The 57671-nt window shown below is 49.2% G+C and carries 55 protein-coding genes and 1 tRNA gene (1 of these 56 running past the window's edge); 32 read left to right on the plus strand and 24 right to left on the minus strand.

Annotated elements, in window-relative coordinates; genetic code table 11:
* The first annotated feature begins 370 nt into the window (after nt 1-370).
* From ABF87_RS09150 to ABF87_RS09210, 13 genes are all read left to right on the plus strand, one after another.
* The gene (locus tag ABF87_RS09150) at nt 371-1123 is read left to right on the plus strand and encodes a hypothetical protein (RefSeq protein WP_160828826.1); all 753 of its coding nucleotides are present in this window, start codon (nt 371-373) and stop codon (nt 1121-1123) included.
* Nucleotides 1124-1202: 79 nt separating this feature from the next.
* The gene (gene thrS / locus ABF87_RS09155; protein ID WP_160828827.1) at nt 1203-3110 is read left to right on the plus strand and encodes a threonine--tRNA ligase; all 1908 of its coding nucleotides are present in this window, start codon (nt 1203-1205) and stop codon (nt 3108-3110) included.
* A 26-nt stretch (nt 3111-3136) separates the two neighbouring features.
* The gene (gene infC / locus ABF87_RS09160; RefSeq protein WP_345789899.1) at nt 3137-3709 is read left to right on the plus strand and encodes a translation initiation factor IF-3; all 573 of its coding nucleotides are present in this window, start codon (nt 3137-3139) and stop codon (nt 3707-3709) included.
* 268 nt (nt 3710-3977) lie between these two features.
* A complete protein-coding gene (gene rpmI, locus ABF87_RS09165) occupies nt 3978-4175 on the plus strand; it encodes a 50S ribosomal protein L35 (RefSeq protein WP_160828828.1) in 198 nt (65 codons plus the stop codon).
* A gap of 11 nt (nt 4176-4186) precedes the next feature.
* Nucleotides 4187-4546: a 50S ribosomal protein L20 gene (gene rplT / locus ABF87_RS09170; protein WP_160828829.1), complete on the plus strand. Its 360-nt coding sequence runs from the start codon at nt 4187-4189 to the stop codon at nt 4544-4546.
* Between the two features lie 99 nt (nt 4547-4645).
* Nucleotides 4646-5665 (plus strand): phenylalanine--tRNA ligase subunit alpha, encoded by a 1020-nt coding sequence (gene pheS / locus ABF87_RS09175; RefSeq protein WP_160828830.1) that lies wholly within the window; start codon nt 4646-4648, stop codon nt 5663-5665.
* A 46-nt stretch (nt 5666-5711) separates the two neighbouring features.
* Complete coding sequence (pheT, locus tag ABF87_RS09180; protein ID WP_160828831.1) at nt 5712-8084, plus strand: phenylalanine--tRNA ligase subunit beta; 2373 nt, start codon at nt 5712-5714, stop codon at nt 8082-8084.
* 51 nt (nt 8085-8135) lie between these two features.
* On the plus strand, nt 8136-8444 hold the full coding sequence (locus ABF87_RS09185) for an integration host factor subunit alpha (RefSeq protein ID WP_160828832.1): 309 nt from the start codon (nt 8136-8138) through the stop codon (nt 8442-8444).
* Complete coding sequence (locus ABF87_RS09190) at nt 8422-8799, plus strand: MerR family transcriptional regulator (protein WP_160828833.1); 378 nt, start codon at nt 8422-8424, stop codon at nt 8797-8799. The genes ABF87_RS09185 and ABF87_RS09190 overlap by 23 nt, the downstream gene beginning before the upstream one ends.
* Before the next feature lie 177 nt (nt 8800-8976).
* Nucleotides 8977-9053: transfer RNA gene (locus ABF87_RS09195), tRNA-Pro, on the plus strand.
* A 110-nt stretch (nt 9054-9163) separates the two neighbouring features.
* Nucleotides 9164-9907 (plus strand): 5'/3'-nucleotidase SurE, encoded by a 744-nt coding sequence (gene surE, locus ABF87_RS09200; RefSeq protein ID WP_160828834.1) that lies wholly within the window; start codon nt 9164-9166, stop codon nt 9905-9907.
* Nucleotides 9908-9947: 40 nt separating this feature from the next.
* Complete coding sequence (locus tag ABF87_RS09205; protein WP_160828835.1) at nt 9948-10610, plus strand: protein-L-isoaspartate(D-aspartate) O-methyltransferase; 663 nt, start codon at nt 9948-9950, stop codon at nt 10608-10610.
* Nucleotides 10611-10628: 18 nt separating this feature from the next.
* On the plus strand, nt 10629-11708 hold the full coding sequence (locus ABF87_RS09210; protein WP_160828836.1) for a peptidoglycan DD-metalloendopeptidase family protein: 1080 nt from the start codon (nt 10629-10631) through the stop codon (nt 11706-11708).
* 84 nt (nt 11709-11792) lie between these two features.
* Here ABF87_RS09210 and smbP read toward each other — a convergent pair whose 3' ends face one another.
* From smbP to nadA, 5 genes are all read right to left on the minus strand, one after another.
* Nucleotides 11793-12128, minus strand: coding sequence for a small metal-binding protein SmbP (gene smbP / locus ABF87_RS09215; protein ID WP_160828837.1), 336 nt, complete (start codon nt 12126-12128; stop codon nt 11793-11795).
* A 116-nt stretch (nt 12129-12244) separates the two neighbouring features.
* A complete protein-coding gene (locus ABF87_RS09220) occupies nt 12245-13015 on the minus strand; it encodes an HAD family hydrolase (RefSeq protein ID WP_160828838.1) in 771 nt (256 codons plus the stop codon).
* Nucleotides 13016-13050: 35 nt separating this feature from the next.
* Nucleotides 13051-14073, minus strand: coding sequence for an L-threonylcarbamoyladenylate synthase (locus tag ABF87_RS09225; protein ID WP_160828839.1), 1023 nt, complete (start codon nt 14071-14073; stop codon nt 13051-13053).
* A gap of 42 nt (nt 14074-14115) precedes the next feature.
* The gene (clsB, locus tag ABF87_RS09230) at nt 14116-15288 is read right to left on the minus strand and encodes a cardiolipin synthase ClsB (protein WP_160828840.1); all 1173 of its coding nucleotides are present in this window, start codon (nt 15286-15288) and stop codon (nt 14116-14118) included.
* 110 nt (nt 15289-15398) lie between these two features.
* Nucleotides 15399-16496 (minus strand): quinolinate synthase NadA, encoded by a 1098-nt coding sequence (nadA, locus tag ABF87_RS09235; protein ID WP_160828841.1) that lies wholly within the window; start codon nt 16494-16496, stop codon nt 15399-15401.
* Between the two features lie 224 nt (nt 16497-16720).
* On the opposite strand from nadA, the gene lptC reads away from it, so the two are divergent.
* From lptC to ABF87_RS09275, 8 genes are all read left to right on the plus strand, one after another.
* Nucleotides 16721-17287, plus strand: a complete 567-nt coding sequence (gene lptC / locus ABF87_RS09240; RefSeq protein ID WP_160828842.1) for an LPS export ABC transporter periplasmic protein LptC — start codon at nt 16721-16723, stop codon at nt 17285-17287.
* An 8-nt stretch (nt 17288-17295) separates the two neighbouring features.
* Entirely contained in the window at nt 17296-17820 is a 525-nt protein-coding gene (gene lptA / locus ABF87_RS09245) for a lipopolysaccharide transport periplasmic protein LptA (RefSeq protein ID WP_160828843.1), read from the plus strand.
* Between the two features lie 39 nt (nt 17821-17859).
* A complete protein-coding gene (lptB, locus tag ABF87_RS09250) occupies nt 17860-18582 on the plus strand; it encodes an LPS export ABC transporter ATP-binding protein (RefSeq protein ID WP_160828844.1) in 723 nt (240 codons plus the stop codon).
* Nucleotides 18583-18623: 41 nt separating this feature from the next.
* Nucleotides 18624-20078, plus strand: a complete 1455-nt coding sequence (locus ABF87_RS09255; protein WP_160828845.1) for an RNA polymerase factor sigma-54 — start codon at nt 18624-18626, stop codon at nt 20076-20078.
* Nucleotides 20079-20096: 18 nt separating this feature from the next.
* A complete protein-coding gene (gene raiA, locus ABF87_RS09260) occupies nt 20097-20423 on the plus strand; it encodes a ribosome-associated translation inhibitor RaiA (protein ID WP_160828846.1) in 327 nt (108 codons plus the stop codon).
* Nucleotides 20424-20513: 90 nt separating this feature from the next.
* Nucleotides 20514-20981, plus strand: coding sequence for a PTS sugar transporter subunit IIA (locus ABF87_RS09265; RefSeq protein WP_160828847.1), 468 nt, complete (start codon nt 20514-20516; stop codon nt 20979-20981).
* On the plus strand, nt 20968-21921 hold the full coding sequence (gene hprK / locus ABF87_RS09270; RefSeq protein WP_160828848.1) for an HPr(Ser) kinase/phosphatase: 954 nt from the start codon (nt 20968-20970) through the stop codon (nt 21919-21921). The genes ABF87_RS09265 and hprK overlap by 14 nt, the downstream gene beginning before the upstream one ends.
* A gap of 125 nt (nt 21922-22046) precedes the next feature.
* On the plus strand, nt 22047-22661 hold the full coding sequence (locus ABF87_RS09275) for a flavin prenyltransferase UbiX (RefSeq protein WP_160828901.1): 615 nt from the start codon (nt 22047-22049) through the stop codon (nt 22659-22661).
* A 164-nt stretch (nt 22662-22825) separates the two neighbouring features.
* Here ABF87_RS09275 and ABF87_RS09280 read toward each other — a convergent pair whose 3' ends face one another.
* The 7 genes from ABF87_RS09280 to ABF87_RS09310 form a co-directional block, all read right to left on the minus strand.
* The gene (locus tag ABF87_RS09280; RefSeq protein ID WP_160828849.1) at nt 22826-23419 is read right to left on the minus strand and encodes a 5-formyltetrahydrofolate cyclo-ligase; all 594 of its coding nucleotides are present in this window, start codon (nt 23417-23419) and stop codon (nt 22826-22828) included.
* Nucleotides 23412-24476 carry an A/G-specific adenine glycosylase gene (gene mutY / locus ABF87_RS09285; protein WP_160828850.1) on the minus strand — a complete coding sequence of 355 codons (1065 nt, stop codon included), beginning with the start codon at nt 24474-24476 and terminating at the stop codon, nt 23412-23414. The genes ABF87_RS09280 and mutY overlap by 8 nt, the downstream gene beginning before the upstream one ends.
* Before the next feature lie 123 nt (nt 24477-24599).
* The gene (locus ABF87_RS09290) at nt 24600-24854 is read right to left on the minus strand and encodes a Rho-binding antiterminator (protein ID WP_160828851.1); all 255 of its coding nucleotides are present in this window, start codon (nt 24852-24854) and stop codon (nt 24600-24602) included.
* Between the two features lie 132 nt (nt 24855-24986).
* Nucleotides 24987-25820, minus strand: a complete 834-nt coding sequence (locus ABF87_RS09295) for an HDOD domain-containing protein (protein ID WP_160828852.1) — start codon at nt 25818-25820, stop codon at nt 24987-24989.
* 174 nt (nt 25821-25994) lie between these two features.
* On the minus strand, nt 25995-26843 hold the full coding sequence (gene trpC / locus ABF87_RS09300; RefSeq protein WP_160828853.1) for an indole-3-glycerol phosphate synthase TrpC: 849 nt from the start codon (nt 26841-26843) through the stop codon (nt 25995-25997).
* Nucleotides 26836-27876, minus strand: a complete 1041-nt coding sequence (gene trpD / locus ABF87_RS09305) for an anthranilate phosphoribosyltransferase (RefSeq protein ID WP_160828854.1) — start codon at nt 27874-27876, stop codon at nt 26836-26838. Before trpD ends, trpC begins: the two co-directional genes overlap by 8 nt.
* Nucleotides 27873-28466: an aminodeoxychorismate/anthranilate synthase component II gene (locus ABF87_RS09310; protein ID WP_160828855.1), complete on the minus strand. Its 594-nt coding sequence runs from the start codon at nt 28464-28466 to the stop codon at nt 27873-27875. The genes trpD and ABF87_RS09310 overlap by 4 nt, the downstream gene beginning before the upstream one ends.
* 250 nt (nt 28467-28716) lie before the next feature.
* Between ABF87_RS09310 and rpsF the strand changes: the two genes are divergently transcribed.
* The 5 genes from rpsF to dnaB all read left to right on the plus strand — a co-directional run bounded on the left by rpsF (nt 28717) and on the right by dnaB (nt 31722).
* Entirely contained in the window at nt 28717-29130 is a 414-nt protein-coding gene (gene rpsF / locus ABF87_RS09315; RefSeq protein WP_160828856.1) for a 30S ribosomal protein S6, read from the plus strand.
* An 11-nt stretch (nt 29131-29141) separates the two neighbouring features.
* Nucleotides 29142-29438 carry a primosomal replication protein N gene (priB, locus tag ABF87_RS09320; RefSeq protein ID WP_160828857.1) on the plus strand — a complete coding sequence of 99 codons (297 nt, stop codon included), beginning with the start codon at nt 29142-29144 and terminating at the stop codon, nt 29436-29438.
* 20 nt (nt 29439-29458) lie between these two features.
* Entirely contained in the window at nt 29459-29740 is a 282-nt protein-coding gene (rpsR, locus tag ABF87_RS09325; RefSeq protein ID WP_160828858.1) for a 30S ribosomal protein S18, read from the plus strand.
* 11 nt (nt 29741-29751) lie between these two features.
* Entirely contained in the window at nt 29752-30207 is a 456-nt protein-coding gene (rplI, locus tag ABF87_RS09330) for a 50S ribosomal protein L9 (RefSeq protein ID WP_160828859.1), read from the plus strand.
* 126 nt (nt 30208-30333) lie between these two features.
* Nucleotides 30334-31722 (plus strand): replicative DNA helicase, encoded by a 1389-nt coding sequence (gene dnaB, locus ABF87_RS09335; protein WP_160828860.1) that lies wholly within the window; start codon nt 30334-30336, stop codon nt 31720-31722.
* Between the two features lie 12 nt (nt 31723-31734).
* Here dnaB and ABF87_RS09340 read toward each other — a convergent pair whose 3' ends face one another.
* The 6 genes from ABF87_RS09340 to ABF87_RS09365 form a co-directional block, all read right to left on the minus strand.
* Entirely contained in the window at nt 31735-33534 is a 1800-nt protein-coding gene (locus ABF87_RS09340) for an MFS transporter (protein ID WP_240143615.1), read from the minus strand.
* Nucleotides 33440-35419, minus strand: a complete 1980-nt coding sequence (locus ABF87_RS09345; RefSeq protein ID WP_160828861.1) for an amidohydrolase — start codon at nt 35417-35419, stop codon at nt 33440-33442. The genes ABF87_RS09340 and ABF87_RS09345 overlap by 95 nt, the downstream gene beginning before the upstream one ends.
* Nucleotides 35420-35446: 27 nt before the next feature.
* Nucleotides 35447-36076 (minus strand): isochorismate family cysteine hydrolase YcaC, encoded by a 630-nt coding sequence (gene ycaC, locus ABF87_RS09350; RefSeq protein ID WP_160828862.1) that lies wholly within the window; start codon nt 36074-36076, stop codon nt 35447-35449.
* Nucleotides 36077-36113: 37 nt separating this feature from the next.
* On the minus strand, nt 36114-36464 hold the full coding sequence (locus ABF87_RS09355) for a SnoaL-like domain-containing protein (protein WP_160828863.1): 351 nt from the start codon (nt 36462-36464) through the stop codon (nt 36114-36116).
* Between the two features lie 8 nt (nt 36465-36472).
* Nucleotides 36473-37105, minus strand: a complete 633-nt coding sequence (locus ABF87_RS09360) for an isochorismatase family protein (protein WP_160828864.1) — start codon at nt 37103-37105, stop codon at nt 36473-36475.
* 72 nt (nt 37106-37177) lie between these two features.
* The gene (locus tag ABF87_RS09365; protein WP_160828865.1) at nt 37178-38083 is read right to left on the minus strand and encodes a pirin family protein; all 906 of its coding nucleotides are present in this window, start codon (nt 38081-38083) and stop codon (nt 37178-37180) included.
* A gap of 106 nt (nt 38084-38189) precedes the next feature.
* On the opposite strand from ABF87_RS09365, the gene ABF87_RS09370 reads away from it, so the two are divergent.
* From ABF87_RS09370 to wrbA, 6 genes are all read left to right on the plus strand, one after another.
* Nucleotides 38190-38510 carry a helix-turn-helix domain-containing protein gene (locus tag ABF87_RS09370; RefSeq protein WP_160828866.1) on the plus strand — a complete coding sequence of 107 codons (321 nt, stop codon included), beginning with the start codon at nt 38190-38192 and terminating at the stop codon, nt 38508-38510.
* A gap of 162 nt (nt 38511-38672) precedes the next feature.
* Nucleotides 38673-39242 carry an NADPH-dependent FMN reductase gene (locus tag ABF87_RS09375; protein WP_160828867.1) on the plus strand — a complete coding sequence of 190 codons (570 nt, stop codon included), beginning with the start codon at nt 38673-38675 and terminating at the stop codon, nt 39240-39242.
* A 214-nt stretch (nt 39243-39456) separates the two neighbouring features.
* Nucleotides 39457-40182, plus strand: coding sequence for a carbonic anhydrase (locus tag ABF87_RS09380; protein WP_160828868.1), 726 nt, complete (start codon nt 39457-39459; stop codon nt 40180-40182).
* A gap of 430 nt (nt 40183-40612) precedes the next feature.
* A complete protein-coding gene (locus ABF87_RS09385; RefSeq protein WP_160828869.1) occupies nt 40613-44323 on the plus strand; it encodes a hypothetical protein in 3711 nt (1236 codons plus the stop codon).
* Between the two features lie 337 nt (nt 44324-44660).
* Complete coding sequence (locus tag ABF87_RS09390) at nt 44661-47012, plus strand: heavy metal translocating P-type ATPase (RefSeq protein WP_160828870.1); 2352 nt, start codon at nt 44661-44663, stop codon at nt 47010-47012.
* A gap of 114 nt (nt 47013-47126) precedes the next feature.
* A complete protein-coding gene (gene wrbA / locus ABF87_RS09395) occupies nt 47127-47729 on the plus strand; it encodes an NAD(P)H:quinone oxidoreductase (protein WP_160828871.1) in 603 nt (200 codons plus the stop codon).
* A gap of 14 nt (nt 47730-47743) precedes the next feature.
* Here the strand turns inward: wrbA and ABF87_RS09400 are convergent, their stop codons facing one another.
* The 6 genes from ABF87_RS09400 to ABF87_RS09425 form a co-directional block, all read right to left on the minus strand.
* Nucleotides 47744-49318, minus strand: a complete 1575-nt coding sequence (locus ABF87_RS09400) for an alginate export family protein (RefSeq protein WP_205012680.1) — start codon at nt 49316-49318, stop codon at nt 47744-47746.
* Between the two features lie 327 nt (nt 49319-49645).
* Nucleotides 49646-51463 (minus strand): allophanate hydrolase, encoded by a 1818-nt coding sequence (gene atzF / locus ABF87_RS09405; protein ID WP_160828872.1) that lies wholly within the window; start codon nt 51461-51463, stop codon nt 49646-49648.
* Nucleotides 51463-55092, minus strand: a complete 3630-nt coding sequence (gene uca / locus ABF87_RS09410) for an urea carboxylase (RefSeq protein ID WP_160828904.1) — start codon at nt 55090-55092, stop codon at nt 51463-51465. The genes atzF and uca overlap by 1 nt, the downstream gene beginning before the upstream one ends.
* A 205-nt stretch (nt 55093-55297) precedes the next feature.
* Complete coding sequence (locus tag ABF87_RS09415; RefSeq protein ID WP_160828873.1) at nt 55298-55966, minus strand: urea amidolyase associated protein UAAP2; 669 nt, start codon at nt 55964-55966, stop codon at nt 55298-55300.
* Nucleotides 55963-56688 (minus strand): urea amidolyase associated protein UAAP1, encoded by a 726-nt coding sequence (locus ABF87_RS09420; RefSeq protein ID WP_160828874.1) that lies wholly within the window; start codon nt 56686-56688, stop codon nt 55963-55965. The genes ABF87_RS09415 and ABF87_RS09420 overlap by 4 nt, the downstream gene beginning before the upstream one ends.
* 13 nt (nt 56689-56701) lie before the next feature.
* A protein-coding gene (locus ABF87_RS09425; RefSeq protein ID WP_160828875.1) for an APC family permease crosses the window boundary here: on the minus strand, nt 56702-57671 show its 3' portion. 476 nt of this gene lie beyond the right edge of the window; 970 of the gene's 1446 nt are visible here — the last part of the coding sequence; its start codon lies off the right edge, out of view; the stop codon is at nt 56702-56704.

The raw sequence follows: 57671 nt of genomic DNA on the forward strand, positions 1-57671 counted from the left end.
GGATGAGGACAGTGGTGGCGGGGAAGAGGAAGAAGATGAAGAAGATGACGAAGAAGGTGGGGAGAGCGAGTCTGCTGCAGCCTCCGCCGAGCCTCAGAGTGATGAAGACGGCGATGAGGATGAGGATGAAGAGTGATTGTCACAGCCTTGTTGGAAAAGCGAAAGCAAATTAGGTAAGTATAAATACTAAACAGACCGCCCATGAGTGAAATATAAGTAATTATCGCTCATGGGTCGATGCGTAAAAACAATGTGTGAAGGTTTGCTCTGTTTTTATTAAATTGAAAAATAAGTAGTGGATTTAATTTAGAGAAAATAGGTTGATAACCCGCTGATGGCGGGTTTTTTATTATCGTAGAGTATCCATAGTATGTTTGATCATTTTCCAAAGCCTGATAGAACGTATCCGCATAATAATCGAGATTATTTCATTGCCGGTTTTACTTTTTTTTGCGTTGGGGTAAGTCTGGTCATTGATGGGAGCACAAGCATACAGATTCAGAATTTATTAGGGGTCATCGCCTGGACGTTTCTAATCGGTTTATTGGTGGGAGAGAACAGAGAAGTAAGAATGCAAGTCGTTATTGCAGTAGCGTTTGCTACTGCTGGGGAGCATTTTGCATCCATTTATATGGAAGGATATACCTATCGATTTGGCAATGTGCCATTATATGTGCCTCCTGGGCATGGAATGGTATATTTGACCGCAGTTGCGCTTTCACGCTCCAGGTTTTTTTTGATGAATGCAAAAAAACTGGCTCTTTTTGTCATAGCGATTGGAGGTATATGGTCTTTATGGGGTATTAGCGGTATACCTGAGCAAGGCGATCAAGTCGGAGCGTTTTTATTTTGTATTTTTGTGATCTGTATTTTTAAGGGAAGATCACCTCTGGTTTATCTGGGAGCCTTTTTCATCTGTACATGGTTAGAGATTGTTGGTACAGCCGCTGGAACATGGAAGTGGGCAGCTATTGAACCAGTTTTTGACTGGACTCAAGGAAATCCGCCCAGTGGCGTAGCTGCGTGGTATTGCTTGGTTGATGCGGTAGCGATTGGTTTTGCACCAATATTTCTAAATGGTTTGCAAAAAATGAATAACTGGTATAAAACAATCGTCCATTGATGAGAATTCGTTTGCAGATCAGGCGAGCATCAGTAAGAGATCGTAATCAATAATTAAATCGTGATATGAAAGGGATATTGTGACTGTTGTCCGTTTGCCAGATGGTTCTGAGCGTTTTTTTGATCATGCCGTCAAAGTTTTCGATGTTGCTACAGCTATCGGACCTGGTTTGGCTCGTGCAGCTGTTGCAGGAAAAATAAATGGGAAGCTGGTTGATTTAGATAGTCAAATTGACCGTGATTGCGAGCTTGCCATTATTACTGAAAAGGATGTCGAAGGAGTGGAAATCATTCGGCATTCCTGTGCGCATTTATTGGCACATGCAGTGAAGGAATTGTTCCCAGAGGCGCAAGTTACCATTGGGCCGGTGATTGAAGACGGGTTTTACTACGATTTTTCTTATAAGCGGCCCTTCACTCCCGATGATTTGGCGGCAATTGAAAAGCGCATGCATGAAATCAGCAAACGCGATCTAAAAATAGAACGGAAAATCTGGGATCGTGATGAAGCGATTAATTTCTTCAAACAGCAGGGTGAGCATTATAAAGCACAGATCATTGAATCCATCCCTGGCGAAGAAGATTTATCACTTTACGGGCAGGGAAATTTTACCGACTTATGCCGAGGACCTCATGTTCCGGCCACGTCGAGAATAAAAGTTTTTAAGCTGATGAAAGTGGCTGGGGCATACTGGCGAGGCGACTCCAATAATGAAATGCTGCAGCGCATTTATGGTACAGCCTGGGGGAACAAGGATGATCAGAAGAATTATTTGCATCGTCTGGAAGAAGCCGAGAAACGAGACCATCGAAAATTAGGCAAACAGCTTGATTTATTTCATGTGCAAGATGAAGCACCCGGGATGGTTTTCTGGCATCCTAACGGATGGGCGTTATGGCAGCAAATTGAGCAGTATATGCGCCAATTGTTGAACAACAATGGCTATCACGAAATTCGTACGCCTCAGATTTTGGATAAAAATTTATGGGTGCGCTCCGGGCATTGGGAGAATTTCCGCGAGAATATGTTTACCACTCATTCGGATGAGCGGGATTTCGCTATAAAACCAATGAATTGTCCTGGACATGTGCAAATTTTTAATCAAGGCTTGCGAAGCTACCGGGAGCTTCCCATACGATTGGCCGAATTTGGTTCTTGTCATCGAAATGAAGCTTCAGGAGCTTTGCATGGCATCATGCGGGTGCGAGCATTCACACAGGATGATGCACATATTTTTTGTACCGAAAACCAAATTCAGGATGAAGTTGTGAGGTTCATCGCTTTGCTGAAAGAGGTTTATGCCGATTTTGGCTTTCAAGAACTTGCCGTGAAACTTTCAACGAGGCCGTTGAAGCGGGTGGGTTCCGAAGCGCAATGGGATAAATCCGAAGCAGCCCTGAAATCCGCTCTGGAGGAAACCAAGTTCGAGTGGGAGTTACAGCCTGGAGAAGGCGCTTTCTATGGTCCAAAAATTGAATTCTCATTGAAGGATTGTATCGGACGAGTATGGCAATGTGGAACGCTGCAGCTCGATTTTTCTATGCCTGAGCGCCTGGGAGCGGGCTATATCGCAGAAGATAATTCTCGCCAAGTACCTGTTATGTTGCATCGAGCGATTCTAGGCTCGCTGGAAAGATTCATTGGAATTTTGATAGAAAATTATGCAGGGGCATTTCCATTATGGCTATCTCCTGAGCAAGCGGTTGTAATGAATATTTCTCGTGGACAGACCGATTACGCGGCAGAAGTGGCCTCTCAATTAAGAATACACGGTATTCGAGCAGGGTTAGACTTGAGAAATGAGAAAATTAACTATAAAATCCGCGAGCATAGTCTGCAAAAGCTTCCCTATCAAATTATTGTTGGTGACGAAGAAGTACAATCCAATAAAATAGCGGTTCGCAATCGCGCAGGTGAAAATTTGGGAGTAATGACCGTGGAAGCACTGATAGCACGCCTAAAAAAGGAAATATCTTTAAAGGCATAATTTAGATTAAATTTGGAGGATTTACCATAGCTCACGAAAAAACAGCTCGCATCAATGAAGAAATTGATGTGGCAGAAGTGCGGTTGATTGGTGTAAATGGAGAGCAAGTAGGAATTGTTACACTAACAGAAGCGAATAATTTGGCTGAAGAAGCAGGGGTTGATCTCGTCGAGATTGCACCAACCGCACAGCCACCTGTTTGTCGTTTAATGGATTATGGTAAGTTTCGTTATCAGGAAAGCAAGAAAAAACATGATGCGAAGCTAAAGCAGAAGCAAGTGCAAATTAAGGAAATTAAATTCAGACCCAATACGGATGAAGGTGATTACAATATAAAATTGCGGAATCTTACAAATTTTCTCAATGAAGGCGATAAAGTCAAGGTTACTTTACGTTTCAGAGGTCGAGAAATGGCGCATCAGGAATTTGGGATGCGTCTGTTGGAACGAGTGAAGGGTGATTTGGAATCGTTTGCCATTGTGGAACAATTTCCGAAAATGGAAGGCAGGCAAATGGTCATGGTTCTGTCACCGAAAAAAAGAGATTCAAAGTCAGATAAGAACAAAGCAGTGACAGACAATTCAAGTGTCACACCATGATATTCCGGTAGTGCCCTGTTGTAACTGAGGGAAACTCTGAAAAAAGCAGTAACCGTGAGCTGACATAGCGAAATCAGAAAAGATTGCATTTTTAAACGCTAAATGAACAATCTAATTCTGATTCCAGTAGAATCCAGCCGAGTTCGGGCACAGCAGTTTCTCAGAGCGAATTTAGATGTGTTGTTGAAACAATAAGTGATCGCTGGGTTTGTAAAGATTTTCATTGTCAATGAAAACACCTAGCTTCATATATAGATGAGGAGGATGTATGCCAAAAATCAAAACTAAAAGTGGCGCTGCAAAGCGTTTTAAATTCAGGGCGAATGGCAGTATCAAGCGCTCTCAAGCTTTCAAGCGACATATCCTGACCAAAAAAACGACAAAAAACAAACGTCAATTACGGGGTATTGCAAATGTTCATTCCACTAACGTTGCCGCCGTGCGCGTTATGATGCCTTACGCGTAAAGGGGGGAATTATGCCAAGAGTTAAACGTGGTGTTACTGCGCATGCGCGACATAAAAAAATACTTGATTTGGCCAAAGGTTATCGGGGACGTCGCAAGAATGTTTATCGAATAGCTAAGCAAGCGGTCATGAAGGCCGGACAATATGCCTATAGAGACCGTCGTCAACGTAAAAGACAATTCCGGGCGTTGTGGATTGCACGTATCAATGCCGCTGCTCGTGAGTGTGGTTTATCGTACAGTGTATTCATGAATGGCTTAAAGAAGGCATCCATTGATATTGATAGAAAAGTTTTGGCTGATCTGGCGGTTTTTGATAAAAGTGCTTTTGAAAAAATTGCTGACCAAGCAAAAGCCAGTCTTGCTACGTAATTATCTGTAAATAAATAACTATTTGGAGGTCGGGTAAACCCTGAACCTCCCTTTTTCTTGTGAAAGCAACGGATATCCAGCTAATTTTCCAATTTTTATATGACTGATCTAGAAGAAATTATTGATGAAGCAGTTAATTTGATGAATCGCACAGATGATCCCAATGAATTGGAGAACGTCAAAGCTCGATATATGGGCAAAAATGGCGTACTGACTGAATTACTCAAAGGACTAGGAAAATTGTCTGCTGAAGAACGTCCGGCGAGAGGAAATCAGATTAATCAAGCCAAGAATTTATTAGAAACGACGCTGAAATCTCGACGTAATGCTCTTCAAGCGAAAGAACTGGAAGCCAAATTAGCAGAGGAATATTTGGATATAACCTTACCCGGTAGAAATGGAAATGTGGGTGGTTTACATCCGGTATCACAGACGTTGGCCCGTATCGAGACATTGTTTCATTCCATCGGCTTCGAAGTGGCTTCGGGCCCGGAAATAGAAACCGATTTTTATAATTTTACTGCACTCAATATTCCGCATAATCATCCGGCGCGGGCAATGCATGATACATTCTATATCGATAATGGTAATCTGCTGCGAACCCATACTTCTCCCGTGCAGATCCATTATATGCAGGACAATGAGCCCCCGATAAAAGTGATTGCGCCTGGGCGGGTGTATCGCTGTGACTCCGATGTAACGCATACGCCAATGTTTCATCAGGTAGAGGGATTATGGATTGATGAGAATGCCAATTTTGCGGCTTTGAAAGGGGTCCTGGCGGATTTCATGGCTCACTTTTTTGAGCGCGATGATTTGCCTGTGAGATTCCGACCTTCTTTTTTTCCTTTCACAGAACCATCTGCGGAAATGGATATCGGCTGTGTCATGTGTAACGGTCAAGGTTGCCGTGTCTGCGGTCATACCGGTTGGCTGGAAGTATTGGGTTGCGGCATGGTTCACCCGAATGTTCTAAAGCATGTGGCCATTGATAGCGAACGATATATCGGTTTTGCGTTTGGTATGGGAGTGGAACGCTTGACGATGCTGAGATATGGCGTCAATGATTTGCGATTGTTTTTTGAAAATGACCTTCGTTTTCTCAAACAATTCAATTAGAGCCTTAATTCAATTAATCAATTGATGCAATATAAGAAATAGATTTATGAAATTTTCGGAAAACTGGTTGCGAACCTTTGTTAATCCACTTTATACACGTGAGCAGCTTGCGCATGCACTGACTATGGCGGGGATCGAAGTGGAGAATGTTGAATCCGTTGCTTCTGCATTTGAAAAGGTGGTCGTTGCGGAAGTTCTGTCAGTCGATAAGCACCCGTCAGCAGATCGATTAAAGGTGTGTGCCGTGAAAGTGGGCGATCATCAAGACGATGTCCTGCAAATCGTGTGTGGAGCACCCAACGTCAGCAGCGGTCAGAAAGTGCCTTGTGCATTGGTGGGAGCGACACTGCCGGGAATCACTATTAAAAAGACCCAATTGCGCGGAGTGGATTCGGCCGGGATGTTGTGCTCCGCAAAAGAACTCGGCATCAGCGACGTAGCAGATGGACTGCTTCTGTTGCCGCAGGATGCACCGGTAGGAACTGATTTTCGTCGCTATTACGAACTCGATGATAGCATCTTCACCCTCAGTTTAACGCCGAATCGTGCGGATTGCCTGGGTGTTCTGGGTGTCGCACGGGAAGTTTCGGCTATTTCCGCTACCCCTTTGCATCCGCTTCGGATAGATCCAGTGTCGCATGAAATCGATGACACGTTGGATGTGCGTATCAGAGCGATAGATGCCTGTCCGTTATATTCCGGTCGGATAATTCGCAATATTGATACCGATGTATCAACACCTTTATGGTTAACACAAAGACTCGAACGAAGCGGAATTCGATCGATTAATGCAGTAGTCGATATCACAAATTATGTGCTGTTGGAAACCGGTCAGCCTATGCATGCCTTCAATCTGGCTGCCATTACCGGCGCTATTCAGGTACGTTATGCGTCATCGCAGGAAAAACTTCTATTATTGAATGGGACGGAAATCGAGTTAACCGAAGATATGCTGGTGATTGCAGATGATTACAAGCCTCTTGCATTGGCAGGCATCATGGGAGGGTTTGAAAGCGGTGTTATACCAGGCACGACAGATATTTTCCTGGAGAGTGCCTTTTTTGAACCCGCAGTGATCAGTGGTAAATCATTTCGCCTCGGTTTTAGTTCAGACTCTGCTTATCGCTTTGAACGTGGTGTCGATTTCGAAGCAACCCGAGCTGCCTTGGAACGGGCCACTTACCTGATACAGTCAATCTGTGGCGGTAAGGTGGGTGCTGTGACAGAAATGAAGCATCAATTGCCGCTGCGTTTGCCGATCAACGTGCGGATCAGCCGAATACAACGGGTGTTGGGGGTCGATATTCCTCAGCAGCACATCGGCGATTATTTTAAGCGGCTAGGGATGGCATTTTCAGTGCAATCCGGTATTTTTGAAGTCGTACCGCCCGCTTATCGTTTTGATCTAGCGATAGAAGAAGATCTGATAGAAGAGCTGGCGCGCATCTACGGATATGATCAGATACCTGCTCATTTCCCACGCGCCGGTCTGATGATGTTGCCTGCATCTGAAAAATTGCGATCCCCGATCAATTTCAAAGAAAAACTGGTGAACCGGGATTTTCAGGAGGTGATCAATTATGCCTTTGTCAATGCTGAATGGGAGCGCGACTTGGGCAATGATGATCCGATCACGCTAAAAAATCCGATTGCAAGTCAAATGAATGTCATGCGGAGCACGCTGATTGGCGGTTTGTTGTCGAATTTGCAGTTTAATCTGAATCGTAAGCAAACTCGCGTGCGCTTATTCGAAATCGGCGGCTGTTTCGTCAAAGATAAAAAAAATGAGGCCAAGCAAATCGAGAGAATCGCAGGCATTAGTTATGGAGATGCGGTGGTCGAACAATGGGGTCTGCCTGCAAGGAATATTGATTTTTATGATATCAAGGCGGATGTTGAAGTGTTATGTGGCAGCAGCGCCATCCGTTGCGAGAGATTCTCGCATCCCGCGCTGCATCCGGGAAAATCAGCGCAGGTCTATATCGACGATAGAGCTGTGGGGTGGATAGGAGAACTGCATCCTCATCTGCAAAGTAAGTATGGCTTGCAGAAGAATGTAGTGTTATTTGAACTGAGTGTGGAGGAGTTGTTGCCTAAATCTCTGCCAGTTGCTCGGGAATTGTCGAAGTTTCCGCCAGTGCGGCGTGATATTGCAATCGTTGTGGATAACGAGGTGAGTGTTCACTCCCTCTTGACCAGTATGCATGAAGGAAGATCAGCAATTGTTACCGATATTTCTTTGTTTGATCTTTATCGCGGTAAGGGGATGGAAAATAACAAAAAAAGTCTTGCATTCCGCGTATTGTTACAAGATACTGAGAAAACATTGACCGATGAAGAAGCTGATTTTGCTGTATTAAGTTTGATAAAAATTCTAGAAGATAAATTTGGTGCAATATTGCGAAATCGATCGTCGTAATGAAACGGCGAACGTAAAAATTAAAATAATTAATATTAAATGGAGTGAAGTATGGCCTTAACAAAAGCTGAGTTAGCGGATTTACTATTTGAGCATGTGGGGTTGAATAAACGTGAAGCGAAAGATATGGTCGAGTCGTTTTATGAAGAAGTACGCAATGCTTTGCAAAATAACGAAGGTGTAAAGCTTTCAGGATTTGGCAATTTTCAGTTGCGTGAAAAACCGCAGCGTCCAGGTCGGAATCCCAAAACCGGCGAGGAAATACCGATCACGGCTCGTCGGGTTGTGACTTTTCATGCCAGTCAGAAACTGAAAACTCTGGTTGAAAAAAATTATCATGGAAAACAGAAAACCAAGTAACAACCTCCTCCCAATTCCTGCTAAACGTTATTTCACAATCGGCGAAGTTGGCACCTTGTGTGGTGTAAAGCCGCATGTGTTGCGTTACTGGGAGCAGGAATTTACTCAACTGAAACCCGTCAAGCGGCGAGGAAATCGCCGTTACTATCAGCACCAAGAAGTATTATTGATTCGACGCATTAGAGAATTATTATATGATCAGGGGTTTACGATCAGTGGTGCGAGAAATCGCCTCGATCATGGAGAAACATCACATGTTGAGTTGCTCAATGACATCGGTATGTCATCTGCACAAACTGATATGAATTACGTTCGACGGGAGATCAAGAGCGTGATGTCGCTTCTTCTTTCTTAAGAAAAATCTTATCAGCGTAAAAAATGCAGTCTATGCAATTCAAATCCCCCTTTTGGGCTTGATTTCAACATACCTGTCTTAAACGTGATCGAGCACAGTGTTTTTCATAGCTTCTTTAAAAATATTTCAGTGATAGTTTACCTAGTTAACCTGCGTAGTTTGTTATAATTCCTTGTTCGGGGCGTAGCGCAGCCTGGTAGCGTACTTGCATGGGGTGCAAGTGGTCGGAGGTTCAAATCCTCTCGCCCCGACCATCGGCGGATTTGAGGCAGTCTATGACGAGCAAGAGGGATAATACTGAGCCGATTTATACGGCAGAATTGTCTGGCTAGTCAACAACTTGAGATCTTTATAGAAAGAAGAGATGCGCATATTACTCAGTAATGATGATGGATACTTTGCACCGGGTTTAGCCCATCTTGCCGAAGCACTTTCCAAAATTGCAGAAATTATTGTCGTCGCACCTGAGAGGGATCGTAGCGGATCAAGCAATTCATTGACATTAGATCGTCCTTTGAGCTTGCATAAATCACATACTGGTTTTTATTATGTCAATGGCACGCCAACTGACTGCGTTCATTTGGCGGTTACCGGCATGCTGGATGACATGCCGGATATGATCGTATCCGGTGTCAATCATGGCGCCAACATGGGTGATGACACGATTTATTCAGGCACCGTTGCGGCTGCCACTGAAGGTTTCCTGTTGGGAATTCCGTCGCTGGCCGTTTCTTTAGTCAGCTCATCGCATGGCAATTATCGGACGGCCGCCCGTGTAGCCGCAGATATGGTGTTGCGTTGCAGGGATCATGAGGTTCAGCGACCTGTATTATTGAATATCAATGTGCCGGATGTCGAGTATGAGCAACTCGGCGGAATTGAAGTGACTCGGTTAGGTCGGCGCCATAAAGCGGAACCCGTCATCAAATCGCAGAGCCCGCGAGGTGAAAGCGTATATTGGGTGGGTGCAGCTGGAGCCGCGCAGGATGCGGGTAATGGTACGGATTTTCATGCGGTGCGGCACAACCGGGTTTCTGTGACGCCATTGCAGATCGATTTGACTCGCTATGATCAGATGGATTTGATAGCGAAATGGCTGAATAACTAGCAAATTTGAGAGGCAATTTGAATCGTAAGGGTACTCATTGGTGAGTGTTCGTCATTCTGGCATTGGCATGACCTCGCAACGCACGCGCATGCGGATGATCGAGCGTTTGCGCACCCAAGGGATTGCTGATGAAGTGGTTTTATCGGTAATGGGCGCTATTCCCCGTCATATTTTCGTTGAGGAAGCGTTGGCCAGCAGAGCGTATGAGGATGTGGCGCTACCCATCAATTACGGCCAGACCATCTCAAGCCCATGGATTGTGGCCCGTATGAGTGAATTGCTGCGGAATCAATCGGATTTGGGTAAAGTGCTCGAGATTGGCACAGGCTGTGGATATCAAACTGCGGTATTGGCAAGAATCGCTCAGAAGGTTTACTCGGTCGAACGGATCGGCCCTCTATTGACGCGCACTCGGCTTCGATTGATCGAACTACAGATTAGAAATACTCATCTGAGGCACGCCGATGGTTTGCATGGATTTATAGAAGCTGCACCATTTGATGGAATCATCATGACAGCCGTTACCACGCATGTGCCTGCTTCGTTGTTGGAACAACTGATGATGGGAGGGCGAATGGTTTTCCCAAAAGGTGCTCGAAAGCAGAATTTATGTATCATTGAGCGAACTCCACAAGGCTATACTGAAACTGTACTGGAAGAAGTCAATTTTGTACCCTTGTTGGCTGGTGTCGTAAAAAGATAACGATACAAGGAAAACATCATGATAAACAATCAATTTTTACAGATAGCGCTTGATCGTGGAGATCGAAGTATCCTAAAACGGAATAGTGCGGGATTTTCATCGTTAGGCAGTTATGCGTTGTTTGGAGCTGCGTCTCTTGTACTGATTGGATGCGCCACGCAATCACCCGTACCCGTTGTCGATCGGTCGAATAGTACGCTGGCCTCGACCATCAAGCCGGCGGAAGCGGATACCCCAACCAATCAATTTTATATCGTGCAGAGGGGCGATACACTCTACAGCATTTCACTCAATCATGGCATTGATGCTAAAAAGCTGGCTGAATGGAATAACATTGCCGACCCAAAAATGCTCAAACCAGGGCAAAGAATCAGCTTATCCGCGCCTGCAACTGCACCTGGAACTGCAACCGACTCTCAGCCGGTTTTATATGCGCTACCTCAGCGTCCCATCGAAACAACGCTAGAACCCAATGAACAACCTTTTCTGACAATTCCAAGCGAGAGTGGAAGTAAGCCCGGCGATGTCAGCAAGAATCTGAAGAACAGTCCGAAAGCCGTCAAGCTTCCGTTTTCTGAGCAGAATGTCGCGCGATTGAAGAATTCACCGGCGTCGATGGGCGAAGTGACTACTCCTCCTGCTTCTCAAGCGACCCAGATTGCAAAACAAAGCCGCATAGAAACGGCGCCGCAACCCGAATTACAGCAATCGGACAAGGCTGGTGATCGTTCAGTCGCGCAATGGATTTGGCCAACGGCGGGCACAGTGATGTCTTCTTTTTCAAAGAACTCCAAAGGCGTCAAGATTTCGGGGCAGGCTGGACAGCCGGTCGTGGCCTCTGCTGCGGGCGAAGTGGTTTACAGCGGCCATGGCTTGCGCGGTTATGGTAACCTGATCATCATCAAGCACAATAATACTTTTCTGAGCGCATACGCGCACAACAGCAAGCTTCTGGTCAAAGAAGGCGAAGCTGTGTCAAAAGGCCAGAAAATCGCAGAGATGGGCAATACCGATGCCGACACCATCCAGCTGCATTTCGAAATCCGCAAACATGGGAAGCCGGTCGATCCGATGGAGTACTTGCCCAGTCAATCCTAGTTTCCGGCAAACTCAGGCAAAACAACCGCTTAGTCTGTATAATCCGGATCGCGCCGTTTTCAGCGGTAGGCGCCAATCATGAAATCACCGGCGCATATGGCTTAACGCTTCTCTGACCTGGCCAGTTGCCACTTCGGCATGATCTTGTTTTGCCTGACTGATGGCTTCTTCGAGAAGTTTGATGGATGCCGCCAAATGCTGATTGTTCTCAGGTGAAGTTTTATAGGCCGCCTGAGCATGTGTAAGACTCTCCTGCGCATGCTCGAGCAATGCATCGGTATGACCGGCACGGCCATGAATTTCCGCATCTTCTGCATGGCTGATTGCACTGTTGAGGTGTTCCTGAGCGTCGGATGCCATTGTCAGCGAAGCAACACCGAGCAATACGCTGATAATCATTATTTTATGAGTTAACTTCATAGTGTCTCCTGGTTTTTGAACTGTTCCGAGTTTTGACAAGTTATTCAATCGATGTGACTGGTGGCGCTCGGAGAAGTTTTGGGTAAGGAATCGGTGCAGCGGTTTTTTGTGCTTTCTTAACGGTTCATCAAGGTATTGAGTATGTGGTAGTTAACCCATCCCTGAGCAGGCGCGATGCCTTTTATTTGAGTAAATGGTTGAGAGGGTTCGCCCAAGTCGGATAATACCGATACTGCGCCGTCGAAATTTTGAGCATGAGTGTAGCCGCTGACGGTGATCAACGTGGTGAGATCGGCCGCAAGCGCTGCTTTCAATCCATTTTCGGAATCCTCGATGGCGATGCATTGTTGCGGAGTCATTCCGAGTTGATCCAACACCCAGTGATAAATATCCGGGGCGGGTTTTTTCAGTGGAACGATATCACCAGCGCCGATCACATCGAACCAGCCAATCGATTCTTCACCCAATGTCGATTTTAACAGGGCAGTAACATTGTCCATGGTGGTGGTGGTTGCGATTGCAAGCTTGATGCGTTGTTGACGTAACTCATCGATCAATCGCGCAACTCCGGGGCGCAGCGGTATACTGCCGGATTCCATCAAGGCTTCAAAAAATTTGGTTTTCGTTTTATGCAAGCTGGCAATCCAGTCCGAAAGATCCGGTCTTTCGAGCGCAGCGGGTGCGTATGTTTCCATGTAATGACGAATCCGCTCTTTTCCGCCGGTGACTTCCAATAGCTGACCATATAGATCAATGTCCCAATTCCAGTCCAGATTGAATTGCTTGAAGGCGGCATTGAAAGCGAGACGATGCCCATCCTGTTCCGTGTCGGCCAGAGTGCCATCGACATCAAATAATACTGCGCGGAGTTTATTTTCTTTATTCATGATGTTTAAATGTTGATTATTGAGAGCATGCCAGATCAGTGATGACTGGCACGTTGTAATCTGTCAATGATTGCCAGCCAGTCAGGGTGATCGGGAGGTGCTTCAACCAGCAGATAATCAAAACCTGCCTGATCAAAATGGCGTAATGTAGCATAAAGTTGCCGCCCATACAGAACCGGGTCGCGCGGCATTGAATGGATCTGGATCGAAGCATGGGCGCGGAGTGCGCCGAGCTCGATTTCCGACCAGGTCATGATCAGGACGCGCAGGTTCTGAATACCCAATGCGGATACGTGTTGCCCGATCAGTTCGGTAGAATGGATACGTAACGGAGTAGCGGGGGCATAATGCGACGGCAGGGATCCCGATGTGCGTATGGCTGGATCGGCCGTGGTTGAAATGAAGGGGCTTTCCAATGCGGTTTCCAGTGCTGATAATGTGATGCCGCCAGGGCGCAGGATATGAGGCAGGCGATCATGAAAGCTGACGATCGTGCTCTCCAATCCTACTTCGCAGGCACCGCCATCGAGTATGAGATCCACAGTCGATCCCAATTCTTGCCGGACATGCTCAGCAGTGGTTGGGCTGATGCGGCCGAATCGATTAGCGGACGGCGCGGCCAGCGCTTTTTGCGGGCCCAGCGCATTCAATAGGGCCAGGGCAATCGGATGTGCGGGCATGCGTAGGCCCACGGTATGTTGTCCACCGGTGACGCAATCCGGAATCCGGCTGCTGCGCTGTAGAATGAGCGTCAATGGCCCCGGCCAGAAATGATGTGCTAATGTCCAGGCTGATTCCGGTATTTCTTCTGCCCAATACGATAACTGCGAAATATTTCCGATATGCACGATCAGTGGGTGCTCAGCAGGTCTTTGTTTTATTGAATAAATTTTCTTGATTGCGGCAGGGTTGGTGACATCTGCGCCAAGACCGTAGACGGTTTCAGTCGGGAAAGCCACTGTTCCGCCGGCACGCAAGCGGGCGGCGGCTTCCTCGATAAGCGCTTGCTGCGGCTCAGAAAATGCGGTTGAGAAATGAGCAGGTCGTGTGGATTTCATTGTTGGGAATTGTTAGTCGTTGGCTCAGGTTCAGGCATAACATCATGGCGTGCCGTCGCGCCATTCATAACCGAGCAAGCCTTGCATGATGCGAACGATGTAGAAGCTGAGCCAATTCAAGGCATAGCTACGCCAAGAATAAATATGCTTGCTTGCCGCCGTAACGACCGTCGATTCCTGTGCAATCGCTGTTTTCAAGCTGGTTCTCAGTTGAGTGGCGAATCGATGATCTTCTATGATTACATTGGCCTCGCGCGCTAGCAGCAAGCTGAAAGGATCAATGTTGGAAGAACCGATCGTAGCCCAATATTGATCAACGACGGCTACCTTGGCGTGCAGATAGCTGCGATTGTATTCGTAAATGATCACTCCCGCTTTCGACAAATTTTCATACAATGCTTGAGTAGCATGGTGCTGCAGGAAATATTCGATTCTGCCCTGCAGTAGAAGCTCGACACGAACACCACGACGTGCGGCGTCTTTGAGTGCAGTGCTGAATTTTCTGCCGGGCAGGAAATACGCATTGGCGATGATGATTTCAGATCGGGCCTGATTGATGGCATCCAAATAGGCGTGCTCAATGTCATGGCGATGACGCCAATTATCGCGTATGACCAACGCGGCTTTTTGCTGGCCCGAGGGTTGGGTGCTCGGTTTGATATCCGTGCGGTGGGTCCAGCGCTTCTTGAGATGCGCCCAGGCGACGATCAGCCATAAATGTTTCACAGCCTTATGGATCCTTGCGAGTAAAGGGCCCTGTATGGCAACGGCATAATCGAAGCGCGGCAGGAGATGTTCCGGGTTGTGCCGGTCGTCGATGATATTGATACCGCCAATGAAAGCGGTTTGAGCGTCAATTACGGTCAATTTACGATGCATTCTTCGCAAACGGTGGCGGCGCGGCATTGAAAAAATAAATTCTGGCCGAAAGATCAGCACCTTGACACCGGCATTGAGCAGATTGCGTATGATAGGCTGAGAAAGGTTTTGCGAGCCAAAACCATCCAGCAGAAGATAGACCGATACACCTCGTCCGGCGGCGCGCATGAGCGCCTCAGCAATTCTGCGTCCGACCGCATCATACTCAAAAATATACGTTTCCAGGTGTATTTCCACTTGCGCGTCATCGATTGCAGCTTCCAGGTGGGGAAAATATTCATCGCCATTGCATAGCAAATGAATTTGGTTATTTTCAACAAAATCGAGCGTTTTCATTATTTGTGTGTCGTACCCCGATCATCCCCATCGCATATCTTAATATCAGATCTTTCGTGCCAAATGCCCGCAGCAAGGATCAGTACGGCTTCGGACACTGGTGAAACCGGTTACGAGATTTTCAGCATTCTGTCGAGTGCCAGCTTCGCCAATCCGGCTTCTTCTTGAGGAACCTTGATCTGATTGACGACATTGCCATTTACCAAATTTTCGAGTGTCCAGGCCAAATGCTGCGGATCGATTCGCGCCATGGTCGAGCACATGCATACCATCGGTGACATGAATTGGACGATCTTATCCTGGGACTTGAATTCTTCGGTAATCCTGCTGACCAGATTCAATTCAGTGCCGACCAGCCAGCGAGTTCCGCTTTTTGCGGCTGCAATGGTCTTGATGATGTATTCCGTCGAGCCGACATAGTCGGATAATTTGCATACTTCAAAGCTGCATTCCGGATGCGAAATGACGATGCCATTGGGGTATTGATTGCGAAAGCGAATGATATGCTGCGGCTGAAACATTTGATGAACGGAACAATGGCCTTTCCATAACAGAATTTTCGCTTTTTTGATTTGTTCCGGCATCAACCCGCCCATCGGCTCATCGAAATTCCATACTGCCATGTCCTCGAGCGGAATGCCCAACTGATGACCGCTCCAGCGACCTAAATGCTGGTCGGGAAAGAAGAGCACCTTTTCCCGCCGTTCGAATGCCCATTGCAGGACTTTGCCGGCGTTGCTGGAGGTGCAGACGATGCCTTCATGTGTGCCGCAGAACGCCTTGAGGTCTGCGGCGGAATTGATATACGTCACTGGGGTGATAATTTCATCGGGGTCAAATATTCCGGACAGTTCCTGCCACGCGCGCTCCACTTTCGACAAGCTGGCCATGTCAGCCATCGAGCAACCTGCTGACATGTCAGGCAAAATGGCGATTTGCTCAGGACTTGACAGCATGTCCGCAACTTCGACCATGAAATGAACGCCGCAAAACACCAGATAATCTGCATCGGTCTGACCCGCCAGGAAAGACAATTTCAAAGAGTCGCCGGTCAAGTCGGCATGGCGGTATACATCGGCCCGTTGATAGTGATGGGCCAAGATAACCGCGCGCTTTCCCAACGATTGTTTGGCGGCAATGATCCGTTGCGCGCAGGCATCGTCTTGTAATTGATCATACTGTTCAAATTCTAAAGCGTTTGTTTGCATTGCTATCGTTAATCGTTAAATAATCAAATGACACACGTTACCATACTTAAATATAGATTCAAGTTGGAAATTTAAAGGCTTATCAAAAAATAGCGACCGGATCTATTCGACAAATGCAGATTGGAGTTCTGGTATAATTCTGTCGATCCAAAGTTTGGTCAATAAGATCAGCCTGATATTCGCATCAAGCGGCCTGACACCATGATAAGCAGCCAGTAATTTAAATGATCAATCGCCCACATATTAGCTTTCCTTTGATTGTGCTTGTCGTACTGGCGTTATTGACCGTTTGGTTGGATCGCATCACTCATCCACCTGAACACGCTAAAGATGGCGATCTGTACCGTAATCCAGATTATATCGTCGAGGATCTATCGGGTATTCGAATGGAATATGACCAGGAAATTCATAGAAAATTTACTGCCCGCAAACTATTTCATTATCTGAGCGAGAACGTTACCCTGATGGAACAGGTGAGCTTTATCAGTACACAGCCTGATAAACCGCCGATCCATTTGCAAGCAGATCGCGCTGAAGTAAAAAATAAAGGTGAAAATATTTTTCTGAAGGAAAATGTCACAGCAATTCGAGGTACAGACCAGGAAAAAGGCAAGATCATATTGAAGACCGATTTTTTGCACCTTATTCCGCACCAGAGCCTGGTGACTACCGATCAGCCAGTGATCATTTCGCGAATGAATACCACGATTCATGGCACCGGCCTGGAGCTCAATAATGAAACCGGGATGATACAACTCCTTCAACAAGTCAAAGCAGTCAATCGCAAATGATCAGAAAAATGAAATTATTTTTTGTGATAACCGCATTATTGTTCGCTCAATCCGCATTTGCTGAAAAAGCCGATCGGAAGAAACCCGTGTATTTGGAAGCTGATCGAGCCACCGTGGAAGATGTCAATCGCAAAGAATCGAGTCGGATCAGTATTTTTACCGGGAATGTGATTCTGACTCAAGGAACGATGCGGATTCTTGCCGATAAATTGGTCATGAAGGAAGATTTGGATGGTTTTAAGCACGCGACGGCGACTGGAGACCTGGTCAGTTTTCGCCAGAAACGCGATGGCCTGGATGAATATGTCGAAGGCTGGAGTCAACGTGTTGAGTACGATAGCAAGACCGATAAGATTGAGTTATTTCGGCAGGCAAGATTGAAGCGGGGCGTTGATGAAGTGCAGGGTGATTATATTTCGTATGACATGAATACCGAATTTTTCAAAGTGATCGGAAGCAAGGAACGCGGGGTTGAGACGGGTCCCGATAAGCGAGTTCGCATCACTATTCAACCAAAAAATAAATCGGAGTGAATGCTGACGCTGAATGGACAGCAAGGCTAATTCCAGGCAATGAGCGAATTAAAGGCCAGTAATTTAAAAAAGCGCTACAAATCACGAACCGTGGTGCAGGATGTTTCCTTTTCGGTGCATAGTGGCGAAGTGGTTGGTCTGTTGGGTCCGAATGGCGCCGGAAAAACAACCTGTTTCTACATGATTGTTGGTCTGGTGCCGTTGGATGATGGCGGAATTTATCTGGATGACCAGGATCTGAGCCGGTTGCCCATTCATCAACGGGCCAAGCTTGGATTGAGCTATTTACCTCAAGAAGCATCCATTTTCAGACGTTTAACTGTCGAGGAAAATATTTTTGCAGTCCTGGAATTGCAGAAATGGGATGAGGATACAAAACAGCGGCATTTAGATGGTCTATTACATGATTTGCATATCAGTCATTTGCGTAATAATTCTGCCATCAGTTTATCGGGCGGAGAACGCCGCCGAGTCGAGATAGCCCGTGCCTTGGCTTCGCAACCGCGTTTCATTCTTCTCGATGAGCCGTTCGCAGGTGTTGATCCCATTGCGGTGGTCGACATCCAGAAAGTCATCGCTTTTCTCAAAGAACGGCAAATTGGTGTGCTGATCACCGATCATAATGTGCGCGAGACCTTGGGAATCTGTGATCGAGCTTACATTATCAGTGAAGGTCATGTTCTGGCTAATGGGAAGCCCGAGGAAATTATCGATAATGAGCAAGTGAGAGAAGTGTACTTGGGAGAGCATTTTCGATTGTAACGAAGCGGGTCACTTGGTAAAAATTATTTTTCTTCTGAATCTTGAAACAGACACTGCAATTAAAGCTATCGCAGCAATTGAAGCTGACTCCCCAATTACAGCAATCGATTCGGTTGCTGCAGTTGTCGACGCTTGAGCTGAACCAGGAAATCGAGCGGATTGTGCAGGAAAACCCCTTGCTGGAATTAGGCGAAGATTGGAACACGCCCACAGCCGACATTTCTGCATCTGACACGCTCTCTACTGATGCCTCAAACTTTGAGAATACGCCTGAAACACCCGAAACCACAGAGGAAACCGTTACCTCTGAAGAGCATACTCAGCAAGAGTTGGAATGGCCAGAAGACCATTTTAGTGCTGAAAGCGCTTCTCACGATGAGGATTATGAGGGCCCTCAGATCCCAGCCCAGCCAATTACGCTACGTGAACATTTGACCCTGCAGGTTTCTTGCCTTCATCAGGTTTCTGATCGTGAAAAAAGAATCATCGGCGTGCTGATCGATAGTCTGGATGATGATGGTTATCTGCTCCAGCCGCTGGATGAACTTCTGGAAATGCTGCCTTCCGAGCTCGGCATTAATTTAAGTGATCTGCAAAGTGCACTCAAGCATTTGCAGCGTTTGGATCCACCCGGGGTGGGCGCGCGCGATCTGCAGGAATGTCTGGTTTTGCAATTACAGATGCTACCGGAGCATGTCGATCATCGTGATCAAGCGCTCATTGTAGTACAAGAGCACTTGAAATTATTGGCGGCGCATGACTTCGCGCAAATCAAAAAGTTGCTGGGGTGCGATGATGAATGCCTGCGGACTATTCAGAAATTGATCATGCATTTGAATCCCAAGCCAGGAGCCGAATTCGATTCTCAAAGTGAACGTTACATCGTGCCGGACATTATCGTCACCAAACAGCAGGGGACATGGATGGCCAATCTTAACTTCGATGCGCTACCGAAGCTCAGCATCAATCGCCTGTATGCTAACATACTGAAACAAGCTCACGATAATTCCGCACGAAGTTTGGCTAATCAGCTTAACGAAGCGAAGTGGTTGATCAGGAACGTTCAACAACGTTCCAACACCATTTTGCGCGTGGCCAGGGCTATTATTGAGCGGCAGCAGCAATTTCTCGAGCATGGGGAAGTTGCCATGCGTCCTTTGGTGTTACGAGAAATCGCGGAAGTATTGAAGTTGCACGAATCGACTGTATCGCGCGTAACGACTCAGAAATTCATGCACACCCCACGGGGAATTTTTGAGCTTAAATATTTTTTTGGCAGTTATGTGTCTACCGATTCAGGAGGGGCTTGTTCAGCTACGGCTATACGTGCGTTGATCAGGCAATTGGTACAACAGGAAAATTCAAAAAAACCCCTGAGTGATAACAAAATTGCAACCATACTGGAACAACAAGGTATTGTTGTCGCTCGTCGGACTATTGCGAAATATCGAGAGTCGCTACAAATTCCTGCAGCAAATCTTCGCAAATCATTTTAATTAGAATAAAGGAAGAATATGAATCTCAAACTTACTGGCAATCATGTGGAAATTACCGAATCAATGCGTGAATATGTCATTTCAAAGATCAGTAAAATTACACGTCATTTTGACCATGTCATTGATGTCAGCGTTATTTTATCGGTAGAAAAACTAAAACAAAAAGCTGAAGCCAATGTTCACGTAAGGGGAAAAGATATTTTTGTCGAGACCGACAGTGAAGATATGTATGCCTCCATTGACAGCCTGGTAGACAAACTGGACCGGCAAATACTCAAGCACAAGGAAAAGAATCTTGAACGCCGTAATCACGGCGCACTCAAAGATCAGGATTTCGAGCAATAAGAAATCATACGCATACCATCGTGGCTTGGCAGCGCATCGGCGATACGCCGTAAGATTTCTTTTTAGCATTTGATTGAGTCGATCTTTTTCATGAATTTAATTTCGCAATTATTACCACCATCCAACGTCATCGTTGATCTGGATGTCGCCAGTAAGAAACGAGTGTTTGAGCAAGCCGGTTTGCTATTTGAAAATACCAATCAGATTGCTCGCAGCCAGGTATTTGATAGCTTGTTTGCCCGCGAGAAACTGGGATCTACCGGTCTGGGTCAGGGCGTGGCCATCCCTCATGGTCGAATCAAGGGTTTGCGCGAGGCGGTGGCGGCTTTGGTAACGATGAAGGAAGCCATCCCATTCGATGCGCCTGATGGCCAGCCGGTAAATATCGCGTGTATTTTGTTGGTGCCGGAGAAAGCGACCGACAAGCATCTGCAAATTTTAAGCGAACTGGCGCAGATGTTCAGTGACAAACAATTCCGCGATAACATCCTGCGCAGCAAGGATGCCACGGAAATCCACAAACTCATTGCTGATTGGGAACCGAATGTCACGAATTAGCATTGCGCAGCTATTTGAGGATAAGAAAGAAAAACTCGGTCTGAGTTGGATAGCGGGCCAAGAAGGCGGTGCCATCGAACTCAGCGATGATGAGATCGGCAAATCAGGGCAGGGGATGATTGGCCATTTGAATTTCATTCACCCGGATTGGATACAAGTGTTGAGTAGTGATGAAATTCACTATCTCAATAAACTTGAACCTGCTTCGCTTGAAAAAAAACTCAGCCAACTTACTCACAGTAATCTAGCGTGCTTGATTGTTGCCGATCATTCGGAAGTTCCTGACTCCATACTTCAGATGGCCAGCACCTCGAACATTCCCTTGTGGCGGTCGCCTCATCCCAGCCTGGAAATCATCTGGGTGATACGTACTTACCTGGGAAGCGTACTGGCTCCCTCGTGCAGTTTGCATGGCGTGCTTCTGGATGTGCTGGGCATGGGTGTGTTGATTACTGGCGAAAGCGGTGTGGGCAAGAGCGAACTGGCGCTGGAATTGATTAGCCGGGGTCATGGCTTGGTGGCGGATGATGTCGTCGAATTACGGCGCATTGCACCCGAGACACTGGAAGGCCGTTGTCCGCCGATGTTAAGGGATTATCTCGAAGTCCGGGGACTCGGCATGCTGAATATCCGCACGATTTTTGGCGAGACGGCAGTGCGGCGGCATAAGAACATGAAATTGATCGTTCATCTGCAGAATAGCGGCGGCACCGATGCCAGTCAATTAGAACGATTGCCGCTTAGTAATCTGAATGAGAACATCATGAGTGTCGATATCCGCAAGGTGATCATTCCAGTGGCGGCGGGGCGGAATCTGGCCGTTCTGGTCGAAGCTGCAGTACGGAACTATGTGCTGCAATTAAGGGGTATCGATAGCACCAAGGATTTTATTGAGCGCCATGATCAAGCCATGGAAAATGACTCAACCGACAAACACTAGGAAAGCGCTGAACAAAATGCCAGTGGCAGTCAAGCGCAGTAGTTTTTCAGAGTTTTTCTAGTAATTCATTTTGAGGTTCGCCTTCGTCTCGACGAACAAAATTCCAGGGATTTGGGCAAATGATGATGCAAAATCCGCAAATAATTACGCTGGCATTGACCGGTGCATCGGGAATGCCGTATGGAATTCGCCTGCTGGAACGCCTGCTGGCCGCCGATCGGCAAGTCTACCTGCTCTATTCCCAAGTGGCGCAGATCGTCGCGCAGCAGGAAATGGACATGAGTCTGCCATCACGTCCGCAGGAAGCCGAGTTGTTTTTTAATCAGCTTTATAATCTGCCTGAAGGACAGCTACGGATTTTCGGACGAGAGGAATGGTTTGCGCCGGTCGCGTCCGGTTCCAATCCAGCGGATGCGATGGTGATTTGTCCATGCAGTATGGGAGCGCTGGCGGCAATTGCGGCAGGGATGAGCCAGAAACTCATCGAGCGGGCGGCGGATGTGATGCTGAAGGAGAGTCGTCCGCTTATCATCGTGCCGCGCGAAACGCCTTTTTCAACCATACACCTGGAAAACATGCTCAAGCTTGCACGATGCGGGGTTACGATCTTGCCAGCCAATCCAGGTTTTTATCACCATCCGCAGACCATTCAGGATATGGTGGATTTCGTGGTGGCGCGCGTTCTTGACCATCTTGGCGTTGAACACGCCTTGATGCCACGATGGGGATCTGAGAGATAATCGCGTTTTACATGAGTCTCTCAGCAAACGCTTATTCGATCATTCCATGCCGAAGCCTGGCTCAACAGGTTCGTTTATTGGATGGGAATTGTGCTTTTCTGTTGATGACATCCTGCCCGATTGTTGTTCGTGACTTTTTTCGCATTTCCTCAGCGATTCATTCCTTATTCGGGGGATTTTGGCGCGGGATGTGGTGTTTTAAAAATACCGGCTTCGGTTACGATGTAATGCATTGCGATATCATGGGGTTGGGGGTGTACACTATCGAGCCGCTGCATCTCGAATGCAATGCCGATGGTCAGCGGTTGCGGATAATAGTCCGCCAACGTGCGATCAAAATAGCCACTGCCATAGCCCAGCCGGTAACCCTGCCGATCAAACCCCACCATGGGTATGCATACTGCATCGAGTTTGACAATGTGGGTATCGATGGGTACTGGAATGCCATATGCGCCGTTTTTCATGGGCGTATCAGATGACCATTCGCGGAAGCATAATGGACTGTTTCTGTCGATGACCTCGGGGAGGGCAAACACGGTGTCTTGTTGTCTCAATTGTTCGGCGAACTGCCGCGGATCATATTCACCGCGGAAGGGCCAATAAATTCCCAGCGTCAATCCCTGTGATACTGGCAGAAGTTGCATGAGCAGGGCGGAGATGGCTGCACTCCACTGGCGATGAACGGCTGGTGAGATTGCTTCGCGGGCTAGGATCAAGCGTTGGCGCTGCTGTTTTTTCCATTCCGACAAATTATCCATGGCTTACATCCGATAACACATTTTGCGTCAGCAATGTTCTGACCGGAGCAGGGATGGCTTGATCGAGCGCATCGATGGGGCTGATCCAGATGAACTGGTCGGTCTCGGCAGATGCATCGGTTATGACATGCAGCACCTGTGGATGAATACGGAGTTTAAAATGTGTGAACTGGTGATCGAGGATGGGAAGCGTGCGGGATGATTCGATGGCAAGTCCCCATTGACGCTGGCAAAAACTGAACACATCGCTGCCGGTTTCGATTTCAGGCAAGCACCATAATGCACCCCAGATACCGCTGGGAGGTCTTTTCTGCAGCAATACCTTCTGCTGCTGCATGAGGATCAAAAAGATAACTTCTTTTTGAGGCAGGGGTTTGCGGGTTCTGGGAGTCGGAAGCTGAGCGATGGTGTTCTCGGCGTGCGCGATGCAGTCTCGCTTGAGCGGGCACAGGCCACACAGAGGATTGCGGCGCGTGCAGACGATCGCACCTAGATCCATCAAAGCTTGCGTATAGGTTTCAATTTCACCCGCAAAATTATTGAGCGGTAACAGTTCTTCAGCTTTTTGCCATAATTGGTTCTGAATGACGGCATTGCCGGGATACCCGGAAATACCAAAATAACGTGCAAAAATCCGCTTGACGTTGCCATCGAGGATCGCTTCCCGTTTCCGAAATGCAAACACGGCGATGGCGGCGGCTGTTGAACGGCCGATGCCGGGAAGCTGCTGGATCACTTCGCGCGTATCAGGAAATTGTCCTTGATAGTCCTGCACGAGAATGCGCGCCGCCTGATGCAGATTGCGCGCGCGCGAGTAATAACCCAGACCGCTCCATAACGCCAGCACTGAATCCAGCGGGGCTTGAGCGAGATTGCGAATAGTGGGGAATTCCTGCAAGAATCGTTGGTAATAAGGAATCACCGTGGTGACCTGGGTTTGTTGCAACATGATTTCTGATAACCAGATCGTGTACGGATCGCGACTTTTTTGCCAAGGCAGGTGATGGCGACCGTGGTGTTCATGCCAATGGATTAATTGCTGTGCGACAGACGGCATCTTAGGGGTTGCACTGATGGTCAGGAGTGAATCGGACGTGATGAATCAATTGTTCAATGTCTTCATTCAGCGTTATATCGAAGAGCGATAAAAATGAAAAAAGAAGCAGAAGGATTGTGAGCGTCAATCGAACTTAACTTCGCTGAATTTGGCATTCGGATTGAGTACCTGCATTTTTGCCAGTTCAGTCAAGTCAATATGTTGACGTGTATCGCTATCGATCACCAAACATTCGCTTTTTTCAACTGAAGTGACGATGTCGATCGCCTTGCCTTCTATGGTGTGGCCATTTTTTAAAGTCAGCCTGACTTGATAACCATACATGCACGCAACTTCGACAAAATCGTGCAGTTCACATGAAATGATATCTTGAGTCATGGAAATTCCTCGGGTGAAAAGTTACACGTTATACGATACCTCGGTCACTGACAAGGCCGTGTGTGAGATTCAATGAGGCAGAACAGAGGAAGGGAAGGAGAAAATTCAGTGCAGCGGATCAAACAGCAGTGGTTAATCCTTTGGTTTATCCACGGCGCCAACGATGGTCATGACCTCGGTCGGCTGCAAATGCAGCAGTCTGGCAATATCGTCATAATCATCCGGCAAAGCGGCATCGTCCCATCCATTGGCGGAATGCCGGGCCAAATTGACCGCGTAATTCACATTGCGCACCCGCTGTTGGTTCGAGCAGCTCGGATCCATGACCGTCATCAGCAACTGAGGCAATTTCCATTTAACTGCGAGTTCATACTGCAATTGATTCAATGAGAAACCGAATATGCTTTCTTGTGCTGCTGCGCTGCGTATGGTTTTGTCCTGTTTTTGCATATTCTTTATTTTCAGCATGTCATCGGGTGCAAAGCACCACATCAGTATTTCCGAAATGTCATGCAATAGCGCGGTGATGCGAATTTCTTCGAAATGCAGATCATGCAAACGAACCGCCCAATCAAATGCATAGGATGATGCTACATGGGCGCGATGAGTGGTTTTCAATAGATATACCAGGTTATTCATATGACCACGGCCAAGAACTTCTTCGACCAGTGGTTTGGGCGATACCTTATTTAATGTCGTTTCCAATCCCAGCATCATGATCATTTGCTCGACTTCCACGACATCATGTTCCTGACAGCGGTGTTTGTGCTGCTGGAGATAACGCAAGAGCTTCGCCGTCATGAGCGGATCGTTTTTTACCACATGGGCAAGACTGCGGGCATTCAAATGCTTGTCATCCTGTTCCAGCAGGGTGATATTGCGTGCAGTTTGTCTGAGAACAGGAATTTCTGTTTTAGTCAGAAAACTGACCCACTCTGATAATTTGTTTTTAACGGGTAATCGCATGGTTGACTCCTGAGCTGGAATATCATGTGCTTTAAACGACATGACATTATGCGATCTTTAGATAATATTCAACGATTAGGCTGTGTTGACAGCCTTATAGGAATGGCTAGGATAAATTTGACGAAGCGTCTATTGCATTGCACGCTGTCCAAACGCCAGAGTACTTCAGAATCCTCAGAAGAACAATCGCTCCAGTTCAATACCAGGATCTTCAGCACGCATGAAAGCTTCGCCGACAAGAAATGTGCTGACTTGATTGCTGCGCATGAGTGCAACATCCGCGGGGGAATGAATACCGCTCTCGGTAACGACAATTTTATTTGACGGAATCTTATCCAGTAATTCCAGAGTGGTTTGCAAAGAGGTGCTGAAGGTATGCAAATTACGGTTATTGATGCCGATCAGTGGCGTGGTCAATTGCAGGGCCAGTTCCAGCTCCACTGCATCATGGACTTCTACCAGAACGGACATGTTCAAAGCATGGGCTAAAGATTCCAGTTTCTGCATATGCGCCAGGGAATCAGCAGGCGTATTGCGATGTTCCAATAAAAAGGCGCTGACGATCAATAAAATACAATCGGCATCCATGACACGGGCTTCCGCAACTTGGTAATCGTCCAGCATGAAATCCTTGCGCAATACCGGCAGTGAACAAGCGGAGCGTGCTTCCTGCAGATATTCCGCGCTTCCCATGAAAAACTGCCGGTCCGTCAACACGGATAGACAAGCAGCGCCATGCCGGGCGTAGGTTTTCGCTATCTCGGCAGGGGAAAATATCAAAGATTGTGTGTCGGTTTCCGAGGTACGGCCGCGCAATCGTCCTTTACTGGGGCTGGCTTGTTTGATTTCGGCAATGACCGCTGATTGTCCAGTGGCGATTTTATTGCGAATGGCGGCTACAAAATTGCGTGGACGGGAATTCATTCGCGCCTCATCGAGAAGAGAGGTATATGACGTTGCCGCTTTGGCTGCGTGAATTTCTTGCTTTTTTACTGCGAGAATTTTTTCTAAAATATCAGACATTAGAAGATTCGATAGCGTTTTTCTGGGTAAATTCCACAAGCTGCTGAAGCTTGTGCAGCGCGGCGCCACTTTCAATGGCTTGACGCGCTGCGTCGACGCCATCGTCGAGAGTACGGGTGAGTCCGGCGGCGTAAATAGCGGCGCCGGCATTCAATAGCACGATGTCCCGCGCTGGGCCGGGTACGTTTTCCAGTACCGACATCAGCATTTTTTTTGCATGCTTGCTATCATTGACTTGAATGGCTTCGATAGCGGCTGTTTTCAAACCGAAGTCTTCCGGCTTGATGGTATAGGTGGTGACTCTGTCATTTTTCAATTCGCCGATATGTGTTTCGCCGGTTATCGAGATCTCATCCAAGCCATCTTTGCCATGTACGATCAGTACGTGCTGACTGCCCAGTTGCTGCAGAACATGAGCCAAAGTTTCCACCAGTTCCGCGCTGAATACGCCCAGTACCTGCCGTTTGGCCTGCGCCGGATTGGTCAGCGGCCCAAGAATATTGAATAAGGTCTTGATGCCCAGCTCGCGCCGAACGGGTGCTGCATGTTTCATTGCGGCATGGTAATGAGGCGCAAACATGAAACCCACACCGATGTCCTGAATGCTTCGAGCAACTTGCTGAGGTGTCTGGTTCAAGTTAACGCCCAATGCTTCCAGCACATCGGCGCTCCCTGATTTGCTCGAAACGGATCTGCCGCCATGCTTGGCGACACGAGCGCCCGCAGCGGCCGCCACGAAGGCCGATGCGGTTGAGATATTGAAGGTGTGGGCGGCATCGCCTCCGGTGCCACAGGTGTCGACCAAATGTGCCTGTTCCGGAACCTCGACGCTAGTGGCCAGTTCCCGCATGACTCTGGCAGCAGCGGTAATTTCTTCGATAGTTTCATTTTTTACCCGCAACCCAATGATGATGCCGGCAATCAGAACGGGTGAAATCTCCCCCTGCATGATTTGCCGCATCAGCGATATCATCTCGTCATGTGCGAGGTGTTGATGAGCAATGATGCGATGCAGCGCTTGCTGGGGCGTCATTTGTTTACCTTGCTGGATTGTTTCACGGCGCGATGAAGAAAATTTTCCAGCATTTGATGGCCATGTTCGCTCAAGATCGATTCGGGATGAAACTGGATGCCTTCGATCGCCAGCGTCTTATGCCGTATTCCCATGATTTCGCCGTCTTCGGTCCATGCCGTAACCTCGAGGCAATCGGGCAACGTCGAACGTTCCACTACCAGTGAATGATAACGAGTGGCGATAAATGGATTGGGCAAGTTCTCGAAGACGCCGACATTATGATGAAAAATGGGTGAGGTTTTTCCATGCATGAGCTGCTTGGCATGGATAACCCGTCCGCCAAATGCCTGTCCAATGCTCTGGTGCCCCAAACAGACACCCAGCACCGGGATGTGCTGACTGAACTGATTGATCACTGCCAGCGATACTCCCGCTTCGTTAGGGGTGCAAGGCCCAGGGGAAATCACAATACGCGCAGGACTAAGCTGGGAAATTTTCTCTACGGTGATTTCGTCATTTCGATACACGACGACCTCTTCACCCAGCTCGGAAAAATATTGCACGAGGTTATAGGTAAAGGAGTCGTAGTTATCAATCATTAGTAACATATGAATCAACGCTGTGTTTGTAGTGGCTATTATTCTGTGCTGCTGATGAAGACTCACAGCATGGACGAATCTTCCTGAACTGACTGAATAAAAATAGCCGAATTTTACCAGTTCAACGGGTGCGAGTGTTGATTCATCGCATGACTGCGGTTGCGGGCATTTGATATTGCCCCGTTAATTCAGTAAAATAAGCGACTTTTCAAACCTTGCCTCATCAAAATCCTTGAGAGGCTTTACCCATAAGGAACCTATGCGACATTACGAAATAGTTTTTATTGTTCATCCTGATCAGAGTGAACAAGTCCCTGCAATGATCGAACGCTATCGTGGCATCGTTACCGCAAAGAATGGCAAAATCCATCGCGTCGAAGATTGGGGGCGCCGCCAACTTGCTTATTTGATTCAGAAAGTCCACAAAGCGCATTATGTCCTGATGAATATCGAATGTGACCAGGAAGCGTTGAATGATCTGGAACACGCGTTTAAATTCAGTGATGCGGTGCTCCGTCATCTGACCATCAGAACGAACGGCCCGGTTACGGAACCGTCGCCGATGATGCGTCAGGAAGAGCGAGCGAGCTCTACGGGTACGCAAAATCCCGATATAAGCGCGGATGATTCTGACTCGGATGATATCGCCGAAGAAGCGAGCGCTTCTGCATAAGCTAAGTAGCATTGGATTGCAATCACACCATTATTTGTGGAAGAATCAATAAATTAGGTATCTTGCGATATTCTCCGGCGGGTGTTGCCGTGATCGAATTTACCGTCGATCATTTATCTCGGCAAATTGAAGCCGGCGTGGCCCGGCAAATACGATGTGAAATTCATGCCGTCGCTCTCGGCCAGCTGGCAATGACGATTGCTGAATTCCAAATCGAGAGCAGACTTAAATTGACCGGTTTCCTCAATCGAAAGAGTCACAAGGATCATCAGCTCGTTTTGCATGCTCAGCAGGTTGCTCTTATATAAACAATACAATAGGAAATAAAATGACACGATTTACACGGCGTAAAGACAGCAAGGATAAAGAAAGAGACAAAAAAGCCAATCGCCCCTTGTTCAAGCGTAAGAAGTTTTGCCGCTTTAGCGCGGAAGGAATCAAGCAGGTGGATTATAAGGACATTGAAATATTGAAAGATTTCATCAGTGAGAATGGCAAGATCATTCCTGCGCGCATTACCGGCACTCGCGCCTTTTATCAACGCCAGCTCGGGACAGCCGTGGAAAGAGCGCGTTTTCTGGCGCTGTTGCCCTACACTGATCAGCATTAAGGAGTCATGACATGCAAATTATTTTGATGGAAAAGATTGCCAATCTTGGGCAATTAGGGGATATCGTCAATGTGAAGAGTGGCTTCGCACGCAATTATCTGATCCCGCAGGGAAAGGCCAAACGTGCCACGGAACAGGCGATTGCAGAATTTCAGACCAAACGGGCTGAACTTGAGAAAATTCAAGCAGCGTCGGTAGCTGCTGCGCAGGCGATTGCTGACAAATTGGATGGATTATTGGTGCAGATAACCCAGAAAACCGGCAATGATGGCAAATTATTCGGCTCGGTCAACAATGCAAATATTGCCGAGGCGCTCGCCGCGCAGGGTTTCGCTATCGAACGCGCGATGATACGTATGCCGCATGGCCAACTAAAACAAGTAGGAGATTATCCGCTGACCATTTCGCTGCACAGCGACGTGACGGCGACCATCACTGTATCCGTGCTGGGCGAAGCCATGCTGTAGCGTTTCTGAATGCCATTGTATAAAAAGGACTATTGAAATTTTGGTAGTCCTTTTTTTATTTTGCTGATCAGCTTGCGGTCAGCAAATGATAGAATCAAACGTTCTTCTCTTGGATTCCGCTCAGCCATGGCACAATCATCCATCAGTCTTTATCCAGATCAACTCGCAGATCCCTATAAAACGCCGCCGCACTCGATTGAGAGCGAGCAGTCCGTTCTCGGTGGGTTGATGCTCGATAACAGTGCCTGGGAGAAAGTGGCTGACGTCATTACCGATCACGATTTTTACCGTAACGATCATCGGCTGATCTATCATCATATCTGTAAATTGATTGATCAGAACAAGCCGGCGGATGTGATTACGGTAGCCGAATCTCTCGAAACGTCGGCCGAACTGCAAACGATCGGTGGACTCGCTTACATCGGCACCATCGTGCAAAACACGCCTTCAGCAGCAAACATCAAACGTTACGCCGAAATCGTCCGGGAACGCTCGATTATGCGCAATCTGGCGCAGATCGGCGTGCAGATTACCGATTCCGCCTATAATCCAATCGGCCGTACTGCGGCAGACTTGCTTGATGAAGCAGAGGCAAAGGTTTTTGAAATTGCTGAAGAAGGCGCGCGCGGCAAGCAAGGGTTCATCGATATTCAACCGTTGTTGAAACAGGTCGTTGAGCGGATCGAACTGCTCTACAATCAAGACAATCCTAGTAATGTGACCGGTATTGCGTCGGGTTTCTACGATCTGGATCAAAAGACCTCCGGACTTCAACCCGGCGATCTGATTATCGTCGCAGGCCGCCCATCGATGGGGAAAACGGCATTTTCATTGAATATCGCCGAGAATGTGGCGTTGGAATTGAACAAACCGGTCGCGGTGTTCAGCATGGAAATGGGAGGAGCGCAACTGGCGATGCGTATGCTGGGGTCTGTCGGCAAGCTCGATCAACATAAAGTGCGCACCGGCCGGTTGGATGATGAAGATTGGCCGAAGCTTACGCACGCGCTGGGCAAGTTGAATGAAGCACCCATATTCATCGATGAGACTGCTGCGTTGAATGCGCTGGAATTGAGGGCGCGCGCCCGGCGGTTGTACCGGCAATATGGCGAGCTGGGGTTGATCGTCGTCGACTATCTGCAACTCATGTCATCGAGTAGTCCTGGTGAAAATCGTGCCACTGAAATATCGGAAATTTCGCGTGCTTTGAAGGGCCTGGCGAAAGAATTGAAAGTGCCTGTGGTTGCATTGTCACAACTGAATCGAAGTCTGGAGCAGCGCCCGAATAAACGGCCGGTGATGTCTGATCTGCGCGAATCGGGAGCGATCGAACAGGACGCCGATGTCATTCTGTTCATTTACCGCGATGAGGTTTACAACCCCGATTCTGCGGACAAAGGTATCGCCGAGATCATCATTGGCAAGCAACGGAATGGGCCCATCGGCAAGGTGGATCTGACCTTCTTGGGCGAATACACCCGGTTTGAGAACTATGCCAGACCCGAATACTATTGATCTTGATCAGGCTTAGGGAATTGAGTTGGTTGTTACCGACTCATGGGAAGTGGAAGAAGCTGGGGTTCCGCCGGCAAAATGAGAGACCTTCGGCGCCGTCACACCGATATGAAAACGATTGATCGCTTCCTGGATGCGCTGATCTTCTCGGGTGATGCGCGCATGCTGTCGTAGATGGTCCAGCCAGGAATCGACCTGGAAGATCTCGATATAATGGCCAGGTGCAGCGAGATCCTCAAATACGCCCCAGGCAAACGCGCCATCCCGACGCCGGATGATTCCCAGTGATTGTATCGCCTGCAGAAAATCTGCCCGTCGGTCTATTGCAATGTTATATTCAATAGTCACCAGCACGGGGCCGCGATTTTTGTCCGGTTCTTCCGCGATGAGCGGGTGTGACCAATGATAAGACGGTGCAAGATCGGGTGGTTCCTGTGAACCGAGGCTGAATTTCCGCACCATCAACGCTGCGAGCACGGCGCCAGCAGCCGAAATCAGCATTGCAACCGGTGTGTTGGTATATGCGGCAACCCAGCCCCATAGCAAGCTGCCCAGCGTCATGCCGGCGAAAAATATCATGATATACAGGGATAACGCCCGTCCGCGAACCCAGGCTGGAACAGAAATCTGTGCGGCAACTTGCAGCGATGACAGGGTCGTGAGCCAAGCCGCGCCGCAAATCGCCATGACGACGCACAATGCCACTTCATTACGGATCGTCGCGATAGCCAGAGTAGTCAGCGCATAGACCGTGGTTGCGATAAACACCATGTGACCGCGAGTTGTCTGCGTGCGTATGCTGGGCAGCACGATAGCGGCAATGACCGCGCCGATTCCGGCAGAAGTCAATAAAAAACCATATGTTCCCGGGTTCCCCGCAAGCTCATGCCGCGCAATCAACGGCAGCAGAGCCCAGACGGAGCTTGCGAAGACAATGAAAGCGGTTGCACGAACCAGCACTGCACGAAAGGATGAGGCCATCCAGCTATAACGCAGTCCGGCCCGTAATGCCTGTAAGAAACGTTCGGACGGTAAAGCGTGCTCATCCGGCAGACGTTTCCAATACCATAACATGACGATCATGCCGATGAACGAAATCATATTGAGGCTATAAGCAACCCACGCGCCAAACTGAGCCAACACCAAACCGCCGATAGCAGGACCGATCGATCGTGATACATTCATCGACAGCGAATTCAGCACAACAGCTTGCGGTAGCAAGTTTCTGGGCACGAGTTCAGCAATGGCGGCGCTCAAGGCTGGCATTGCCATCGCCGTGCCCAATCCCAGGGCAAAAGTCAGAACCAGCAAACTCCAGGCATTCAATTGACCCGTTGCGGTGAGTACAGCCAGCATGGCCGCAGTCATCGTCATCCAGATTTGGGTGACGATCAGATAACGGCGGTGATCAATGGTATCGGTGAGCGCTCCCGCTATGAGTGCCAACATCACGACAGGTAGCGAAGTAGCCGCTTGCACCAGAGATACCATTACCGGAGAAGATGACAGATCGGTCATGACCCAGCCGGATGTGGTTGTGTTGATCCAGGTACCGATATTGGAACCTAATGATGCGAGCCAGAATATCCGGAATGCCGGAAGCTGTAAGGGTCCCCATGCGCCAGCAGGCGAGCCGGGCGAGGTATCAGCTCCAGAAGGTTGGCTCATCAGCGAAATGTCGGGCGTGAGGTGACGGGAAAATGAAGCCGGCCAGGCATCATACCCAACATGAACAACCCAGCGCGCCCCAGAAACCGTTTTGATCGGCGGCTGCCACGGCACTCTGGTAAGCGCGTCCATGCGCATGGCCATGCACAAGACAGCTATTGCCGCAGCCACAAGCCGTCGGCGCGAATGCGTGTACCGGTGCTGAGCCTGCTATTGACTTGGAGTAGCCGCCAAAGCGATTTACGGGCGACCAATCGGGCATCGCTGGCGGTAGCGGTGGCGCCAATCCGCTGAATTCATCAGCGGCGTAAACAATTTTGCCGTCAACCAGAGTCAGCACGGAAACCAATTGACGAATTTCATGGTCGGGAATTTCGAAATAATCTGCGGAAAGCACGGCCAGATCGGCATATTGGCCAGTTTTAATCTGTCCTTTCGCACCTTCTTCATTGGAGAACCAGGTATTTGCGTGGGTATAAAGGCGTAACGCGGTTTCACGGTCGATCAGATTTTCTTGAGGATATAGAGGCAGACCGCCGACAGTTTTGCCCGTGATCAGCCAGTACAGCGCATTCCATGGATCATAGCTGGCAACCCGGGTTGCATCGGTGCCTGCGCCGACGTTCACACCCATCTCCAGCATGCGCCGGTAGGGTGGCGTCCGCTCTGCTGCTTTGCGGCCGTAACGCTGCACGAAATATTCGCCTTGATACGCCATGCGATGCTGGATTGCTATGCCTCCGCCCAATTTGGCGATGCGCTCAAGGTTGCGGTCAGATACCGTTTCAGCATGATCAAAAAACCAGTGGAGGCCGTCAAAAGGAATCTCGCGGTTCACTTGCTCGAATACATCCAATGCTTGTGAAATCGTCTCATCATAGGTGGCATGCAGACGAAACGGCCAACGATGGCTGGCAAGGAGGCGCACAACGGCGCTCAGATCGTTTCCCATACCGGAAGGCAGATTCGGGCGCGGCATTCGGAAATCCTCGAAATCTGCTGCGGAGAAAACCAGCATTTCGCCGGCGCCATTGTGGCGGTAATAGCGATCGCCATATCCTGGTTGGATCATTTTGATCCATTTGGAAAAATCAGTGATTTCTTCGTTGGGCTTCTGCGTGAACAAATTGTAAGCAATCCGCAATGTCAGCTCGCCTGTCTTGTGCAGTTCTTCAATGACTTTGTAATCATCGGGATAATTCTGGTAGCCACCACCGGCATCGATGACGCTGGTTACGCCTAGGCGATTCATTTCGCGCATGAAATGGCGCGTGGAATTGATTTGGTACTCGTACGGCAATGACGGGCCCCGGGCCAGTGCTGAATAAAGAATCAGTGCATTGGGTTCCGCCAGCAACAGACCGGTGGGTTCGCCGTGGCTGTCCTTGGCGATCAACCCGCCCGGCGGATTGGGCGTCTCGCGATCGTAGCCGCAAGCGCGCAGCGCGGCGCGGTTCAGCAGGGCGCGGTCGTACAGATGCAATATGAAAACAGGCGTATCCGGCGCCACGGCATTGATTTCATCCAGCGTGGGCAAGCGTTTTTCTGCAAACTGCAGTTCGGAAAATCCCCCTACTACCCGCACCCATTGGGGCGCCGGCGTGCGCGCTGCCTGCTCTTTCAGGCGGCGCATCGCATCGGCCAGCGAAGGAAGGCCATCCCAGCGCAATTCCAGGTTATAGTTGAGTCCGCCGCGGATCAAGTGCAGGTGCGAATCAATCAATCCTGGAATGACACGGCGACGGTTAAGGTCGATGACATCCGTATCGTTGGCAGCCAGCCGCATGACCTCATCATCGCTAGCTACTGCAATGAATTGACCATTTGCGATCGCGACTGCGGTGGCGTGGGGATTCTGGCGGTCGAGCGTGGCGAATCGGCCGTTGCGCAGTATCAATTGGGCTTTTGGGTTCTGCATTGATGTTCCTCCAGAAGTTTCAGCAAGCACGCCAGCTTTCGAAAGCAATAAAGATGCTCCGGCTGCTTGCAGAATACGGCGCCGGTGTTGGTTTACCGCGCTGTTCCCCATGTTTCCTCGCCTTTGGAAATTGACTATTTATTTCTTGGTAATGGCGAAATAGCTCGTCATCAGGTTGCGGTAGTTAGGCAGATAGCTGGAAAATAAAGCGCCCAGGCCTTCGATATCATTACGCCAGTCACGGTGCAATTCACAAGCCACGCCAAACCAGCTCATCATCTGCACACCGGCTGACTGCATGCGCGCCCAGGCGGCATCACGGGTCACTTCATTGAAAGTGCCGGAGGCATCGGTAACTACAAATACTTCATAACCCTCCTCGATCGCGGATAACGCTGGAAAAGCAACACAGACTTCGGTCACCACACCGGCGATGATGAGCTGTTTGCGACCGGTTTTTTTGATCGCATTGACAAAATCCTCGTTATCCCAGGCATTGATATTGCCAGGGCGAGCGACATACGGCGCAGTAGGATGCATCTCCTTGATTTCCGGAACCAGCGGTCCATTCGGGCCGTCCTCAAAACTGGTGGTCAGGATGGTCGGCAACTTGAAATATTTGCCACAGGCTGTCAGGGCCAACACGTTATTCTTGAACTCATTTGGTGAAAAATCCTGTACCAGTGAAATCAGGCCTGCCTGATGATCCACCAATAGCAAAACAGCATCATCTTTAGAAAGCCGGTTGTATTTGAAAGTCTTGTTCATTATTGTGTTCCTTTCATTGGTTGTTGATTATGAGTTTTTAATACAGCGCATAGAAACGGTCACTGATGATCTTGCCATCCTTCCAGTGCTGAACCGCCACTTGATCAAACTTTTTGTGACCAAAATCTTTATGTTTGTATTCATAGTGCCATTCGGTCATCGTTACGTTTTCTCCTATGGCGGTCGATACAATTTCCGATTGGAGCCATGCTTCAACGCCTTCGAATAATTCGGATTCTCGTTCTTTGGCTTGCTTCAAGCCTTTCGCCACCACATCATTTTTCTCGATTACGATGCAATCGGGATGGTAATACTTATCCATCGATTCCAGAATTTCACCGTTGAGGATCATCCGATTCAGGTCGTTAAGTTTTTCTTCCAAGGTCATTTTTATTCCTAGTTCTTCGCTTTCTGTACGGCCTGAGCCTTGTCGTAACTCTCAATCAGCAGTCGATAGTGCAACATAGGATAATCTGCATAAAGATCAGCAAATGCCATTGCTTCTGGCCGATTCCATGTTACTTGCAGCTCAGAAATAACTGCGAGTGTATCGATAGGAATCACTCCCGCTTGTACAATGCGAGCAACAGTTAATTCTGTAGCCATTGTGCTCCAGTTGCCCGAAGCATCCACAACAGCATAGACTTTGTAGCCGTCAGCCACGGCGCTGATGGAAGGGAAGGCCATGCATACGCTGGTTAGCGTACCGGCAAGAATGAGCGTTTTACGCCCAGTGGCTTCAACCGCCTTAACAAAATCGGGGCTATCCCAAACATTGATTTCACCACGGCGCCCCACATACTGCGCGTGCGGAGCAGCTTGGTGGATTTCCGGAATCAATGGACCGTTCGGGCCATCCGGAACGGATGCGGAGGTAATCACCGGCATTTTGAGTATGGTTGCGACTTTGGCAAGTGCGATGGCATTGCGGCGCAAGTCTGATACCGGAATGTCCTTGACCAACTGGAATAGTCCGCTCTGGTGGTCGATCAGAAGCATCAGAGCTTCGTTGGGGTTGATGTGACTCATCGTATTTATTCTCCTGTGGTTTGATTAAATAAAAAAATTACCGCTTGAATGAGGCTGGCTGATTAAAACAATCTATGCCGTATGTGCTCGTGATATTTTTCCCATTTTGCCGCTCTGGTAGTCTATCTTGGCCTGGCGAATTTCCTCCGCAGTATTCATCACAAACGGGCCGCTGCCTGCGATCGGTTCGTCGATCGGTTCACCGCCCAATAACAGCGCGATGGTTTCGGGATCGCTGCTGATGCGGATATGATCGCCGGTTCGGTCAAACAGACCGACTTCCGCTGTATTGATAGTTTCAGAATTATTGACACGCACCGATCCCTTCAGCACTGCCAACAAGGTGTTGTAACCATCCGGCACGGCAAGGTCGATAGGTTGATTGCTGGTCAAACGCAAATCCCATACGTCCATCGGTGTGAAGGTGTGGGCTGGCCCAGTAGCTTCGCCGAATTTTCCTGCAATGACGCGCACCCGGCCTTTATTCTCCGGTAGATCGATGACAGGAATTTGACTAGCCAGGATACTTTGGTAGCGAGGTGGCGACATTTTGTCCTTGGCTGGCAAGTTGACCCACAATTGCACCATCTCCAGCACACCGCCATGTTGCGCAAATTCACGACCGTGGAATTCTTCATGAACCAGGCCGGAAGCAGCCGTCATCCATTGCACATCACCGGGGCCGATCTTGCCGCCACCACCGGAACTGTCACGATGCTCCACTTCACCGCTATACACGATAGTGACTGTTTCAAAACCGCGGTGTGGATGCTCTCCAACGCCGTGGCGCTGTTCGGTCGGCGAAAACTCCATCGGCCCGGCATAATCAAACAATAGGAAAGGACTGATCATCGAACCCAGTTCTGGATATGAAAACAAGGAACGTACCGGGAAACCGTCACCAACCCAGTGTTGCTGTACATTTCGTTGGGTGCGTATTAGTTTTTTGACAGATGCTTCAGGTTGTATCGTCGGCATGGCTTATTACTCTCCACAAGAAATTTATATTTACGTGATAGATTAATCCCATTAGCTTGGATTACAAGTACGCACAAACAGGATACCGTCAAAAAGGAGGTGAAAAATGCCCAGCAAAGCAGCTTATTGCTCGGTTGAAGTTACACTGAAAGTGATTGGGGGACGATGGAAGGTATTAATTATTAAGCAGCTATTAAACGGCACCATGCGATTTAATCAGCTGCAAAGAGATTTAGCAGGAATTACTCATCGCACCTTGAGCCGACAGTTGCGCGAGATGGAGGCAGATCAATTGGTTATCAGAAACGATTTCAACGAGATTCCTCCGCGCGTTGAATATTCGCTATCTCCGGTAGGGTATTCACTTAAAGCCATTCTGTTTGCGATGGATGAATGGGGAAGAAAATATCATGTTACGGTCAAATAATTCCGAGAACTTTATTTGTCTCTGGCATGAAATTTTTCCCATCCGCTCTGACTTAACTCTGTATTCGTATTGCATGCGGTTCAGTTGCATGCAACGCAGTAGCGCTATACAGTGACTATCGTGAGTAGCTTTCTCAGGTTTATCAATAAACAGGAAGATATCATGACAAAAATTCTCGGAATTACAGGAAGCCTGCGTAGTGGTTCGTTTAATACCGCTTTGTTGCGCACGGCTGCAGGGTTAATGCCAAGTGGCGTTACGCTGGAGATCGCAACACTCAAGGGTATCCCGCTCTATGACGGAGATGTCGAGGTCAATGAGGGTATTCCCGAAGCGGTTCTTGTGCTGCAAGAACAAATTGCTGCTGCCGATGGATTATTGCTCGCTACACCAGAGTACAACAATTCCATGCCGGGTGTATTCAAAAATGCGATCGACTGGCTATCGCGGCCACCCAGCGGTATTGCACGAATTTTTGGTGATCGTCCGGTTGCGGTGATCGGTGCGTCGCCTGGCGGATTCGGTACAGTTCTGTCCCAAAATGCTTGGCTTCCTGTATTACGAACATTAGGTATGCGTCCATGGTTTGGTGGGCGGCTACTCGTATCGCGGGCGCACCACGTTTTTAACGAATCAGGTGAGATGGTCGATGAAGCGGTGCGTAAGCAATTTCAAGATTTTCTTAATGGGTTTGCAGCGTTTGTTCAAGCCAGTAGCAAGTTGCGGAGCTGAAATTATTAACCCGATGTTAAGGTGAATCAGGAAGCCAGGGTGCCAGCAATGACTTGGCGTCGGATGAATTTGAACTAACAGTTGATCAATGCCTTAAAGGAAAGGGATTAGATTACTGGCGCATAAGCGTACAGGTCGTGGCCGAGGCAGTAACAATGATCAACCACTCGAAACAGCTGCGCTCTGCATCCCAATCTTTCCTAGGAGAACCATTATGGTGAATCGGAATATCACGCGCAGGCAATGTTTACTTGGGGCTTGTGGTTTGGGTTTGGGGATGGCTGTGGGTGTCAAAGCCGAAACACCTTCCTCCAACCCAATCAATGTGGAAAATGCGGAGCCTTACCCGCGTAACGCCAGTGAAGCGTTGGCGCGATTGAAAGATGGAAATCGACGGTTCATGGATGATAGGCCGCGTCATGCGCACGAAAATATTTCCTGGAGAAGTCTACTCGTCGAGACTCAAAGACCTTTCGCTACCATCCTGGGTTGCAGCGATTCGCGCGTGCCTCCCGAACTCATTTTCGACGCCGGATTTGGTGAGCTTTTCACGATACGGCTGGCCGGCAACATCATCTCGGAAGACGTGATCGGTTCTTTGCAATATGCCGTGGTTCATCTGCATATCCCGTTAATAGTCGTGCTGGGACATGAAGGTTGTGGAGCCGTTACCGCCACTGTGGAAGAGATGCTTGATAAGGTTAAGGAACCAGAACGTATTGAGTCGTTGATCCAATTGATCAAGCCCGGATTAAGCAAGCTCGATTTGAAGCAGAGCCATAGCGCTTTACTAAGCGCAGCCGTGGAGGCGAATGTTCGTTGGTCCATCCAGCAACTTTCTGCTCTTCCAGAAAGAAAACGGATCGTCGTAGAAAAACGCGCGATCCTGATGGGAGGCGTTTATGAGCTGGCGACGGGGCGCGTCCGTTTTCTTGATTAGATCGATGTGTTTAAGATATTTTTCATGACAACCTTAAGGGATTGATTTTTATCGTTCCGAAATGTGTGGTGTGCCCCATCTTGAAAAGTATATTTTCGAGTACTGGTTAACACTGCAATTTGCGCAGGCAATTAATCGGCACTTCCATAGGTTGTATTGATATTTCACAAGTCAGAGATATCCTATATGCCATCACATATTGTTATGGTCGGGGGAAAGCGTTTTCCACCAAATATCGATACTATACAAACTAATCCATCTTTGTATTACCCTCTTACGAGTCGAGCTTTGTAGGTATCAGAGGCTGATCTCTTTTTTTCGGTACCTCTTAGGAAACATTATGTAAGTAGCAAGTGGGTATGTTTTTTTTGAGATGAGCCATAACCTTGCTATATTTTCAGATTTAATCCGATGCATTTAGGAGGTGAGAATGTATCTGCCGAGCGATGAAGGAAAATGGAAAGTACTTGAGCATTCTCAAGCTGCCGTTGCCGTCAAGGAATTGAATGGTTGTGTGGAAACAGTCAGGGGCATCGATTCATTCCTTGAGTTGATTCCACCTTGGCAACTTCTCCGAACCAGAATCAAAAGCTCATCCCACACATCACTCCAAACAAAATTACTCGTCGAGTGTGTTCATCGTCGGGAGTTATCTTTCTATCCAGATAAAGAACTGTACCGGTTTTCTTGTGTGATCGATCAGATTAAGGCGTTGGCTGGTTATGAAAGGCTCGCCTACCTTTTTGCGGTCGGGCCTACTGGGCAAAACTCATCCGGTGAATCAAACAATTGGCTGTTACTCGACTGGGCTTCTGCAACGATTTTCTCGCTCAACAAACAAACTAACCTAGAGCTCACCAAACTGGAACCCGAAAAAATTCGGGATTACCTGATTTTCTTCTGCAACTTCCGGGGGAGCGATATGGATGAAGACGATACCATTGCGCCTTTCCTTATACCACCAACTATTGAAGACTTTGGTTGGGAAGATACACTGTCTACTCTCCAAGAAGTCGCGGAAAAACGGCACTGGAAGACTTTCCCGCTCAACTCAGCTAGTGATACTTCGACCGCCGATAGTCCTGACTTACCTGAAAAAAACGAAAATCAGAAACCGACTGGCGGCTGTATAGGAACATGCAGCGATGCTAAAACTGAGGTAATCAGCAAAAATAAAATTTATGAAGATATTAAAAAATTCTTTAACTTGACGAATGGAAATAATACTTCCCAGAATCCTCAATTAAATAAAGAAGAAAAAGACTCTAACCCAGTAGATTGTCATCATTTTGATGCCCTTGTTTGGCACAAGAATGAATTATTAGTTACCGAGTTTTCAGTTGATCTCAAAGAGGGAGTGGTTAGGGAATATAAAAATCCAATTCCAGTGGCGATGGAGCTGCCGATGCCACGTTGGGTTGTCAGGAAGGATGTGCATTTCATCCCGCTGCTTTGCCGCGAACAAAAACGGGAAAGTGTCACAGCGAAGGAATTGCTGGAACGTATTCAGAAACACATCACGGCACAGGCGTCACCTGTACGTTTGCGCGGCTTACGCGTGATAGAAGGCGTCAAGACTGCGGCAGAGTTTGCTGGGCCGGTAGTGCTGGAGAACGTCGAATTCATGGATGATGTCATTTTGGACGATGCCATTTTCAAGCATTCTCTGCATCTGATTGATTGCCGTTTCCTGCGCTGTTTAAGTGCAAAAAATACTGTTGTCGAAGGCGCAATTAATCTCAAAGACTCATATTTTTACGGTGCGGTTCAGGAAGTACCCGATATAGCAGATTCTATAGGCGAGAAATACTTGCCAACAATCGATCTGCAAAGTCTCAATGTGGAGAGCGGTTTTTTCGCAGATCGTGTGATCATTTTTGGCCGGGTTTCCGTTCAATGGGGAAGGATTCAGGGAGGAATGCGTGCTAGCGGTCTACAGGTATATCACAGAGGCAATGAGATAGATGGGAAAGCTGGATTGCTCGATTTCTCATATATGCAGGTCGACGGACCTTTGGATTTGCGCGGAGATATACGAACAAGCCGTGACCCAGACAGATTGCAGCGGACTATTATCCAAGGGAATGTAGTCATGCGGGGGCTTCGCAGTTATGACGTTCAACTGGATGGCCTACGCATCGATGGCGATCTCGATCTCCAGTCCTGCCACATCACCACTGCCTTGACGATGAATGTCGCCTCATGCAGTGATGGTGATGATTGTGAAGTTTTTTGGCGACCGTTTATCGACGGCAAATTTAGCGCCGAACGAGCTCAAATAGGGACAATGGATATTCGTGGGTGTTCCATTAAAAAATCGCTTAGGTTGATTGGCCTTAAACTAGCTGATTCCTTTTTTGCTAGACTAGACCGTCGCTTTCGGACACAAATAGGTGAAGACATTGTATTATCCGGCGCGGCGATAGGGGGCGATATCGACCTGGGCGGCGCGAAGATAGAACGCAATTTTGAGTATATTACCGGAAAGTGTGCTCTCCTGCGGATGAACCCTGAACCCTGGATGGAGCCTGGTAAGGGTCAGGATAAAGATATTCTTCATTTCTGCGAAACCATGGCAAGCGGTGTTTTTTTACAGGACCTTCACATCGACAGCGGCATGGATCTTACAGGTATCCAACTGAAGAGTTCAAACCAATCAGGCAACCACGGAAGTTCTTATGCCAGTGGCAGTTTTATTGCACACGGCATTCATTTGGGAGGTGGATTGCGTTTCTGGCGTGAAGATGGGCATCTGAGACTTCATGACCGCGTCGATCGGTTTTTATCCTCAATTAATAAAGAAAAAACCGAAGACTTAGGAAAGAGCATCGATGAGGCAATTAAAAAAATAAAGGCTTATATTTCCAATAACTTGGATTTGCGGGGCATTCATACGGCAGACTCGATCAATTTAGGGTGTTGTGAAGTGAAAGGGGATATTTGTCTGGAAAATGCCCATATAGGCGGTAGCCTGCGCGCCTACATTGAGGATGAGACTGAGGTATGTGAAGCTCAAAACTTCAAAGCCGATCTTGCTTATATCGATGGCGATGCAGATTTGCGTGGTATGAAAGTAGAGGGCAAACTGAGCGCGCATAATTTACAGGTCAACGGTAATGTACTGCTGGCTTGTCCAGATCTCAAAAAGAATGGTCAATGCGCGCAGATCGGAGATATGATCGATTTTGAAGGTATGCATACTGAAGCTCGCCTGGTGCTAAGCAGCAAGAATCTGATTCCCAAGGAAAACAATGAATCTAGTCGTATTATTCTGGCCAGATGTAATGTTGGGCAGCTCAGTATCCGAGATTTTAAGGGGGGCAAAACCAAGCCCGAATTTCCGCACTTTATGAATCTCTCGGCGATTCAGGTCGGTGATTGGTTCTTGGAAGAAAAAAAGCAAGTATTGGCATTACTTGAGAAAACAAAGCCATTCGACGCGGATAACTATATCGATATCGAGCACAGGCTTGCGCGGATCGGTGACAAGAAATTGGCTGATGAAGTTTATCGTACTATGAAAAACCATGTGAGTGATGAGAGTAGTCAGGTTGTTTCTGCAGATCTGTGGGAGCGCTTACTACAAGGACGCGATCGATTGCTGAATTGGCTTGTTAGGCTACCCGATTGGTTAAATAAGTTGTTTTCTGGTCATGGAACCCGTCCGGGATGGATGGTTGGTTGGTTAATTATTTGGATGTTGCCTGTTGTTTATGTCCTTAGCGATTTTCGCAATGTGGAGTTTGTGCTTACGGTTAATTGCTCGTATAAGGTTAATGAAGTGCAGCAGGCGGTTGGAGTTTCCTGCTCGAATAAAGTGAATGATGTGCAGCAGGTGGTCGGAGTTCCCTATTCGAATAATGAAAAATACGTTCTTAAAGAAAGTAGCTGGGATTTGGAGAAAGCGATCGGTTTGACCATGAGCTATGCCATTCCCTTTTATGGTAGTCGGCCGGATGTCGTGCGTGCCCGCTTGATCGGAGGAACTTGTTTCTGGTCACCAGGAGCATCCACAAACAGCCCGTGTAATGATCTTCCGATTTCACCTCATGGATTTGCAATGATTTTTTCAATTATCCAATTTATTTTATGGATTATGATTGCAGCCAATTTACCGACTATCATCCGCAGGCGACCGTGATGCCCGCACAAGCAGATATTATAAGCTTTCCGACATCAACCACATTGGCCTTCGTACCCAAGGCGCTGTGCACCAATCTCGATTCTCGTTAGTGCCAATCTGTGCCTTATTAGGGATTTTTTTGGGTTTCTTTAATGACTAGTAACGTGGTAAATCCGATGATTGTTTGTGAGCATAATTTTAATTAACAAATAGTTGAAACACGTATTGATCTGTAGATTTCAGGTGGGAAGTACTTAATTCTATTTAGTTTTGATTTTAAGAGTCACTTAAGAAAAAATACAATCAGTAGCAGAAGTTTGTAAGAAAATGACGATTTTCTAAAGGATGGCAAGTTTTGACACACGATCATCACGAACATAAACAGCATGGCGATGAGCATCACACGGGTAATCCGTCTGCAACGATTGATCCTGTCTGCGGCATGCAAGTCGACGTGCCTAACGCAAAATACTATGCGGAACATGGTGAACGGGCTTACTATTTTTGCTCGGCTTACTGCCGCGATAAATTCGTGACTGCGCCAGGTATCTACTTAGCCAGTAAGACTCCTGACGAAGAATCTCTGCCAGACGCGATTTATACCTGCCCTATGCATCCGCAAGTGCGGCAAATCGGGCCGGGAAGCTGTTCGATTTGCGGCATGGCGCTGGAACCGACCGAAGTATCGCTCGATGCTGCACCGAGCGAGGAACTCGTGGATATGACCCGCCGCTTCTGGATTGGTCTCCTATTAACCGCGCCGGTTTTCATCATGGAGATGGGCGGCCATCTGATCGGATTGACGCATTTAGTGTCACCCCAAACCTCCAATTGGTTGCAACTGTCATTGGCAACACCAGTGGTCTGGTGGGCGGGGTGGCCGTTTTTTGTGCGCGGCTGGCAATCGATCTCGAACCGCGCACTCAATATGTTCACACTCATTGCGATGGGTACCGGTGTGGCATGGATCTATAGCATTGTCGCAACCGTCGCACCCGGTCTCTTCCCTGATATTTTTCGCGGCGATGATGGTTCGGTCGCGGTTTATTTCGAAGCGGCGGCAGTCATCACCGTGCTGGTGCTATTAGGTCAGGTGCTGGAATTGCGCGCACGTGAACGCACGTCTGGTGCAATCAAAGCTTTGCTCAATTTGTCACCCACCACCGCTCGTCGTCTAGACGGGGGTGATGCCGAAGAGGAAATCAACCTGGATCAGGTAGTGGCAGGCGATCGATTGAGAGTACGGCCTGGCGACCGGGTGCCTGTCGATGGCCAAGTGATCGAAGGCAGTTCCAATATCGATGAATCGATGGTGACAGGTGAATCCATGCCGGTTCGCAAGCAATCCGGAGATCAGGTCATCGGCGGCACCATCAACGGCCAGGGCAGTTTTGTGATGCGCGCTGAGAAAGTTGGGCGTGACACCATGCTGGCGCAAATCGTCCGCATGGTATCGGAAGCGCAGCGCTCCCAAGCGCCGATTCAACGCTTGGCGGACATCGTTGCTGCCTGGTTCGTTCCGGCAGTGATTATAACTGCCATGCTGGCCTTCGCCGCCTGGGCGATCTGGGGGCCGCCGCCGGCCATGGCGCATGCACTGATCGCAGCCGTCAGTGTGCTCATCATCGCCTGCCCATGCGCATTGGGCCTGGCGACACCGATGTCGATCATGGTGGGCGTCGGACGGGGCGCGACTGCAGGTGTTCTGATCAAGAACGCTGAAGCATTGGAACGTATGGAAAAGATCGACACGATCGTGATCGACAAGACCGGTACGCTGACCGAAGGCCGGCCCAGAGTCACGGCAATCCGTCCTGCTGGCGGCAATATCGGTGAGGATGAACTGCTGCGCCTTGCGGCCAGTCTGGAGCAGGGCAGCGAGCACCCGTTGGCTGCCGCCATTGTAGCCGCAGCCAAGGAGCGCTCGATTGCGCTGGTTAAGGCGGCCGATTTCGATTCACCAGCTGGCAAAGGTGTGCTCGGCAGTGTCGATGGTCATCGGGTTGTGCTGGGTAACGCGAAATTTCTTGTGGAGCTGGATATTGATGCCCGGGTATTGGAAACGCAAACCGATGAACTGCGTCAGAATGGAGCCACCGTGATCTTCGTGGCGGTCGATGGCGTGATTGCAGGCATGATCGCCATTGCTGACCCGGTAAAGGGATCTACGCCTGCCGCTATCGATGCTTTGCATGCCGATGGCATCCGCATCGTCATGCTGACCGGAGACAACCGCACAACGGCTGAAGCGGTTGCCCGGCAACTGGGTATCGACGAAGTGGAAGCGGACGTGCTGCCTGATCAGAAAGCGGCAATCGTAACCCGATTGCGCCAACAAGGGCGAGTAGTTGCCATGGCGGGCGATGGCGTCAACGATGCGCCGGCTTTGGCCACCGCCGATGTCGGCATTGCCATGGGCACCGGCACCGATGTTGCGATTGAAAGCGCTGGCGTAACTTTGCTGCGCGGCGATTTGCTGGGAATTGTCCGGGCACGGCGTCTATCCGAAGCAACCATGCGTAACATACGCCAGAATCTGTTTTTTGCTTTTATCTACAATACGGCTGGTGTACCGATCGCAGCCGGCGTGCTTTTTCCATTCTTTGGCATCTTGTTGTCGCCGATTTTTGCGGCGGCAGCGATGTCGCTATCTTCGGTCAGCGTGATCGGCAATGCATTGCGATTACGCACGATAAAGCTGGAGTAGGTATGGAAAGGTAAATGGCGCTTCCGAATTGTTGATTTTTAAGCGATATAAAACGGATACTATTCAATTTCGGCAAAATTTCAGTTCATAACCTCATCAATCAGGAGACTTAGCATGGCAAAAGTTCTTGTTCTGTATTACAGCATGTATGGCCATATCGAAATCATGGCTCACGCGGTCGCTGAAGGCGTTCGCAGCGTCGAAAATACCGAGGTCGCCGTTAAGCGCGTCCCCGAGCTCATGTCGGAGGAGGTTGCACGTAGAGTTGGCGCGAAGCTTGATCAGGCAGCACCGATCGCGATGGCGGATGAATTGCCGGATTATGACGCCATTATCTTCGGCACGCCGACCCGTTTCGGCAATATGTGCGCGCAAATGCGCAATTTTCTTGATCAGACAGGCCGCATATGGCTGAATGGCGGCCTGATCGGTAAGGTAGGCAGCGTGTTCACATCCACGGGTACACAGCACGGCGGGCAGGAAACTACGATTACCTCATTTCATACCACTTTGCTCCATCATGGCATGATTATCGTGGGTGTCCCTTATTCCTGCCAGGAGATCATGAATATGAGTGAAATTACGGGTGGTTCACCTTATGGGGCAAGCACGCTGGCCGGCGGCGATGGCAAGCGCCAACCGTCCGGCAATGAAATCAAAGTTGCACATTTTCAAGGTGTTCACGTCGCGCAAGTGGCTAATAAATTGTCATCCTGATTCATGGGGTTTTGCTAGAATTTATAAGTTACCCAGGTGGTAAAGTAATCTACTTCCTTGGCTGCGTGTGCGGTTTTCAAAAAATCACTGGGAAAGAAATGCACATAACTTGCCAGGACGGTAACATGCGAAACTGGCTCCCAGGTTAGTACGAATGCGGGCGAGCTGCCCGAGTAATGCTTCTGATCGGCGGCGGAAGCAGGAGAAAAGATGGGTACGGTGGCGATGGAATAAATCGCATCATTGGCATTTTGCCGCCAGAAAAACCCCCAGTCGAAGGAAGCTTTTAGTTTTTCCATCAGTGAAAAGTTGAGCACGGGATGGATATGGATAAAATTGGATGGCCCACCCAAATCTGCCAGATTGAAATAAGCGCCGGTAGGAAATAGCGGATTGTAGGTGCCTAATGTAGATGACCTGCCATCTCCGCTGGTAATGTCCGCTCGCATGCCGATTTGAGGTTTTAACGGTAATTGCGAGAAACTGTAATGCGTATCGGAAGCAACCGCCCAAGCTCTAATATCATTTGAGCCGAACTGTCCGAATTGGCCGATGAATTCGAAGTTGTATCTCCAAGGTAAAGGATTGCCCCAAATTCTTGTACCCACCGTGTGCCTGACCTCGTGCCCTCTACCTTGTGCAAAAACGGCATGGCGATTATCGGAGCCTAAGTAATACAGATCGACATGACCGTCGGGTAATAGCGGCCAAGCGCTAGCTGCATAAATACCCCAGAGTGATTTATCCGGGTTACGGTCGTCGTCCAGTACGCCGGTCAAATTTCTGACGGGTTGGCCAAGGAAGCTATCCACCGACCAGTTTCCAAACTTAAACAATAGCTTGATGGCATCGAATGACCGTCGGTTATTGGGCGCCTCGCGGCCTGCGATCAGCCGCCCCGAGCCATATTCCAATTCTTGCCGACCAAAGCGCAAAGTCACCGAATGACTGCTGCCGAGCTTGGCGGTCAGATCCATAAACCCTTGATGGAGATCAAATGTATTTTCGTCTATGTCAGGTCTGGGGCCGGCTTTTCGCCAATCTTCCAGAGTGCTCATAAACTGGGTGAATATGCGGACATTTGCGCCCAGGTGCAAATCACCATGCAGCATATAACGCTGAAGCCAAGCATGATTGTTGCCGTGTGCGTCGGCAGATGCTTTACCATATCCTTCATTGTGGAAAAATTCGTAGCGTTGCCGCATTTCCCCGCCAATACTCAGATACCAATCTTCTTGACTGCCCAACGGTATGTACTTTGCCGGGCGCCAGAAGTCCGTGCTGTGAGGGGTGTTTCTCAGATAGCGATAGTCTTCCTGATAGCGCAGCGATTTATAATTGCCGCTGAGTGAATCCATTCCTTTTTTAGATACTTCATTCCGTTTATCTTCTTTACAGCAGGAATTGAATTCATGATCTGATTTTACCGATAATTTTTTTTCAAATGGCAGTGGTTCGCCGGCATTGGCGATTTTGACATCTTTGGCATTTGCCGAGCTTAAAAAAAAGGACGCATCAATAAAAAGCCATTCACCGTAAACCGCTATGAGTGCATGTAAAAACAAATAACCAAGAAATCGTGAATTCATAGAATTTAGTTTTCTGATTAAGCTATTGCTTTTTTTGTGGTTTCTTGGTATGCAGAAACTGAATGCCGGTGCGATCAATTTCTACAATGGGCGTGAATTGGTGCAATTTTCCTGATTTACCAATCGTGCAGTTATCCACAGAATCATTGTAGCACGCTGATATATCGTCATTTGTTTACTTGATGAGATGCAATACGAGGATATATGGGTTTTTAAAGGTAGAGGAGTGAAAGCAGGTTAGCCGTTCGTAGTATAAAAATATCAGGCCAAAGGTCAAATAAGCGTTTGCATGATTACGGATTGACAACTAAGCATCGATCATCCACGTCAGGTGTCTCGCTGTTGCCGTAAATAATTGCGCCATCCGCCTAAATGGCTGATATCTTCCGCTGCGCCGATCGCATGATGTTCGCACAGAAAGCCCTGGACCGTCTCACCGCTTGCCAAGCTCAACGTTCCGATTCCCAGTGGGGCGGGAATGCTGGCGATCAAGCTGCCTAATTCTCGCAGGGGTAACTCCCAGACTTCAACTTCGATTGCACAGCCTACTTGGCCAGGGTATACGCGAATCAAACCGGGGCGCCGCGGCGGGCCGCCCGGTAATGCATATAGCCGGTATTCGGGCGATGTGGTTGTACTGGCGATCAATCGGCCATGTCGGCTGGTCAATTGCCCATTCAAGGGCAAGCCGGATAAATGTGCGCCGCAGACCGCGATGCGTACCTGACCGGAATGCGATGCCGCAGAAAAATGCGCAGTGGCTGGAAATGGAATTCCGGTTGCCCCGAGCGGCAGGGAATACGCCTGCTGCAAGCGATGGGCCAGATGCAGCAACGGTTCATCCTGATGCGCTGGTGCAACCAATGTGATGCCAAATGGCAATCCATCCTGCTGAAAACCAGCCGGTACCGCGACCGCTGAATAATCTAGCAAATTCATGAAGTTAGTGTAATAGCCCAGATTGGTGTTGAGGCGGATGGGATCGTGCTGCAGCGCTTGAATGGTATAGATGGTTCCAGCGGTCGGGGTCAGCAGGCAGTCGATCATTGCCCACACTTGATTCGCCTGCCGTGCGATGTCGCGTAATTGATAAAAACCGTTGAAAGCATCGACCGCGGTATGTTGTTTGGCTGAGGCGATGATTTCCCGTACTGGCGAAATGACTTGGTTGTCGTGCCGATCAAAAAAGGGTTGAATGGCCGCATATCGTTCCGCAACCCACGGACCTTCATACAGAAGCCGTGCTGCTTGCAGAAACGGCTCGAAATCGATGTCGATGATTTCTCCGCCGAGTGCTTCAATCTGAGCGATTGCTTCTTTAAATAATCGTTCACTGTCGTGGTTGCCGAAAAAATTCAATTGCTGCGGACGCGGTATGCCGACGCGAAAATGCGCTGCATTGCCGAAATCAAAACCATGGCCTTCTCTGTCGCGGGAATAGCTATCTTCCTGCTCAAAACCAGCAGCGACCTCAAGAATGCGAGCTGCATCGGTTGCCGTATGCGTGAAAATGGATATTGTATCGAGGGAGCGGCAAGCCGAGACCATACCGATGGATGAAAACCATCCTTTAGTGGGCTTGTAGCCGATCAGGTTGTTGAACGCGGCGGGTACTCGGCCTGAGCCTGCAGTATCGGTGCCCAGGCTGAAACATACCTGCCCTTGGGCGACGGCCACGGCAGAACCTGAACTTGACCCTCCGGAAATATATGCAGGATCAAATGCGTTGCGGCAGACGCCATATGGAGACCGGGTGCCATTCAAGCCGGTAGCGAACTGATCGAGATTGGTCTTGCCGACCGGAATCGCCCCGGCATCGATCAATCGTTGCACCACTGTTGCAGATCGGGCGGGGAGATAGCCAAAGGCCGGACAAGCGGCAGTCGTAGGCACATCCACCAAATCGATATTATCCTTGATCGCAAACGGCACGCCATACAATGGCAATGCTTCCATTCCGAGCACTTCGACGTTGCGGGCATAACTTTTTAATGCCGCCAGCGGCAGGATCGAGATCCAGATGGCATTCTCGTCGTTTTGAATACTGTCATGCAGTGCTTCGACCATGTGCGTGGGCGTCAGTGTTTTAGTGGCATAGCGTTGCAGCAGCGATGGAATATCGCCCAGTGGCAGGAAATTGTCCATCAGCCTTTTCCTTCCTGCATGATGAACAATACCTGGCCTGCCGAGACATAGCTTCCTTGCTGGCAGAAGAGCTGCTGTACCGTACCGGTAACCGGGGAGTCGACCGGAAATTCCATTTTCATCGATTCGATCATCATCACCGTTTGACCTGCGCTGATCGATCCACCTTCATCAATCAGCATTTTCCAGATCGTGCCGGTCACCGGTGAGCTGATCGCGTGTGCACCGCTGGGCAGATCCAGCTCACTTTGCGCATCGGCTTCTTCAAGCGTGTCTTCATCCACATACTGCGATTGGCCCTGAGCTTCCCAGCGCTGACGCTCGGCTTCAAATGCCGCCTGTTGCTGGGTTTTGAAAGCGGCGATGCTGGTGGCATGTTGTTGCAGATAAGCGTTATATTGCCCGAGGTTCAACGTCGTTTGCTCGGTGCGCAGTTTGAAATGCCCGCTGATGAAATCCTTGCGCAATGTCAGTAGCTCGCTTTCACTGACGGGGTAAAAACGGATCTGGTCAAAAAAGCGCAGCAGCCACGGTTGGCCGTCCTTGAAATCGGCAGTCTGGCGGTAGCGATTCCACATTTGCACGGTACGGCCGACGAATTGATAGCCTCCCGGGCCTTCCATGCCATAGACGCATAAATAAGCGCCGCCGATGCCGACGGCATTTTCCGGCGTCCAGGTGCGAGCCGGATTGTATTTGGTCGTGACCAGCCGGTGGCGCGGATCCAGCGGCGTTGCTACCGGTGCGCCGAGATAAACATCCCCGAGTCCCATGACTAGGTAGCTGGCTGAAAATACAATGTGCCGGACGTCTTCGATGCTTTCCAGTCCATTGATGCGGCGGATGAATTCGATATTGCTTGGGCACCACGGCGCATCGCTGCGCACCGATTGCATGTACTTGTCGATTGCCTGCCGTGTTGCGGCATCATCCCAGGATAGGGGGAGATGAATGATGCGGGAAGGCACTTCCATGTCATCGATGGCAGGCAATTGGCTTTCCGCGGCAATCAACAGCTTGAGCAGATGATCACGGGTAATGCTGAGCGAGTCAAAATGGATCTGCAGCGAACGGATCCCCGGCGTCAAGTCGATAATGCCGTGCAATTCACCGTGATCGATGCGTTGCTGCAGCCAGATCATCAACGCATGCGCGCGAAAGCGCAGGTTCAGATCGAGAACCGGAGGGCCATACTCGATCAATAGATAATGATCGCCCGATTGCCGGTAAGTCACTTCTACCTGGGCATTGTTCGCCGCAATGCGATGCAATACAGGATCTTGCAAGGGCGCCGGATGTATATTGATGAGCGGTTCGCGATCTGCTTGCAACCGTTCAATCCATTGGTTCTGTTGTTTCTCGAGGCCGGGCGCCGGCTCAGCCGGTATCGCATGGAAACGGATGCTGTCGCCCGGTCTGAGCTGGCCGATTTTCCACAATTCAGCCTGGATGATCGTGACCGGGCAGACGAATCCACCCAGGCTGGGGCCATCCGGGCCGAGGATGATCGGCATGTCGCCGGTGAAATCGACTGCGCCGACGGCATAGGCATTGTCGTGAATATTAGAAGGGTGCAGCCCGGCTTCGCCGCCGTCAGTTCGTGCCCATTGCGGTTTCGGGCCGATCAGGCGCACGCCGGTGCGGCTGGAATTGTGATGCACTTTCCAATCAGCCGCAAAGAATTGCTCGATATCGGCTGCAGTGAAGAAATCCGGCGCGCCATGCGGCCCGTACAATACGGCGATTTCCCATTGATGGGAGTAATTCGGAATCAACGGCTGCGGCAGTTGCTGGGATACAAATGTTAAAGTAGCAGACACGGGCTCGACATGCAGTACGTCACCGGCGCGCAGCACGCGGCCTGCGTGGCCGCCGAATTGACCGAGCGTGAAGGTGGATTTGCTGCCGAGATAGTCGGGTACCTGAAAGCCGCCGTGCACTGCCAGATAAGCCCGGCTACCGGCTTGATCGATTTTGCCGAACTGCAGCAATGACCCTGCTGTGACGCGATGCGATCGCCACTGCGCCAACGGTTCACTGTCCAGTAATACTTCCATCGGCGCGCCGCAGATCGCAATGATGCTGTCGCAATTGAAGCGCAGCGTGGGGCCGGCCAGAGTGATTTCCAGTCCGGCACACGCCGGGGTATTATTCACCAATCGATTGGCAAGGCGGAAGGCCAGGCTGTCCATCGGTCCGGAGGGCGGTACACCGATGTTCCAATAGCCGGTGCGCCCGGGATAATCCTGGATCATGGTCTGGACACCGGCGCTCAGAACGTCAACCGTGTTAGGGTGATAATGGAAGCCATTCAGAAACTGCGTAGTCGATTGTCCGTTGCGGAAGGTCGTGCTGTGCAGAATCTGCTTCAGATAGTCGAGATTGGTTTCGATGCCATGCAGCGAGGTCTGATCCAGCGCGCTGATCAATCGGGAGATGGCCGTATCGCGATCCGGTGCATGCACGATGATTTTTGCCAGCATTGGATCGTAAAAAGCAGACACATCAATGCCTCGCTCGATCCACGTTTCAACGCGCGCATCGGCAGAAAATTCCGCTGCGGTCAGGGTGCCGCTCGACGGCTGAAAATCCTTGGCGGGATTTTCAGCATACACGCGAACCTGGATCGAAGCGCCTTGAGACGTGACCGGTGCCGCATCGAGATTCATGAGATCCCCGGCAGCCTGCCGCACCATCCACTCGACCAGATCGACGCCGGTGACTTCTTCCGTGACGCCATGTTCGACCTGCAAGCGCGTGTTGACTTCGAGGAAATAGAATTGACCGGTGGCGGCGTCGAAAATAAATTCAACCGTGCCTGCAGACTGATAATTCACCGCCTTACCCAAACGTACTGCGGTCTCCAGCAATGCCTGGCGCAGCGGCGGTGCAAGATTAGGGGCGGGGGTTTCCTCGATGACTTTCTGATTGCGCCGCTGCATCGAGCAATCGCGCTCGCCCAGTGCGACGACATGACCCTGACCATCGCCGAAAATCTGCACTTCGATATGCCGCGCCTGAGAAACATATTTTTCCAGAAACAGGCCGGCATCCTTGAAATTATTCTGCGCCAGCGTTTTGACCGACTCATAGGCGCCGGTCAATTCTTCCTGATTCCAGCACAACCGCATGCCGATTCCACCGCCGCCGGCAGTGCTTTTCAACATGACCGGATAACCGATATGTTTGGCCTGATGACAAGCCGCGTCAAGATTCTCCAGTAGCTCACTTCCCGGCAGCAGTGGCACCTGATTTTCCAGCGCTATCGCGCGGGCAGTGTGCTTCAAGCCGAACGCGCGCATTTGCTGCGGCGTCGGGCCGATGAATGAGATGCCATGCGCGGCGCATTGCTCGGCAAAATCAGCTTTCTCGCTGAGAAAGCCGTAGCCGGGATGGATCGCTTGCGCGCCCGACTGACGCGCAACACCGAGAATTTTATCGGTGTTCAAATAACTGTCAGCCGCAACGCCGCTGCCGATGCAATACGCCTCATCGGCGTCGACCACATGCCGCGATAGCGCATCGGCTTCGGTATAGACGGCGATGCTGCGTATTCCCATGCGCCGCAATGTGCGAATGATGCGGCAGGCAATGGCGCCACGGTTGGCGATCAGGATGGTATGAAATATCATGTCCTTCTCCTTCTCCTTGGAAACTCTAAAGACTACTGCGGTCATACTGCGTCGAAACCAGGCTCAGAATGCTCATTTACACTCTCTGAGCTTCATTTTTTCATCTGATTTTGCCTTGTCTGACCTCTGCGCGTTACTTTTAAGAGCTTCCATTTTGCTGAAAATTGATCCGTTGGGGAGCGAAATCGATGAGTCACAGGGGTTATTGCCGGGAATCCCAGATCAGCAGGCGAATCGGGGTAGGATTGTACGCATTGCAGGGATTGTTCAATTGCGGGCAATTCGAAATCAATACCAATACGTCCATTTCTGCCCGCATTTCGACATATTTGCCGGGTGCCGAGATGCCGTCGACGAATTCCAGACCGCCTGCTTCAGTGACAGGCACATTCATGAAGAAATTGATATTGCTGGGAATGTCGCGTTTGCTCATGCCCAATTGTTCGCAGTGCGAATCATGCGCCAGCGCATGCAGAAAGTTGTCGCGGCAACTGTGCATTGGAAATTTGTCGAGCGCATAGCGGACGGTGTTGCTCTCCGCCGCGCAGGCACCGCCGAGGGTGTCATGCCGACCGCAGGTGTCGGCAGTGATTGTCAGCATCGCGTTGCCGAGATTGGAATACAGCTTGCTGCCAGTAGTCAGATACAACTTGTTTTGGGCGCGTATGGTATGGGTTGCGCTATAACGCTCAGCGGCATAGTGAGCGTTGTAGAATAATGTGTCGACCGCTTGATTGCCTTCCAGATCGACAATCCGGAAAATCTGGCCTTGACGGATGATTTGCGTCCACGGTTCACCGGCTGCGCAGATGCTATCGATCAGAGCCCGTTTGGGATCCAGTTGATCTAAATGAAGATTTTGTGTATTCATAGCGTACTCTCACAATAAAAATGTTTGGCGTTCTGTAATGCGCGCATATTTTCGGCGATTTGCAGGCACTCATTGACGGCGTCTGCAGGCGTATCGAACAATTCCAGATTAACTGCGCCAGGCTGATAAGATGGCCTGGGATCGAGCGGATGCGGCGCTGTGGACAGCACCACTAACGTGTTCATGATAAAACTCAGCTCGATCACATCGCCCGCTTTGCTGTGATTGGGATGGAACGTCAATTCACCGGCGCTGTTGGCGGTGACTTTGCTGAAAAAATTGATATTTGAAACGATATCGCGCAGCCCCAGTCCCCATTTGCCCAATTCGATCAATAGGCCATCCAGGGCGCTGCGATACATGGCGTTGCGGTGCTCCTGATAGCGGGCAGTGCCATATTTGTGGCGAATGAGCTCGTCGTCGCTCAGGCCGCAGACGGTATCGTTCCAGCCTGCCGAGTCCGCGGTGATGCAGCAGAAAATCCGGCCCATGTCGGAATGGCAGGCATGTCCCTTGGTCAGGCGAAACGTGTGCTGAGATTTCAGCGTATCCGCCATATTGTACCGCTCGAGCTTTTCTTCCTGATTGAAGAGCAATACTGCGGCATTGGCGCCGCCATTGACATCGATCAAGCGTAATGTGGTGCCGCGCCGGACAATGCCTGACCAATGGCATCCTCCCGGTATCGATTGCTTCCAAATGATTGTATCTTGTTGATTCATGATGAATTCCTTTCTAGGATCGTTTCTTGTCGCTGATCCAATGTTGGTAAAAGATGTACAACGTGGTGATGGCTAGAATACTGCCTAAGACCAGCGGCGTCGCCCATAATTGCCACCACGGGGCATCTGCCGATATGGCATACGGGCGCGGCCACGCAATGTTGATGACTTCAAACAGCGACCACAGGAATGCCAGAATATTGATCATTAGTCCCCAGGTACCCAGTTTTAATTCACCGAGTTGGGGATTCCATCGTCCCGAAAGTCTGGCAAATAATGCAAAACCAGTCGTGAATGCGAACATCGCATAGAGGCCGCCAGTACCGAAAGCGATGATGGTGGCTACGGCGTCGTCATTGAGCCCGAAAATCAATCCGCAACCGGCCAGAAGAACGGTAAAAAGAACTGCATTGCGTGGTGTTCTGCTGGTTGTGACTCTGCTCAAAATCCCCGGCATATTGCCTTCGCGTGCCATCGAAAACACAATCCGTGAGGTGTATTTGACCATCGAGGCGCCGCAGGCCAGAAAGGCGGTCATCACGATTGCTAAAAAAGGTTTCTCAAACCAATCACCTATACTGCTGGCGATGAGCGGCGTGACGGGATCGGAGGTATGGCTCGAATGCCTCAAGGTATCATCTTCAAAAGCCAGAATCAGCGCGGCCGAATTGAATAGCACGACTGTGCCGACCACCAGCAGCGACATGAAGATGGCGCGCGGCACCATGCGCTTGGGCTGATGGGTTTCTTCCGCTGTGGTCGAACAGGCATCGAAACCGATGAAAGCCCAGCCGGAAATCGCCAGCGCTGCCAGAAACGCGGCCATTTCACTTGGAGCGGTGCCGGTGCCCATATTTTGAAACAATGTGTCGATCGAATGATGGCGAAAGAAAAAGAATAATACCAGCGCAACGCCGAATGATCCGACTACTTCAGCATATACACCCAGTTTGATCACGACGTTGAAGATGCTGACCGGGGCC

The sequence above is a fragment of the Nitrosomonas sp. JL21 genome (assembly GCF_009833095.1).
Lineage (GTDB): Bacteria > Pseudomonadota > Gammaproteobacteria > Burkholderiales > Nitrosomonadaceae > Nitrosomonas.

Bases quoted from the DNA above. Each gene is read 5' to 3' on its own strand.
- ABF87_RS09295 (WP_160828852.1), bottom strand. From the start codon at position 25,820: ATGCGATTACCCGTTAAAAACAAATTATCAGAGTGGGTCAGTTTTCTG.
- rpsR (WP_160828858.1), top strand. From the start codon at position 29,459: ATGACACGATTTACACGGCGTAAAGACAGCAAGGATAAAGAAAGAGAC.
- ABF87_RS09220 (WP_160828838.1), bottom strand. From the start codon at position 13,015: ATGAATAAAGAAAATAAACTCCGCGCAGTATTATTTGATGTCGATGGC.
- hprK (WP_160828848.1), top strand. From the start codon at position 20,968: ATGTCACGAATTAGCATTGCGCAGCTATTTGAGGATAAGAAAGAAAAA.
- ABF87_RS09360 (WP_160828864.1), bottom strand. From the start codon at position 37,105: ATGAGTCACATCAACCCCAACGAAGCTCTGATGCTTCTGATCGACCAC.
- rplT (WP_160828829.1), top strand. From the start codon at position 4,187: ATGCCAAGAGTTAAACGTGGTGTTACTGCGCATGCGCGACATAAAAAA.
- pheT (WP_160828831.1), top strand. From the start codon at position 5,712: ATGAAATTTTCGGAAAACTGGTTGCGAACCTTTGTTAATCCACTTTAT.
- ABF87_RS09380 (WP_160828868.1), top strand. From the start codon at position 39,457: ATGGTGAATCGGAATATCACGCGCAGGCAATGTTTACTTGGGGCTTGT.
- ABF87_RS09225 (WP_160828839.1), bottom strand. From the start codon at position 14,073: ATGAAATCCACACGACCTGCTCATTTCTCAACCGCATTTTCTGAGCCG.
- clsB (WP_160828840.1), bottom strand. From the start codon at position 15,288: ATGAAAACGCTCGATTTTGTTGAAAATAACCAAATTCATTTGCTATGC.
- ABF87_RS09375 (WP_160828867.1), top strand. From the start codon at position 38,673: ATGACAAAAATTCTCGGAATTACAGGAAGCCTGCGTAGTGGTTCGTTT.
- ABF87_RS09355 (WP_160828863.1), bottom strand. From the start codon at position 36,464: ATGACCTTGGAAGAAAAACTTAACGACCTGAATCGGATGATCCTCAAC.
- lptB (WP_160828844.1), top strand. From the start codon at position 17,860: ATGAGCGAATTAAAGGCCAGTAATTTAAAAAAGCGCTACAAATCACGA.
- smbP (WP_160828837.1), bottom strand. From the start codon at position 12,128: ATGAAGTTAACTCATAAAATAATGATTATCAGCGTATTGCTCGGTGTT.
- rpmI (WP_160828828.1), top strand. From the start codon at position 3,978: ATGCCAAAAATCAAAACTAAAAGTGGCGCTGCAAAGCGTTTTAAATTC.
- lptA (WP_160828843.1), top strand. From the start codon at position 17,296: ATGAAATTATTTTTTGTGATAACCGCATTATTGTTCGCTCAATCCGCA.
- ABF87_RS09310 (WP_160828855.1), bottom strand. From the start codon at position 28,466: ATGTTACTAATGATTGATAACTACGACTCCTTTACCTATAACCTCGTG.
- lptC (WP_160828842.1), top strand. From the start codon at position 16,721: ATGATCAATCGCCCACATATTAGCTTTCCTTTGATTGTGCTTGTCGTA.
- rplI (WP_160828859.1), top strand. From the start codon at position 29,752: ATGCAAATTATTTTGATGGAAAAGATTGCCAATCTTGGGCAATTAGGG.
- surE (WP_160828834.1), top strand. From the start codon at position 9,164: ATGCGCATATTACTCAGTAATGATGATGGATACTTTGCACCGGGTTTA.
- ABF87_RS09340 (WP_240143615.1), bottom strand. From the start codon at position 33,534: ATGGCCATGCGCATGGACGCGCTTACCAGAGTGCCGTGGCAGCCGCCG.
- wrbA (WP_160828871.1), top strand. From the start codon at position 47,127: ATGGCAAAAGTTCTTGTTCTGTATTACAGCATGTATGGCCATATCGAA.
- ABF87_RS09400 (WP_205012680.1), bottom strand. From the start codon at position 49,318: ATGAATTCACGATTTCTTGGTTATTTGTTTTTACATGCACTCATAGCG.
- ABF87_RS09210 (WP_160828836.1), top strand. From the start codon at position 10,629: ATGATAAACAATCAATTTTTACAGATAGCGCTTGATCGTGGAGATCGA.
- ABF87_RS09365 (WP_160828865.1), bottom strand. From the start codon at position 38,083: ATGCCGACGATACAACCTGAAGCATCTGTCAAAAAACTAATACGCACC.
- ABF87_RS09275 (WP_160828901.1), top strand. From the start codon at position 22,047: ATGCAAAATCCGCAAATAATTACGCTGGCATTGACCGGTGCATCGGGA.
- dnaB (WP_160828860.1), top strand. From the start codon at position 30,334: ATGGCACAATCATCCATCAGTCTTTATCCAGATCAACTCGCAGATCCC.
- pheS (WP_160828830.1), top strand. From the start codon at position 4,646: ATGACTGATCTAGAAGAAATTATTGATGAAGCAGTTAATTTGATGAAT.
- ABF87_RS09415 (WP_160828873.1), bottom strand. From the start codon at position 55,966: ATGAATACACAAAATCTTCATTTAGATCAACTGGATCCCAAACGGGCT.
- ABF87_RS09290 (WP_160828851.1), bottom strand. From the start codon at position 24,854: ATGACTCAAGATATCATTTCATGTGAACTGCACGATTTTGTCGAAGTT.
- ABF87_RS09150 (WP_160828826.1), top strand. From the start codon at position 371: ATGTTTGATCATTTTCCAAAGCCTGATAGAACGTATCCGCATAATAAT.
- ABF87_RS09265 (WP_160828847.1), top strand. From the start codon at position 20,514: ATGAATTTAATTTCGCAATTATTACCACCATCCAACGTCATCGTTGAT.
- ABF87_RS09185 (WP_160828832.1), top strand. From the start codon at position 8,136: ATGGCCTTAACAAAAGCTGAGTTAGCGGATTTACTATTTGAGCATGTG.
- trpD (WP_160828854.1), bottom strand. From the start codon at position 27,876: ATGACGCCCCAGCAAGCGCTGCATCGCATCATTGCTCATCAACACCTC.
- atzF (WP_160828872.1), bottom strand. From the start codon at position 51,463: ATGGACAATTTCCTGCCACTGGGCGATATTCCATCGCTGCTGCAACGC.
- rpsF (WP_160828856.1), top strand. From the start codon at position 28,717: ATGCGACATTACGAAATAGTTTTTATTGTTCATCCTGATCAGAGTGAA.
- nadA (WP_160828841.1), bottom strand. From the start codon at position 16,496: ATGCAAACAAACGCTTTAGAATTTGAACAGTATGATCAATTACAAGAC.
- mutY (WP_160828850.1), bottom strand. From the start codon at position 24,476: ATGCCGTCTGTCGCACAGCAATTAATCCATTGGCATGAACACCACGGT.
- trpC (WP_160828853.1), bottom strand. From the start codon at position 26,843: ATGTCTGATATTTTAGAAAAAATTCTCGCAGTAAAAAAGCAAGAAATT.
- ycaC (WP_160828862.1), bottom strand. From the start codon at position 36,076: ATGAACAAGACTTTCAAATACAACCGGCTTTCTAAAGATGATGCTGTT.
- ABF87_RS09280 (WP_160828849.1), bottom strand. From the start codon at position 23,419: ATGGATAATTTGTCGGAATGGAAAAAACAGCAGCGCCAACGCTTGATC.
- ABF87_RS09420 (WP_160828874.1), bottom strand. From the start codon at position 56,688: ATGAATCAACAAGATACAATCATTTGGAAGCAATCGATACCGGGAGGA.
- ABF87_RS09385 (WP_160828869.1), top strand. From the start codon at position 40,613: ATGTATCTGCCGAGCGATGAAGGAAAATGGAAAGTACTTGAGCATTCT.
- raiA (WP_160828846.1), top strand. From the start codon at position 20,097: ATGAATCTCAAACTTACTGGCAATCATGTGGAAATTACCGAATCAATG.
- ABF87_RS09345 (WP_160828861.1), bottom strand. From the start codon at position 35,419: ATGGGGAACAGCGCGGTAAACCAACACCGGCGCCGTATTCTGCAAGCA.
- ABF87_RS09190 (WP_160828833.1), top strand. From the start codon at position 8,422: ATGGAAAACAGAAAACCAAGTAACAACCTCCTCCCAATTCCTGCTAAA.
- ABF87_RS09370 (WP_160828866.1), top strand. From the start codon at position 38,190: ATGCCCAGCAAAGCAGCTTATTGCTCGGTTGAAGTTACACTGAAAGTG.